55 protein-coding genes and 2 pseudogenes (1 of these 57 cut by a window edge) are annotated in these 57,325 nt (G+C 59.2%); 43 read left to right on the forward strand and 14 right to left on the reverse strand.

The genetic code is table 11. The features are described 5' to 3' along the window. From ACIPSK_RS27120 to ACIPSK_RS27150, 7 genes and pseudogenes are all read left to right on the forward strand, one after another. Positions 1-112 (forward strand): annotated as a pseudogene (locus ACIPSK_RS27120) (IS630 family transposase); the annotation flags it as partial. Between the two features lie 222 nt (positions 113-334). Continuing rightward, positions 335-1,531 (forward strand): glycosyltransferase family 2 protein, encoded by a 1,197-nt coding sequence (locus ACIPSK_RS27125; protein WP_446533057.1) that lies wholly within the window; start codon positions 335-337, stop codon positions 1,529-1,531. Between the two features lie 174 nt (positions 1,532-1,705). Beyond that, the gene (locus ACIPSK_RS27130; RefSeq protein ID WP_446533058.1) at positions 1,706-2,317 is read left to right on the forward strand and encodes a response regulator; all 612 of its coding nucleotides are present in this window, start codon (positions 1,706-1,708) and stop codon (positions 2,315-2,317) included. A gap of 329 nt (positions 2,318-2,646) precedes the next feature. Further along, on the forward strand, positions 2,647-2,919 hold the full coding sequence (locus ACIPSK_RS27135) for a BON domain-containing protein (RefSeq protein WP_446533059.1): 273 nt from the start codon (positions 2,647-2,649) through the stop codon (positions 2,917-2,919). A gap of 129 nt (positions 2,920-3,048) precedes the next feature. After that, positions 3,049-3,444 carry a DUF1236 domain-containing protein gene (locus ACIPSK_RS27140; RefSeq protein ID WP_222313175.1) on the forward strand — a complete coding sequence of 132 codons (396 nt, stop codon included), beginning with the start codon at positions 3,049-3,051 and terminating at the stop codon, positions 3,442-3,444. Positions 3,445-3,546: 102 nt separating this feature from the next. Continuing rightward, positions 3,547-4,416, forward strand: coding sequence for a DUF1236 domain-containing protein (locus ACIPSK_RS27145; protein WP_446533060.1), 870 nt, complete (start codon positions 3,547-3,549; stop codon positions 4,414-4,416). A gap of 510 nt (positions 4,417-4,926) precedes the next feature. Then, entirely contained in the window at positions 4,927-5,364 is a 438-nt protein-coding gene (locus tag ACIPSK_RS27150) for an RT0821/Lpp0805 family surface protein (RefSeq protein ID WP_446533061.1), read from the forward strand. Here the strand turns inward: ACIPSK_RS27150 and ACIPSK_RS27155 are convergent. Next, positions 5,361-6,026, reverse strand: coding sequence for a phosphatase PAP2 family protein (locus ACIPSK_RS27155; protein ID WP_446533062.1), 666 nt, complete (start codon positions 6,024-6,026; stop codon positions 5,361-5,363). The two genes, ACIPSK_RS27150 and ACIPSK_RS27155, sit on opposite strands and share 4 nt — an antisense overlap. A 196-nt stretch (positions 6,027-6,222) precedes the next feature. On the opposite strand from ACIPSK_RS27155, the gene ACIPSK_RS27160 reads away from it, so the two are divergent. Continuing rightward, positions 6,223-6,924, forward strand: coding sequence for an acid phosphatase (locus ACIPSK_RS27160; protein ID WP_446533063.1), 702 nt, complete (start codon positions 6,223-6,225; stop codon positions 6,922-6,924). 444 nt (positions 6,925-7,368) lie between these two features. Beyond that, positions 7,369-9,417 (forward strand): helicase HerA domain-containing protein, encoded by a 2,049-nt coding sequence (locus tag ACIPSK_RS27165; protein ID WP_446533064.1) that lies wholly within the window; start codon positions 7,369-7,371, stop codon positions 9,415-9,417. Positions 9,418-9,650: 233 nt separating this feature from the next. On the opposite strand, the gene ACIPSK_RS27170 is transcribed toward ACIPSK_RS27165, so the two are convergent. The 3 genes from ACIPSK_RS27170 to ACIPSK_RS27180 form a co-directional block, all read right to left on the reverse strand. After that, positions 9,651-10,022, reverse strand: a complete 372-nt coding sequence (locus ACIPSK_RS27170; RefSeq protein WP_446533065.1) for a hypothetical protein — start codon at positions 10,020-10,022, stop codon at positions 9,651-9,653. A gap of 334 nt (positions 10,023-10,356) precedes the next feature. Continuing rightward, the gene (locus ACIPSK_RS27175; protein ID WP_446533066.1) at positions 10,357-10,554 is read right to left on the reverse strand and encodes a hypothetical protein; all 198 of its coding nucleotides are present in this window, start codon (positions 10,552-10,554) and stop codon (positions 10,357-10,359) included. 151 nt (positions 10,555-10,705) lie between these two features. After that, entirely contained in the window at positions 10,706-12,265 is a 1,560-nt protein-coding gene (locus tag ACIPSK_RS27180; RefSeq protein ID WP_446533067.1) for an RNA-directed DNA polymerase, read from the reverse strand. 379 nt (positions 12,266-12,644) lie between these two features. Here ACIPSK_RS27180 and ACIPSK_RS27185 point away from each other — a divergent pair, with 379 nt between their 5' ends. Beyond that, positions 12,645-14,570, forward strand: a complete 1,926-nt coding sequence (locus tag ACIPSK_RS27185; protein WP_446533068.1) for a DUF4236 domain-containing protein — start codon at positions 12,645-12,647, stop codon at positions 14,568-14,570. Here the strand turns inward: ACIPSK_RS27185 and ACIPSK_RS27190 are convergent. Genes ACIPSK_RS27190 through hxsB form a run of 4 tightly spaced genes read right to left on the reverse strand, consistent with a single transcriptional unit; the run spans position 14,564 to position 18,875 of the window. Then, entirely contained in the window at positions 14,564-15,724 is a 1,161-nt protein-coding gene (locus ACIPSK_RS27190) for a hypothetical protein (RefSeq protein ID WP_446533069.1), read from the reverse strand. The genes ACIPSK_RS27185 and ACIPSK_RS27190 overlap by 7 nt on opposite strands. Before the next feature lie 24 nt (positions 15,725-15,748). Next, positions 15,749-16,393: a His-Xaa-Ser repeat protein HxsA gene (gene hxsA / locus ACIPSK_RS27195; RefSeq protein ID WP_446533070.1), complete on the reverse strand. Its 645-nt coding sequence runs from the start codon at positions 16,391-16,393 to the stop codon at positions 15,749-15,751. After that, positions 16,390-17,472, reverse strand: coding sequence for a His-Xaa-Ser system radical SAM maturase HxsC (gene hxsC, locus ACIPSK_RS27200; RefSeq protein WP_446533071.1), 1,083 nt, complete (start codon positions 17,470-17,472; stop codon positions 16,390-16,392). Before hxsC ends, hxsA begins: the two co-directional genes overlap by 4 nt. Then, positions 17,469-18,875, reverse strand: a complete 1,407-nt coding sequence (hxsB, locus tag ACIPSK_RS27205; protein WP_446533072.1) for a His-Xaa-Ser system radical SAM maturase HxsB — start codon at positions 18,873-18,875, stop codon at positions 17,469-17,471. Before hxsB ends, hxsC begins: the two co-directional genes overlap by 4 nt. 209 nt (positions 18,876-19,084) lie before the next feature. Here hxsB and ACIPSK_RS27210 point away from each other — a divergent pair, with 209 nt between their 5' ends. The 6 genes and pseudogenes from ACIPSK_RS27210 (at position 19,085) to repC (ending at position 27,591) form a co-directional block, all read left to right on the forward strand. Continuing rightward, entirely contained in the window at positions 19,085-19,501 is a 417-nt protein-coding gene (locus ACIPSK_RS27210) for a hypothetical protein (RefSeq protein WP_446533073.1), read from the forward strand. Positions 19,502-19,689: 188 nt separating this feature from the next. After that, positions 19,690-22,046, forward strand: a pseudogene (locus ACIPSK_RS27215) (hypothetical protein). Between the two features lie 375 nt (positions 22,047-22,421). Beyond that, complete coding sequence (locus tag ACIPSK_RS27220; RefSeq protein ID WP_446533074.1) at positions 22,422-23,570, forward strand: site-specific integrase; 1,149 nt, start codon at positions 22,422-22,424, stop codon at positions 23,568-23,570. A 400-nt stretch (positions 23,571-23,970) separates the two neighbouring features. Further along, the gene (gene repA / locus ACIPSK_RS27225) at positions 23,971-25,182 is read left to right on the forward strand and encodes a plasmid partitioning protein RepA (RefSeq protein ID WP_446533075.1); all 1,212 of its coding nucleotides are present in this window, start codon (positions 23,971-23,973) and stop codon (positions 25,180-25,182) included. Further along, positions 25,179-26,222 carry a plasmid partitioning protein RepB gene (gene repB, locus ACIPSK_RS27230; protein ID WP_063473619.1) on the forward strand — a complete coding sequence of 348 codons (1,044 nt, stop codon included), beginning with the start codon at positions 25,179-25,181 and terminating at the stop codon, positions 26,220-26,222. The genes repA and repB overlap by 4 nt, the downstream gene beginning before the upstream one ends. Before the next feature lie 154 nt (positions 26,223-26,376). Beyond that, a complete protein-coding gene (gene repC, locus ACIPSK_RS27235; protein WP_130808573.1) occupies positions 26,377-27,591 on the forward strand; it encodes a plasmid replication protein RepC in 1,215 nt (404 codons plus the stop codon). 798 nt (positions 27,592-28,389) lie between these two features. On the opposite strand, the gene ACIPSK_RS27240 is transcribed toward repC, so the two are convergent. The 3 genes from ACIPSK_RS27240 to ACIPSK_RS27250 form a co-directional block, all read right to left on the reverse strand. Next, complete coding sequence (locus ACIPSK_RS27240) at positions 28,390-28,956, reverse strand: hypothetical protein (protein WP_130808574.1); 567 nt, start codon at positions 28,954-28,956, stop codon at positions 28,390-28,392. A gap of 29 nt (positions 28,957-28,985) precedes the next feature. After that, positions 28,986-29,621, reverse strand: a complete 636-nt coding sequence (locus ACIPSK_RS27245; protein ID WP_162118171.1) for an MBL fold metallo-hydrolase — start codon at positions 29,619-29,621, stop codon at positions 28,986-28,988. Positions 29,622-29,770: 149 nt separating this feature from the next. Further along, positions 29,771-30,271: a ProQ/FINO family protein gene (locus ACIPSK_RS27250; protein ID WP_130808585.1), complete on the reverse strand. Its 501-nt coding sequence runs from the start codon at positions 30,269-30,271 to the stop codon at positions 29,771-29,773. 158 nt (positions 30,272-30,429) lie between these two features. Between ACIPSK_RS27250 and ACIPSK_RS27255 the strand changes: the two genes are divergently transcribed. The 14 genes from ACIPSK_RS27255 to ACIPSK_RS27320 all read left to right on the forward strand — a co-directional run bounded on the left by ACIPSK_RS27255 (position 30,430) and on the right by ACIPSK_RS27320 (position 45,050). Continuing rightward, positions 30,430-30,783, forward strand: coding sequence for a hypothetical protein (locus tag ACIPSK_RS27255; RefSeq protein WP_017958513.1), 354 nt, complete (start codon positions 30,430-30,432; stop codon positions 30,781-30,783). Beyond that, a complete protein-coding gene (locus ACIPSK_RS27260; RefSeq protein WP_130808576.1) occupies positions 30,784-31,245 on the forward strand; it encodes a hypothetical protein in 462 nt (153 codons plus the stop codon). A gap of 281 nt (positions 31,246-31,526) precedes the next feature. Further along, positions 31,527-33,653 (forward strand): ParB/RepB/Spo0J family partition protein, encoded by a 2,127-nt coding sequence (locus ACIPSK_RS27265; protein WP_162118172.1) that lies wholly within the window; start codon positions 31,527-31,529, stop codon positions 33,651-33,653. Between the two features lie 103 nt (positions 33,654-33,756). Next, positions 33,757-34,413: a hypothetical protein gene (locus ACIPSK_RS27270; protein ID WP_170262570.1), complete on the forward strand. Its 657-nt coding sequence runs from the start codon at positions 33,757-33,759 to the stop codon at positions 34,411-34,413. A gap of 72 nt (positions 34,414-34,485) precedes the next feature. Further along, entirely contained in the window at positions 34,486-35,676 is a 1,191-nt protein-coding gene (locus ACIPSK_RS27275) for a DUF932 domain-containing protein (protein WP_130808579.1), read from the forward strand. Between the two features lie 105 nt (positions 35,677-35,781). Beyond that, a complete protein-coding gene (locus tag ACIPSK_RS27280; protein ID WP_017969083.1) occupies positions 35,782-36,036 on the forward strand; it encodes a DUF6117 family protein in 255 nt (84 codons plus the stop codon). A 127-nt stretch (positions 36,037-36,163) separates the two neighbouring features. Then, positions 36,164-40,594, forward strand: coding sequence for a strawberry notch-like NTP hydrolase domain-containing protein (locus tag ACIPSK_RS27285; protein WP_446533076.1), 4,431 nt, complete (start codon positions 36,164-36,166; stop codon positions 40,592-40,594). Positions 40,595-40,606: 12 nt separating this feature from the next. Next, positions 40,607-41,656, forward strand: coding sequence for a DUF7146 domain-containing protein (locus ACIPSK_RS27290; RefSeq protein ID WP_446533077.1), 1,050 nt, complete (start codon positions 40,607-40,609; stop codon positions 41,654-41,656). 379 nt (positions 41,657-42,035) lie between these two features. Beyond that, the gene (locus tag ACIPSK_RS27295) at positions 42,036-42,977 is read left to right on the forward strand and encodes a DUF2493 domain-containing protein (RefSeq protein ID WP_130808581.1); all 942 of its coding nucleotides are present in this window, start codon (positions 42,036-42,038) and stop codon (positions 42,975-42,977) included. Between the two features lie 83 nt (positions 42,978-43,060). After that, positions 43,061-43,321 carry a type II toxin-antitoxin system Phd/YefM family antitoxin gene (locus ACIPSK_RS27300; protein ID WP_130808586.1) on the forward strand — a complete coding sequence of 87 codons (261 nt, stop codon included), beginning with the start codon at positions 43,061-43,063 and terminating at the stop codon, positions 43,319-43,321. Beyond that, the gene (locus ACIPSK_RS27305; protein WP_130808582.1) at positions 43,311-43,730 is read left to right on the forward strand and encodes a hypothetical protein; all 420 of its coding nucleotides are present in this window, start codon (positions 43,311-43,313) and stop codon (positions 43,728-43,730) included. Before ACIPSK_RS27300 ends, ACIPSK_RS27305 begins: the two co-directional genes overlap by 11 nt. Positions 43,731-43,800: 70 nt before the next feature. After that, the gene (locus ACIPSK_RS27310) at positions 43,801-44,064 is read left to right on the forward strand and encodes a hypothetical protein (protein WP_017969089.1); all 264 of its coding nucleotides are present in this window, start codon (positions 43,801-43,803) and stop codon (positions 44,062-44,064) included. Positions 44,065-44,340: 276 nt separating this feature from the next. Continuing rightward, positions 44,341-44,664 (forward strand): DUF736 domain-containing protein, encoded by a 324-nt coding sequence (locus ACIPSK_RS27315; protein ID WP_017969090.1) that lies wholly within the window; start codon positions 44,341-44,343, stop codon positions 44,662-44,664. Between the two features lie 53 nt (positions 44,665-44,717). Continuing rightward, complete coding sequence (locus ACIPSK_RS27320) at positions 44,718-45,050, forward strand: hypothetical protein (protein ID WP_017969091.1); 333 nt, start codon at positions 44,718-44,720, stop codon at positions 45,048-45,050. A 63-nt stretch (positions 45,051-45,113) separates the two neighbouring features. On the opposite strand, the gene ACIPSK_RS27325 is transcribed toward ACIPSK_RS27320, so the two are convergent. Continuing rightward, positions 45,114-45,392, reverse strand: coding sequence for an HU family DNA-binding protein (locus ACIPSK_RS27325; protein WP_026154666.1), 279 nt, complete (start codon positions 45,390-45,392; stop codon positions 45,114-45,116). Between the two features lie 414 nt (positions 45,393-45,806). On the opposite strand from ACIPSK_RS27325, the gene ACIPSK_RS27330 reads away from it, so the two are divergent. Next, positions 45,807-45,971: a hypothetical protein gene (locus ACIPSK_RS27330; protein ID WP_017969093.1), complete on the forward strand. Its 165-nt coding sequence runs from the start codon at positions 45,807-45,809 to the stop codon at positions 45,969-45,971. Between the two features lie 206 nt (positions 45,972-46,177). On the opposite strand, the gene ACIPSK_RS27335 is transcribed toward ACIPSK_RS27330, so the two are convergent. Beyond that, positions 46,178-46,432, reverse strand: a complete 255-nt coding sequence (locus tag ACIPSK_RS27335; RefSeq protein ID WP_017969094.1) for a WGR domain-containing protein — start codon at positions 46,430-46,432, stop codon at positions 46,178-46,180. Positions 46,433-46,937: 505 nt separating this feature from the next. On the opposite strand from ACIPSK_RS27335, the gene ACIPSK_RS27340 reads away from it, so the two are divergent. Next, on the forward strand, positions 46,938-47,423 hold the full coding sequence (locus tag ACIPSK_RS27340) for a hypothetical protein (RefSeq protein ID WP_017969095.1): 486 nt from the start codon (positions 46,938-46,940) through the stop codon (positions 47,421-47,423). Positions 47,424-48,693: 1,270 nt separating this feature from the next. On the opposite strand, the gene ACIPSK_RS27345 is transcribed toward ACIPSK_RS27340, so the two are convergent. Then, positions 48,694-48,876: a hypothetical protein gene (locus ACIPSK_RS27345; RefSeq protein WP_128461408.1), complete on the reverse strand. Its 183-nt coding sequence runs from the start codon at positions 48,874-48,876 to the stop codon at positions 48,694-48,696. A gap of 671 nt (positions 48,877-49,547) precedes the next feature. On the opposite strand from ACIPSK_RS27345, the gene ACIPSK_RS27350 reads away from it, so the two are divergent. The 11 genes from ACIPSK_RS27350 to ACIPSK_RS27400 form a co-directional block, all read left to right on the forward strand. Then, entirely contained in the window at positions 49,548-49,898 is a 351-nt protein-coding gene (locus tag ACIPSK_RS27350; RefSeq protein WP_245268481.1) for a hypothetical protein, read from the forward strand. 8 nt (positions 49,899-49,906) lie between these two features. Next, a complete protein-coding gene (locus ACIPSK_RS27355) occupies positions 49,907-50,041 on the forward strand; it encodes a hypothetical protein (RefSeq protein WP_280812348.1) in 135 nt (44 codons plus the stop codon). Between the two features lie 11 nt (positions 50,042-50,052). Next, the gene (locus ACIPSK_RS27360) at positions 50,053-50,508 is read left to right on the forward strand and encodes a hypothetical protein (RefSeq protein ID WP_020486311.1); all 456 of its coding nucleotides are present in this window, start codon (positions 50,053-50,055) and stop codon (positions 50,506-50,508) included. Between the two features lie 213 nt (positions 50,509-50,721). After that, positions 50,722-51,798 carry a lytic transglycosylase domain-containing protein gene (locus ACIPSK_RS27365; RefSeq protein WP_162118176.1) on the forward strand — a complete coding sequence of 359 codons (1,077 nt, stop codon included), beginning with the start codon at positions 50,722-50,724 and terminating at the stop codon, positions 51,796-51,798. After that, entirely contained in the window at positions 51,798-52,157 is a 360-nt protein-coding gene (locus ACIPSK_RS27370; protein ID WP_017969101.1) for a TrbC/VirB2 family protein, read from the forward strand. Before ACIPSK_RS27365 ends, ACIPSK_RS27370 begins: the two co-directional genes overlap by 1 nt. A gap of 2 nt (positions 52,158-52,159) precedes the next feature. After that, a complete protein-coding gene (locus ACIPSK_RS27375) occupies positions 52,160-52,486 on the forward strand; it encodes a VirB3 family type IV secretion system protein (protein WP_026154667.1) in 327 nt (108 codons plus the stop codon). Positions 52,487-52,489: 3 nt separating this feature from the next. Further along, positions 52,490-55,009: a VirB4 family type IV secretion/conjugal transfer ATPase gene (locus ACIPSK_RS27380; RefSeq protein WP_017969103.1), complete on the forward strand. Its 2,520-nt coding sequence runs from the start codon at positions 52,490-52,492 to the stop codon at positions 55,007-55,009. Beyond that, the gene (locus ACIPSK_RS27385) at positions 54,987-56,162 is read left to right on the forward strand and encodes a lytic transglycosylase domain-containing protein (protein ID WP_017969104.1); all 1,176 of its coding nucleotides are present in this window, start codon (positions 54,987-54,989) and stop codon (positions 56,160-56,162) included. Before ACIPSK_RS27380 ends, ACIPSK_RS27385 begins: the two co-directional genes overlap by 23 nt. 22 nt (positions 56,163-56,184) lie before the next feature. Beyond that, positions 56,185-56,976: a hypothetical protein gene (locus ACIPSK_RS27390; RefSeq protein WP_017969105.1), complete on the forward strand. Its 792-nt coding sequence runs from the start codon at positions 56,185-56,187 to the stop codon at positions 56,974-56,976. Positions 56,977-56,981: 5 nt separating this feature from the next. Continuing rightward, positions 56,982-57,176: a hypothetical protein gene (locus ACIPSK_RS27395; RefSeq protein ID WP_168724893.1), complete on the forward strand. Its 195-nt coding sequence runs from the start codon at positions 56,982-56,984 to the stop codon at positions 57,174-57,176. A gap of 8 nt (positions 57,177-57,184) precedes the next feature. Further along, positions 57,185-57,325: the 5' portion of a type IV secretion system protein gene (locus tag ACIPSK_RS27400; protein WP_017969106.1), read on the forward strand. The gene runs 933 nt beyond the window's last position; the window shows 141 of its 1,074 coding nt (coding positions 1-141); the start codon lies at positions 57,185-57,187; its stop codon lies beyond the right edge, outside the window.

Here is a 57,325-nt window from a genome sequence, read left to right on the forward strand (position 1 = left end):
GCAGGCTCGAACCCGACAGGCCATCGACGACGCGCTGGCAGCCACCCTTCAAACCGTCTCGCCGAAAGAGTGCCAAAACTACTTCAAGGAAGCCGGATATGAACGGACATAAAACAATCCCGCTCTAAAGCCCATTTCGAGGCGCCCGCAACGAAAATAGAGTGCAACGCAACTGCCCTATGTTTTTTCGATCGTACAACGGCGGCGCTCCATACTATGGCGGGTCGAGATTTGCGTGACGCTCCGAAGGGCATGTAGGAACAAGGCGAGAATCCAAACGAACTTCATCTGAAACGAAGAGAATCATTGTTCGGCAGAATGAGAGAGGTCTGAAATGCTTTCCTCTTCAGACAAGGATCGGAAGGACGTTCGTCATGTCACCCAGCCACTGGTTTCAGTGGTCATCCCAGCATTCAATGCTTCCCGCTATATTGAACGCACGCTTCGATCCGCCGGGCGTCAGACCTACCGGAACCTGGAGATCATAGTCGTCAACGACGGCTCTACCGATGACACTGCAAAGATGGTCGAGCAAGTGGCGCTGGAAGATTCTCGGATCCGCCTGCTGTCCACGGCAAACCGCGGCGTTGCCGCAGCAAGGAACACCGGCATTCAGGCATCATCAGGTCGATTTTTGGCATTCCTTGACGCGGACGATCTCTGGCACCAGACGAAAATCGAAAAGCAGGTGAATGCCCTCAATCGCCGATCCCTGCAGTGGGCTGCGGTTTATGTGCCACATTATGTCATCAATCATGACGACGAAATCATTCGCTCCTGCCACTCCGACGTCGCGAGAGGATATATCTACGCCCGGCATCTGACGTTCAAATATGTCGGCAACGGAAGCGCGCTTCTTGTCCGTCGAGATGTCGCGCTCGAGATTGGCGGGTTTGACAGCTCCTATGCAGCAGCAGGAATCGGAGGCTGCGAAGACCTCGATTTCGAACTGAGGCTGGCCGCGCGCTATCATATCGAAGTCATCCCTGAACGCCTGGTTGGATACAGGCAGTATCCCGGCAACATGTCGTCCAATCACCTGCAAATGGGCCAAAGCGCTCTGGAAGTCATCAGGCGATCGCTGGCCGCGAATCCTCAGCTTCCCCAATACGCGATGCTAAGCGCAACAATCGCCACTCATAAATATGCATTTTGGGAATTCCGCCGAGCCAGGAATACATATCTGTCACTCATGGCCATGTGGCCGATATTACGAAGCGAGCCAGGTTTCGCCGCTGGGCTTGTACTAGAGAAGTGCCGGCGCCTGATACAACACTGTCTTCGTCTCGTGACCACAACAGCAAACGGTCAAGATCCATCGCGAATGAACAGGTCGAAGTTCGACCAGGAAGCTGCCCCTTCGTACCTCGAACGTCCCCAGGAGACCGCGCAATTTCGACGTCACCTAATGCGGCTGGCAGAGGTGGATGTCCAACTGAGTGCAATACTTGAGCCTCTAGCCGGGTGCGCTCCGGTGGCTATCGATGACCACACCTGTCTCCGAAGCCGGACGCGAAAATCAGACCTATGAGCGGGCGCCCATGTTTTTCGCGGAGGCCAGGACGTCGCGGGTGGAAATCACGATTTATCAAACAGGCCTGACTAAAAGTGTTCAGACGTCTGCAATGCCTCTCTGGACGTTTCCTAAAGCCTTGCCATGTCTGTCGACTAGGAAATCCGCAGGCGATAGATGGAGGGTGGCAGATTGACAGGCATAACGATAGCGATCGTGGACGATCACCCACTTTTTCGAGAAGGGGTGAGCCGCAGTCTGTCCGAAGTCGAGGATTTCGTCGTTGTCGGCGAAGGGGCAAGCGCCGATGACGCGGTCACGCTGGCGGCGTCCCACAGGCCTGACGTCCTTCTGCTCGATGTGTTCATGCCCGGAGGAGGGATCGATGCGATTTCAGAGATCGTGGTGCGAAGCCCAGAGACAAAGGTCATGATGCTGACCGCCTCGGAGGAAGTCGACCCCCTTCTGGCGGCGCTACGCCGAGGGGCAGCGGGATACCTTGTCAAGGGTATCAGATCCCGCGGACTTGCAGAGGCCATTCGAACGGTCGTTGGAGGCTCGAGGTACATCTCGCCCACCATGCGCGCAAAGGTCGAAAACTATCTCTTCAGCAGACCGGCTTCACTGACTCCCCGCGAAACCGAGGTGATAGAACTGGTAGCCGAAGGACTTTCCAACAAGCATATCGGCCGCCGCCTGAACCTTCAGGAGAAAACGATCAAGCATCACATGACCGAAATACTGCTCAAGCTTGGCGCCAGCAATCGAACGGAAGCAGCAATCAGATGGCGCCAAGGCGCCTAGCGGAGACAACGTCGCGATGGCGGTGAGGCGCACGGGATGATCACCAGGATTCGAAGTCGCCGACGGTTCCGGATCAATCCGTCTCCTCCAGACGCAAAAGCATTCCGCATCCATTTCGGCTTTGGAGAGTCATCAGGGAGGTTCTGACTGGAGTTGGGCAACATGCTTGAACCTCCCTGATGTCCTTTCAGCAAGGATCAGGAGAATTTAAGCCGGATCGGGCCGAAGGAAAGTCGGACTTAAGTCCGGCTGGCGACGTCAGGACACGCTGCTCATATCTAATGCGAGGTATAGTGTACTTCCGTGGAAGGGCGGAACAGGAGGAGAAAGTGAAGTTCGGCCCTGATAACTACAATCACGAAGAGCGCTGCTCGCAAGGCCATAGTTCGGCATCCACAATCGCCACAATCGAAGCAGCCCTTTCCGCCGATCCGGATATTGACAGCAGTGCCATCGAGATCAGGATGCTCGGTCCTGTCGTCCTGCTCGAAGGCTATATAACCAGTGCCGCAGACCGCGAGAAAGCCATCTCGCTTGCTGCGATGATCGTCGGCTATGAGAACGTTCAGGACCGCATGCTGAGCCGTTTTCCCCCGCAGTAGACAACCGAATCCTGCCGATAGGGCCAAGGTCTGAGCAAGCCCCGGCACGAAGTCCCACTTCGGGAACACTTCCTCCATCTTTCGGTTTGGCTTCGCAGCGGAACCAACCGCATCCAAGGAGGAAAACAGATGAATATCAAAGTAGTAGGAATCGCCGCCGGCATCCTGTTGGCATCCACCGCCGCCTTTGCGCAATCGTCGACGGTCACGGGCGCAGCAGGCGGCGCTGCAGCAGGTGCAGCCGTTGGTGGCCCGGTCGGTGCGGCTGTCGGCGGCATCGCCGGCGGCGTGGCAGGTAGCGTCATCGAACCGCCGCCGCAGAAGGTGGTGACCTATGTTCAGCAGGCTCCCGCCCCGACCAAGCGCGTCGTGGTGAAGGAGAAGGTCGTCGTCGGACAACCTCTGCCGGAGACCGTGGTCGTCACGCCAGTTCCCGATGACCCCAAATATGCATACGCGATCGTCAATGATGAGCGTGTGATCGTCGAACCTTCCTCCCGGAAGGTCATCCAGGTCATCCAGTGACCTTCGGGCGGCTTCGGCCGCCCCTTACGACAATCAGGGCATGCATACAAACGCATGAGAATGCGGGACGGAATCGCGTGCCCGAAACCTCGGAGATTGATCATGAAAAGCAACCATCTCACTATGCTCGTGGCAGCGATGTCACTCAGCGTATCGCCGCTCGCCACGCTGCCCGCCGCAGCCCAGCAGGACACCAAGAGCAGCGGCCAGGCCCAATCCGGTTCTCAGACAGGCACGGATGCCGGTTCGCAGTCCGGCTCCAAGACCACCGGCACCGAGTGCACCCCCGACGCGTCGGGAGCATGCCCGCAAGGCAAGGGCCAGTCATCGCAGCAGAAATCCGGCCAGGGCTCCGACATGAAAAAGAGCGCCGAGCAGCCTTCGAACGATAAGTCTTCGACGAGCGGAACTGCCTCCGGCAAGTCTTCGACAGAAGCCAAACCCGGATCCCAAGACGCCGGCGGCGCCACCACGACCGAACAGAAGCCCGCCGCCAAGTCCGGCAGCACCGATACCAGCGGCTCGGCCACCTCAGGCACGAAGAGCAGCACGCAAAATGCCAAGCCTGCAGAAGGCTCCGGCAACGCCGCCACCACGCAAAGCGGCGACGCGTCGAAGCAGCCGACCGACCAGAACTCTGCGACGACGAACAAGAGCTCTTCGGAAACCAACGTCAACAACAACACCACGACGAATCAGACGTCCAAGACCAACGTCAACATTTCCGTCGAACAGCAGACTGAAATTCGAACAGCGGTGAAGGAGGTCCATGTTGCGCCGGTGAAGGAAGTGAATTTCACGGTCTCCGTCGGAACGAAAATTCCAAAGAAGGTTCGCCTTCAAACACTGCCGCCCCGCATCGTGAAGATCGTTCCGCAGTATGAAGACTACCGCTTCTTCATCCTTGCGGATGGCCGGATCGTCATCGTCGATCCCGATACTCTTGAGATCGTCTACATCATCGAGGCCTGACAGGCATGTCCCGGCCCGCAGGAGCAATCAATGATCTACCATGAAGATAAGTCGTCTGGCGTCGCGTTTCCCGTTGTCGTCATCTTGATTGCCATGGTGGCCATTGTGGTCAGTTTGGCCTTATCCTCGGGCCACCAGACATCGGCTAGGGTTTGGGTTCCTGGTAGCTCGGGAGGACTTCATATGAATCATCACGCTGAGGGGTCGCCGAACGAGGTTTTGGGTATTCAAGGGTAACCGGTTGCGGTCACATCGGGCCGCGAGGATCTGATGCTATCCGGCATCGTCAATCGCTTCCGTGCCAAGGGGCTGACCCGCGCGGTCCCCTGCCCCACACGACCCCGTCCACGGATCGTCAGGATTTCTCACGGAGAAATGGCGGTAGTCATTGGCGCACCGCGACCGGTTTCTTGAAGATGCGCAATTTGCGAGCCCAGCCTATTGGGTCTTTGAGAATCCCACCGCATTTTTCTTAAGAGTTTCGTTGTTGTCCGGCGAAATGAGCAGTCCATGGTGCCCGCATCTGGTCACAATGCGATGTCATATGCAGCATCCGAAAGGCTGGTTTGTCACTCTATGCTTTCAAAACTGATCGTGATTGCCATCGTGGCCCCTGCGCTGGTGCTCACCTCTTGCTCGCATCCCGAGCCGCTTCAGACGTCCACAGTTGCTCCGGTCGCTGCGACGGCAGTTCCAATCACTGACCAAACGGTGATTGCGGAAACCGTGGGACGGGCCACGGTCGGTTCTGATCCGCTAGCGTGGGCCAACCCGTCAACCGGCAGCGCCGGGGTGATCGAGCAGGTCCGGCCGGGTACAAACAATCCAAACGGATGCCGCGACTTCGTCACAAGCAAGCAAACTCTTGAGGGCGTGACTCGGTTCAACGGCGTCGCTTGTCCAGCAGATGGGTCTTGGAAGATAAACGGCTCGTCGGGCTTGCACTAGGTACCGCTACCTGCCCACTGGAATGTGAGCGGCTCTTCCATTTCGCCGGTGAGATCGACCCGACGGTCCGGAAGGGTCTGCCAATCAGTCGTCCACCAATCAGCAAGGGCCCGGGCCTGTATCGCGCTTTTGGCTGCGTACCGCTGAATATCCATGGTGTGGCTGCGATAGATGTTGCCGCCGCCTGCGAGGATAACGGTTGCGGACGCCGTCACAAGCAGCGCTGAACATCCTATTCGTTCGACCGGACGCCGAAGATAAAAGATGGCGAGCAGAATAAACCATGCGGATCCAACCGCCGCTCCGCCGGCCACATCAGAAAAGCGATGTGCACCGAGATATAGACGCGAGCAGGCGATCATAAAGATAAGAACTGCGGCTCCCGTGCCGATCAAGACGCGCACTGCCGGGCGAAACTCGCCGGCGATCAGAAATGCAAGAAAACCATAGGGCACAATGTTCGTCGTGCTATGGCCGCTCGGGAAGGAATATGCACTCCAGCCGGAATAGAGCAGCCCATCGGGTCTTGCTCTGTGAAAAGTCACCTTGATGATGGTGTTGAGAGCCGACGCCCCTGCGACAGCAACCAGCCAGAAAACAGCCGTGCGCCACGCACGTTTCCACAGGAGCCATAGCAATACGATAGCCGTGACCGCCACCACATAATGTCCCCATAGCAAGATGAATCAGGGCTTCCTTGACCGGAATGAGGAAATGCAGCGCGCGGTGGCGTGAGAGCGAGAAGGCTCGGAGGTTTGCGCCACACTGTATCCATTTCATACGGATTGGTGAAGTTGCTGTCACACGAGCGGAATATCGGGGTGCTAACGTCGGCATCGCTGTTCAAAAGGAGTTACCATGCGCAATCTAGCCCTGTCGCTCGCCCTCGTCATCGGCCTTGCTTCTTCCGTTTTAGCGGAAGATGCCAAGCCATTTTCCGATGTCAAGGAAATCGACCTCGTTTCGCTGTTGCCGACACCGCCCGCCAATAATTCGCCGCAGATGCAGGCCGAACTCGCTGAAATACTAACGATCCAGGTTACCCGCACACCTGAGATGGCCGCACGTGCCGTCGCCGATGCGGATGAAGATGTCTGGCGCTTCGCCGATGTGATCGACAATCCCAAGTTCACCAAGGAAAACCTGCCGAAGTTCGCCGCCTTCTTTGACCGCGTCGTCGCCACAGAAGGCGCTGTTGTCGATCCGGCCAAAGATTTCTGGAAGCGTCCGCGGCCTCACCTCTACAGCGACCTGGTCAAGCCGATTGTTCCCCTCTCGAAGTCGGGTGCTTATCCGTCGGGTCACACCACCGTCGGCACGCTGATGGGCATCGTCCTTTCCAACATGGTGCCGGAGAAGAGGACCGAGCTGATGGCACGCGCGTGGGAATATGGTCATAACCGTATTGTCGGCGGCATTCACTATGCTTCGGACGTCGAGGCTGGCCGCATCGCCGGCACCGTCATTGCCGAAACGATCCGCACCCATGACGACTACAAAGCTGAATTTGAAGCCGCCAAGGATGAACTTCGATCCGTCCTTGGTCTGTCCCACGTCTGAGCCGATTGACCAAACATCCATTTGAACCGCCGGCGAGAAATCCGGCGGTTCTATGCTTTCAGGCATGGTCGCCCTTGGATGACCTCGCGTTAGAGTTTACTGCCTTCAATTAACGTTTCCGGCAATTTATGCCGAACGGCAGCTAGACCCCGCGGAGGTTACCTTTGGTGGCTTCAGCGCAGTCGTGGTTGAGTACCTAACGACTTGATACATTTCAGTCGCTGCCGACCATTGTCGCCATCCCTCGCCTTGAACGGATCAGAACCAACGAACCCGTTATTGCGAAATTTCCTCTGGAGGAGATTTGTAGGGGGCTAACTTTCTTGAATAAAGTCTCAACTGACGAAGCCGCCACGTGCCCTTGTACGCGCCGCGAACAAATCGCGCTGGAATTGTAGTTCCCAAATCGCATAATCGAATCATCAGAGTCTTAGGGGGTGGCGTGTGATTTCGGAAGCGCAGATTCGGGCAATCGCCCTTGTTCTATATATTGTCGTTCTATTGGTCGTCCAAAGCCTGTTCGTTGACAGCGGATTGAGACCAAACGAAAACGCCATTTGGCTGTACGGTGGAATTGCCAGCCTGCTTTTCGGCAGCAACATACTTAATCCCTATTTCACGCCCCCCTCCGGGGCGCTTATTAATGGCGTGACCGCCATGCTCGCCTTGGTGTCAGCGGTTCCCGTGGTCCTCCCTTGGACGGCGGACGCGTACGTGCTCGGCGCAACCATAGGCTTCTGCGCCATCGTCGCGTTGGTCTCAATCTTGCTGCTGATCTTGCGCGCGCCTTTGGGGGAGGAGCCCTCAACAACTTGGCGCGTTTTCGAGCGTGCGGCCGTCGGGCTAGGCAGTCCCAATATCATCTTCGGTGTGCTGATCACGGCCGCGGTCTGGCTGTTCCACCGTGACGCGCCGACAGAGGTATTCGCTATCCTCGCTACGTTCATCGTGATTGCGGTATTCCGACCTCTGGAGGCTCTGGTGAAGTACGGTTTGTGGTTCCTTGAGATGCCGAAGCCTATCAATCGTGCTGACTTGATTGGCTCGGTCGCCGCTCACCAATCGCCCGGCATTGTTCTTGTCCGTCAAGCAGAGGCGCAAATGATCGCCAGGGGGACTCCAATGGTGATTTCTGACCAGCATGGGCCGCCTCAGCTCGGTGTGGCGCTCAACTACGTAGGGCGAGATGAGGGCAACCTGCTCCGCGTTCTAACAGCTTCTCTGCCGAAGCGACTGGCAGCGCTCCACCGTGGAAGTGTAAAGTCTACAACTGGCATTGCCGTATCCATTGCGGTCACGGACGAAGACAGGGCGGACATTCGTGCGCTCCAGTGGATCGATCGACTATGTGGCATCGTGGATACGGAGACCAGCCCGGAGTACCTGCAATTCGAGGTCATAAATGAGGTTGGACTGGCCGAGGGTTCGCTCGCTGTGGTTCGGATCGGTGGCAACCAGCGTGTCATCTATCAGGTGGTCGACGGCGTGACCCGCGACGAAGTTGTCCAACAAAAGAACAAGTACGGCTACGCCAGGGCGAAGGCGCGCAAAATCGGCACATGGGATGATGACCACCGCCGATTCCGCCCCGTTCCTTGGATGCCGCGAATGAATGCCCCCGTGTTCCTGCTCGAGGAGACCGACGGCGGCCCCGAGGACGACTGCATTGGGCATTTTCCGGCCACCTCCTATGGCGTCCGCATTGATGCCTCCGAATGCGTCACACACAACACCGCGATCCTCGGCATCCTGGGCGTCGGTAAGAGCTATCTTGCGATTGAGCTGGTCGAGCGGATGATCGCGCAGGGGATCAAGGTCCTTTGTCTCGACCTCACAGACCAATATGAGACGCTGTTGAGCGACTTCCTCGATCCCGCATTTGAGGCAGAAAGGAAGGCTGAGCTGGTTGCCGCCGGTGCCGCTGGAGCTGTCAACCAAAACAAGGAGCTTGGAGGCTCTCGAAACACGTTTGTAGCCGCTGTAGTCCAGCAAATGAGGGCGTTTCTTGATCAAGGTGATGACCACTACCTGAGGATATACAATCCAGCACAACTTCGCGTGACGAAGCAGGTGTCAGGCTGGAACGCCGACAATGCGGCATTCCTGAGACTCACTCCTTCTGAGATAACGTCTATTTTCTCGGACGCGGCTTTACTTGTTTGCCAAGAGATCGGGATGACTGACCACGCCCGCCTTTGTCTCGTGTATGAGGAGGCGCACACGCTCGTTCCAGAGTGGAACAGTGTAGCAGCCGAAGGGGACAAGGTGGCCACAGCGAAGAGCGCCAGGGCGATTCTCCAGGGCCGGAAGTACGGTCTTGGCTGCCTACTTATTACGCAGCGGACTGCCAATGTAACCAAGACAATCCTCAATCAGTGTAACACGATCTTCGCCATGCGCACCTTCGACGACACTGGCAAAGAATTCCTTGGTAACTACATCGGAGCGGGTACGCTGCGGTCCTCCCATCCATGCAATCCCGCCATGCTGTAGTTTTCGGGAAGGCTTCGTCTTGCGAGAACCCGGTTCTGATTCGGCTGAACGACCAAGACGCATTCCGCGCCCGGTTTCGACCCGACAATCCGCCCCGGCGACCAGAGCCGATGGCCGTCCCAGAAGCGGGAGAGGTCAATCAAGAAGACCAAATCGCGCCGGGCGGCGAGCTATGAGGGTAGCGAATTTCGCCATCCAGGCGATCTGGACGTCCGAAATGGCGGCGCATAAGCTCAGCCGAGTGCCGACTGGGGGACAATGACCAAGTGAGCGTCCGCCTCGCGATGAGCGAGGATGGCCGCCCGTCTCGCCACGCTTTGAACGCCACTGAGCCGCTCGAAGAAGATCCGGCTGCTGATGGACATTTGTGCAGGAGATGCGACGCTTGCCTCGACCAAGCGGCCGTTAAGCTCATCATCGCGCCGGTCTACTCTGCCCGAGGACCAAACAGGCCGGCGCCGCCGCTGCCGGGAAGCGAAACCTTCCGGCGTCAGGCGCTCCATTTCCGTGATGAACGCCTCAAGGCTGGTGCGTGCGTCCTTTCCCTTGCTGCGTTGGCGCAGCACCTCGATTACATCGGCGGGCTGGCGCATGCGGCTTTCCATTCTCTCCCCCTGTCTCGGAATACACATGGTGGAACGATGCGCCGTAATTGAACGAGACATGGTGCCGCTGGTGGATATTGGGCAGGACGATTTCGCTGGGAAAGAACATCCGGGACGCCTCGAGGATGCGGTTACCCTCATAATACTGGTTTAGCAGGGCCTTGCTGCGAAGTTGGCTGGAAATGCGAAGTCATCTATAGTACCGCCTCTTCGCTGAAGCCACGCCAGCAGACTTGCCCTGACCTCCGCCGTAATCTCAAGCTGTACAGGACGTCCGGTTTTCTGCTGGATGACCATTGCTCGTGTTCGGATCTTCCTGGCCCTTGAGGAGAGTTCAGGTCTTGATCTTTACGAGATCGCAGCCTCGTAGCTTGATGTCGATCGCGAGATCGAACAGCGCTCGGTCTCGTATACGCCCCTCTCTATCGAGAAAGAAACGAATTGCCCAAATCTGCCGCTGTTTCAGCGGCTTCTTTACCCCCGACCTTCCTGCCGGCGTTTCACGCGGGGCGCCCCAGTGCAGCAGGATCATATTGTGCGGATACCCATTTGAGTTCTCCTTCGGCCACCATTGGCCACTGCAGGGGGGAGCCGAAAGCGGACTGTCGACTTCGCGAGAGCGGATCTAAGAAAGCATACATCCACCAGCTTCGTATGTTGCGCTGTGCTAGCGGCTTCCTTCGTCAGATGGTCTGAGCGATCAGCGTGTTGATCGGGTTGTGCCCGCCCCAGGCGCGCTTGCAAGTCTTGCGTTCCACCGCGGTCAGGTACTTCGCTGAAAACAGTATTGCGCTACGCACGTAGCCGGAGGGCTCGTCCTCGTAGGAGGTGCGCACCGTCCGCTTCTGCTGCGCCACGCCGTGCTTCGCGGCGAAAATGGCAGCCATGGCGCGCGTCTCCTTCGCGACCCTGCGGTTCTGGAGCCACTGAAGGGCCGTATTCACCGTCGGCCGGCTGACAGTCCTCGCCCTTACAAGCGCGGCGAGCAGGAACATCCGCTGGTAGTCCGACACGGTGTCGTCCGCCACCAGTTCTTCCAGCGCGCCGACCACGTCCTGGCTCGTCCGGACGAAGGTTGAAATGTAGGAAAAGTACAGCCGTGTTTGGTGCGGCTTGTCCTTCAGCTTTCCGAGCACATGCTCGACGGCGCTTTCCGATTGGGCAGAGCGCAGGATGGGAAGGCAGAACTTCTCGATCTGATCCTCCTGGTTGGGGTAGTCCCCGATGTTGTCCATCAGGCGCTCGACCGCGGCGTTCTCAAGTTCCTCCTCGTCGTCGTCCTCGTTGCCTGCTTCTGCCTCGTCGTCCTCATCTTCCCACTCGACCTCAAAGCCGTACGGGCTGGCGCGATTGTAGGTGTCATCATCCTCGATTTCCTCGCGGATTTCGTCGAACAGGCGGTCGATCGCGGTCTCTTCCTGGATGACCTCGTCGGCTGGCATGATCTTGGACTTGTACTCGTTGAGGTGCAGGCCGTCTTTGCGCAGGGTCTCGATCAGTTCGGCGAGGCCCTGACGGGCCTCCGCTTCGGACGGGAAGCCCATGTAGATGTCGTCCACGTAGCGCGCTGACATAATCTCGGCGAGCTGGCAGTACGCGTCGAAGTCGGAAAGGAAGAAGTTGCCGAGCGCGTCGGAAGGATAGACACCCTGGACGATGCCGAACGAATTCCGCTCGCGAAACGCCAGCATCATCTCTTCCAGCAGGCTCACGACCTCCGGAGCGCAGCCGGCCGCCGACATCAGATTCACGAGATGGTGCTGCGGCAGCCGCTCGAAGTAGTTCGAGATGTCCGCCTTCAGTATGAAATCGCTATCCCCGCAGATTTCGGCGACCCGCTCCTGGAATCGTTCCCAAGATTCGTGGTTGGGCACGAACATCTGTCCTTCCTCTTCCGACGGAACGTGGCTGAACGAACGGCTGCGGTCCTGGCCCCCCTCCAGCTCCTGCATGACGTTGTCCACGAGAGCTTGGTACATGAAGCGGTCAGCGGGCCTTAGGATGCTTCCGGGTCGCGTGAAAAAGCGCTCCTTCGGCACACTCATGGTGATGGGTAGTTCAGGCTGGTAGGTCCCCGCGCGTACTTGCTGCTTGACCTGCTCCCACAGCTCACCGCCAGCGCGGCTGAAGATCGCGTTGTAGTGGGGGGCCAGGATGAAGTCGCTGCGAATGTCCGCCTTCACGTGAGCGATGACGCTCTCGTGGTCAAATTGCGCGATGATCCTTCTATCCAGGCCGGGCATGTTAACTTCCCCAGGTTGACCTGCCTCGATACACTTCCGACGCTGGCGAGTCCATCCTGCCTCACGCTGTGGTTGATTCACGCCTGAGAGCTCCGGTGAATGTCCGGTTCCGGGTACGAAGCCCGGCATTATGAAAGACGGCAATGAAGGCGCGCAAAGCAGCCAAAGCGTTTACTGCTGAAAGGGCATCCGCTCGGGCTCACCGCGATTCGTAGAGTTGAACCGCCTTACCGTTATGAGTTGTTGGCGGCTATCGATCGGCGAACACAACGGTATGCAAATTTCAAGGGCCGGACCTGAAAAGCCAAGCCACAAAATTCTTCGTTGCAGCCAGGAATCTGTGTAACATCCACGTTGCAATGGGACTGGGGGGCATGGGGTGCCATTCTACATACGCAAGTCGGTCAAGGCGGGACCATTTCGGTTTAATTTTTCCCAAGGAGGTATCGGCGTCTCTGTCGGCGCGAAGGGCTTAAGGGTCGGTACTGGACCTCGGGGCCACTATATCCATGCCGGACGACACGGACTGTATTATCGAGCGTCACTTGGCAATGCTGGCCAACGTCGACAGAGGGCTGTGAGCGAGCCACCGCCCGGTCAGGTCACTTTTGAAGTACCTGCGGTGAACATGATTGAGTTCGAGTCCGGCGACGTCTTGTTGATGCGCGACGAGAACTTCGGCGAAGTGTTGGACGAAATCAACGCGAAGGCCAGTCAATGGCGGTTGTCGGCTCTTTTTGGATGGCTCACGGCTCTCCTTGGCATCCTTGTGCTGGCGAAAGCGCCGTCGGTGGGGATTTGGGTCCTGATCGCGACCCTTCCCGTCTGGGCGATAGGGTCGTGGCTCGACTCGTACCGCCGATCGACAGTTCTCTTCTATGATATCGATGGTCCGGTCGAGCAGGCGTACAAGGAAACGATCGCGGCGTTTGATAATTTGAGCTCTTGTGCCGCGAAATGGCATATTGAGGCTGGCGGTGCGATCAACGATCTAACGACCTGGAAAAGAAATGCAGGCGCATCCTACCTGGTGAAGCGAACCGCCACGAAGCTCGTCTACGCTTTGCCCAAGGTTATCAAGAGCAACATCACACCGCCCTCGATACATGTCGGCAAGCAGATCATTTATTTCATGCCAGACGTTGTTTTGGTCGCGCACAATTCGCGCTTCGGTGCATTGCCATACTCTGAGATCCACGCTCGCTGGCAGGAGTCACGGTTTATTGAAGAGGGTCATGTCCCTCGTGACGCGAAGGTCGTCGACCGCACTTGGCAGCACCCCAACAAGCATGGCGGTCCCGATCGGCGTTTTCGGAACAACCGCCAACTGCCCGTCTGTCTGTACGACACCCTTCACCTGCAAAGCGACAGCGGTCTCAGCGAGGTACTGGAATTTTCGCAAGTGGGAAAGCTGGCGAGTTTCGTCGCCGCTCTCCAAGCTTTAGCGAAAGCAAAGATGGAGGCTGCACTGGCCCCGAAAGCGATCCCACCGAACGCGACGTCATTATCGCCACCAGTGGCACCAAGTTCGCCTGTGCCGGATGAACAGAGACGAAAGAGCGCTGTGCCTGCTATAGCCCTCATCATTGGGGGCATCTTTGGACTTCCTATTGCTATCACCGCACTCCAAAACGCGGAGAAATCGACTAGGCCCGTCACAACGCAGGCCGATGCTCCCACCGGTTCAGGGCAAATCGCATCGTCATCGTCAACGCTGGGAAGGCCGGCGGCCTCTGCTGCCGGTTCAGCACAAGGGTCACCATCACCGTCGACGATGGTGACCCCTGCCACAACCCCTTCTGGCTCAGCGTCGGAAAGCGGTAAGCCGGCAGTCGTAGTCCAGGCACCGAACGTTGACGCTACGGCAACAGTAAATGATCCGGCATTTTCAACACCTGCCTCCCTTGGGGTTGATCAGGAGCTGACACCCGATCCTACGATCTTCGAGGCGCTTGCGGCAGCCGCGACCGCGCCCGCCGCGTATACATTGGACGCGGCATCACAGCCGCCTGCCGCGCCTTACATCGCCCCGCCGGAACAAAAATTTGCCTACATGAAGCAGCCCTTCCAATTGAGGGAAGGACCCGGCGCAAAATACGTCCCGGTCGGCGCAGTCGGCCAGAATGCGCTGCTCGCCGTCCTTGAGACGGAGGGCGGATGGGTCCATGTCTCTGGTGGTCCGTCAGCGATGGGATGGGTACCGAAGGAGTTGCTTGGCCAACGTCCAGTTTCGCGTCAAGCAACCACGCCCAAGGTGCAAAACACATTCCAGCCTCCGCCCGGGTTTGGTGGTCGGACTTATTGAAGTGTGCACGGCCCCCAGGTCGCATCGGGTTTGCGGCACCAGCCGCTGTTGCTCAATTCTGTAAGAAGCAGTGCTTGTGAATTACAAGCGTTCTGCGCGTACGATAACGAGCACGCAGCGTCGTCGGTCAGCCAGCGACGAATAATCCGATCTGGTCCAGCCACCGGATTTTCCTTGGTCGTGATCTTACCATTCTCCGCCAGAATTTTGTGGGTCGCAGGGTCCCATGTCATCACTGCATTCACCGCGCCAGACGACGATTTTTTACGTGCCGGGCTGTAGGTATACCAATCGACCACAGCGAAGACGGTACAGATGTCAAAGCACGCCGCGCATGCTGTGCCAGACCGAACGGCATAAATGCGCACAGGCCACCGTACTGTGAACTGCTGCTTCTCGTTTAGGACGTCTGCCTTCGAGCGCGGGGAGCCGTAATAGACAACGGAGTCTCCGTAGTTGTTCGCGAGGAAGGACATTCCTTCGTTCGTCGACCAGGTCCGCTGTGTTTCGAGGAAGAACTGTAGCGCGGCTTCGTTCAATGCTGTCGAGGGAGCTTCGTTCGATACGGCAGTCTCTTCCGCCGTCGGCGCCACATAGGGGATAGGCTGCCCAGTCACGAGACCAAGGCCAGCCATGTCGATCAGCGACAGCACCCGTCGATCGCCGTCGGCCAGACCGGTGACAAACATGAACAAGGTGGGGTCGAGGCCCATCTCCGCGAGGTAGGCTTTGTATCTATCGGTGCCGGTTTGCGGACCCGAGCTACCCGGCGAAAGAAGTGTTCGATCAACGACTATCGAGCCGTCTTCCGCAAAACGCCGCACTCCACCGGCAAAAGCGAATAAGCATGCAGCCTCGCACTTCGAACCCGAAACTTGCAACGTCGAAAGCTTCATCCGACGAATAGCCCAGCCATATCCAATCGCGGCATCGGCATCACCGCCCGGCGAATTGAACGCGATGAATTTCGGAGTGCTTTTCTTAATTTCGGCTTCGAGCTTATCGGGAAGATCGCTGGGCTCGAAGGTTCCTTGAATCAACAAGATGTCGTTGTTCGCCGCTTTCACATGGGCAAGTCTGATCGCTGCGTGACTGGGGCTTGTAATTAGCGCAGCCAATGAAATGAGGCAGGAAATGAAGATAGACGAGCGCATCGCTCCCTCCCCGATCTCATCGGATTAGTTCGTTGAAATTCCAAAAGCTGTTAGAACTTGAGGCGTAATCGTTCCAGTCACCTTCAGCCCATAGGCATCCTGCATTTTATTTAGTCCAACCCTCGTCGCGGTGTCGACCTGCCCTGTTACCGGGCCGCCGAAATAACCAAAGGCAATCAGGGCTGTCTGAACCTGTATAACGATACGGCGAAATTTGTCTGAGTTGCCCGGCAACGTCTTCAGCGGCATTGGGGCTGTATTCGCCGGGGAAGATTGCGGGGCAACCTGCGTCGGATAGCTGCCGGTCGAAGTCGTCGCCGGTATGTTAGGAGTCGTCGGTAGGCTTCTGATGACGGGTCCCGGATTAGGCGAATAGCTCGGCGTCGGGTCGGGTTGCGTGTAGGTCGTGCTGTTGTTGTAGTCGCCGCGCGGCAAGACGTAGCCGCCACCAGAGGCCGATGCATGGCTCGCGTGACTGGCATGACTTGCGTGGCTCGAATGTGAGCTATGACCTGCGAGGGTGTAGACCTGCTTGACCTGCAGCCTCTCAAAGAGAATGGTTGCAGGGTTCTTTTTGGTAGGGCCGACAAGTGGCGCTGCATCGCTTTTTGATGGCATGAACCCAGCCGCAATCAATGACGGCACCAGGTAAACCCTGCGCTTTTTCATTGTCGTGACAGTCCCCCAAACCCCTGATCAGCTTTATACCATTCAAAAAATCCACCACAAGTGGAGCGCAACGCACATTCGCCGCACTCTTCGAGGAATTTGTTCTTCCAGTCTGAAATCGTGCTCGGTGCCAAATGCCGGTACTGTGGGGGAACCGTGCAAAGCGGAAAATTATAAAGAAGAGTCTGGAGACCGCGCCCGATCGCGAGATTGATGGCGCTCCGCAGTTGACCGAAATCCAGCGACGTATCCTTGAACGAATGCGCCCAATTCATTCTGCCGTAGCCGATATTTTCCAGTTGCATGATGGCCCAGACATCGATGAACGGAAGCCGGGTCGAGGCGTAGTCCGCAAGCCGTGGCAACACATCCCAGTTCTGCTGAAGGACAACCGTCCGAAGCTCGACGGCCGCCCCCGCCCTCATCAGCGTCACGAAATTCTGCGACAACGTTTCAAACGCACCCCGCTTTGCAACGATGCTGTCGTGAAGTTCGGCATGAGGCGCATACAGTGGAATGCCCCACAGCACGCGATCTCTTCCGATCTCATCAATAATGGCAATGTCGCCAGGTTCGAAAAACTGGCCGTTGGTCAGAACATGAAATGAGATATCCGGTCGGGCCTTCGCAGCGGCGACGAGGAATTGATACAGTCTTCGTTTGTGTAGCAGCGGCTCGCCGCCAGATATTGTTATCCGAGCGTTTTTCGGGGCCAAGGTCGCGGCGACTGTGAATTGCTCGAAGAGGTCGACGTGATATTTCTTCGGAGGTTGCGAGCACATCACGCAGAGTTGGTCGCATTGTTCGGTAACCAGGAAGGTGTTGTGCCTCGACCCTGCTCGCACCAATCGATGAGCTGAGTTTCGACCGGGAACTAGAAGGAGCACGTCGCCGTCGAGATCGGTTTGGGGACCGCAATAAACGCGAAGCGAATAGCCCGCGAGATCGAAGGTTTGACTCTCATGGTCACGATCGATCAGGACAGCATCATGCTCACTCTCCACCACGTCCGTGCGTAGGCGAACGATACTTGGATGGTCGATTGGAACGTCATCGATCTTGAGCCGCAAATCGATCATCTGTGTACCGGGGCCAGCGAAGAATCGAACTCCGGAATTCCGGCCCATGCCGCGAGGCTCTTGTGGGCTTTTTTGTCATCCGAATAGAGGAGCTCGAATATCTTATCGAAGATCGCGGTGTGCCGTCGGCAGAAGGTGGTATCCCGCTTCGGCACGTCGATACGACCATACCGTGAGAGGTCGTCGATCACGTCGATGCCGCAGGCCGCTTGGTATGGACAGTGGATGCAATCTGGATGGAACGAGTTAGTGGCTTCCTCATTCAAGACATCCAGCTTTACCTGATCGATGCCATCCCAAAGGTTGCCAAGACTCAGATCAATCTGTCCCACTCTCGTCACCATCCTTGCCTCGTCCGACGGATAAAACGTCCCGTCAAAATCGATGACTATGTAGTCCTTACCCAGGATATTCGGGTTGCGAAGGTCCACATGATGGTTATGGCCGCCGCGTAGAACCCGGCGAAGACAATGCGTGAAGTAGAATTCCTCGACAGGGAAATCTGCTGTCCAATTGTGCTCGATCAACGCATCAATGAAACGGCCATGATAGTAGTTCCATCGCTCGTCCATACCCGTTGTCTGGTATCGCTTCCGAGCGAAGCCTTGGTGGTTGATAGGCCGGAGGAAAATCGAACGAAAGCCGAAGTCGCCGAACGTCTCAATGATCTGGTTCGGGGTTGGCAAATTGTTGATATCAAGCGTGGGCAACGCCGACACTTTCCCTCGCCCTAGCCTTTCGATCCCATAGCGAAGGTTCGAAACAAACTGGTCGGTGCCGTCGGATGTGATTGTCCGCTGCCGTTGATGAGCCGAAAGGTCACCATCAAGCGACGTACTAACGAATGTGTCCGAAGCGTCGAGAAACGTCCAGGCTTCATCGGAAACAGACTGCAGATTGGTGCAAACGGTGAAGCTTACGTCCTCGAATTTGCGCCGCGCAAACTCTCGAACCGTCTGCAGCAGGTCCAATCGCAAAAGCGGTTCGCCGCCTTGAAACTCGATTTTCGCACTTGCCGTGTCCATGCCGTCTAGAAAACGAAGAACCTGGGCGAGCGCGTCCTCGGTCCAGTCAAATCCAGCGGTGTTCTCGTTTACCCGCGACACCTGGCAATAGCCGCACGCCAAGTTGCAACGAAGTGTCGGAACGAGAATGACATAGTTCAGCCCCTGCGGTCGATGCAGTCGCTGTGCCCACCGATATGCAAACCCCAGATACGCGGGGTCGCCTACTTCATCGAATGCGTACCCGTTCCTATGAAGAAACTCGGTGTCTGAGGCGGTCAAATTGCCACCGGCGTATCGCTCAAGGAAGTTGCGATCTCCCCGAAAATAGCCACCCGCATCGTCAGCAAAAAGGTAATCGGAGGCCAAACGCGTGAATTTCAGTGGGAAGACAGTCATCGCCCGAGAACACTGCTAATGAGAGCCCGTCGAAGGGGGAGCGTCTCCGAATAGATTTTCTCCCGGTAGAGGCAGTGGTGAAAATTTGCGATCAACGTGTCGACGGGCGACGTACCGTCATCGAATAGCGTAAGTTGCTTCGACACCTCGACCCTTGCCACTGCATTCGCCGCATTGAAACGAAGGACGGCCGCAGCAAGGTAAGGTCGATGCGCTTCATCGACATCGATCAAAGTGCGTCGTTCATATTTCTGGATCAGCGTGCTGGATTCTGTTCTTTCCATCAGACAATGACGATCGACTCCCTCTTCGCATCAATTGTAGCAACTCGGTCGCTGGATCACCAGATGGTTGTATTGCATTTCCTGAGAATAACGGGGATGCCCATCAGTTATCTTGTGGGGCCGGAAACCAATTCAGAAAAAAATGATCTCGCGGACGGGGGCCCTGAGCCCATATCGGCTTCTTGCAACGCCTCACGCCTGGCGGTTGATGATACCACCTCGTCCGGCTCGAAACTTGAACAATCCGTAGCTTCTGCTCAGTTTTGCACCGCCTGCGGAGAATATTACCGGTTATCACTTCTTCGCGTCTATGCTCCTTACATTCCTCAAGCCTGTGCTTGAGCCTTCCTGCTTATGCTGAGTGTCCGGTCAAAAATGCGGCATTTTCAATACCGTTCCCCTGTCGTAGATTGGTCAAAACACCTACCGCGATGATGGTCTTCTGTTCTTTTCGATATACCGCTTATTAAGGGACAGCTCCTATTTCCGCTCGCCCTCGGCATTGGGGCCGGGAGATATGGAATGCGAGTATGCCAAAACAAGACGTTTCCTCACGCCATTTTCAACGAAAAATCTCAGACTTCTGCGACGTCCGCGTCGCGCCGATTGCATCGAAGCAAGTCCTGGAGAATATCAAACCTTACCTCATCAGCCTGATCATTTATCGCAAGTCGCCGCCTTTGCTGAACGGCCGCATCAACTGGACGGCGATCGGTGAAATCTGCGGGATCGATGAGGGGATGACACCCGAGCTCAAAAACCATCTGCGCCCTGGTCTCGACGCCATCCTCCGATGGCTCCGCCTGCCGTCCGCAGCGGAAGACGTTCGGCCGTCCAAGTCGAAAACCACATCGTCCAAACCCGCTCGTCGCGCGCCAGCATTAACGGCATCCGCCACCCGCAAGCCCCAACGGCTGGGCAGCGACAACACCCCGGCCCAACCCGCCTCTGCGCCGCGAGGTCCGCAGCCAAAACCGATCCAGGAATTCCCCGAACCGCTCTTCGAGGCGGGGGACGATCCCGAGAGCTTTCAGGACGCGCTTATCTATCAAATGCGCCGCTTCGGCGACAGTTATTGGCAACTCTATCGCGCAATCATTCGTCTGGGTGAGAACTTCGACCACAAGACCCTGTTGTCATGGATCCAGGGTGAACGCGCGCCGAGATCGATTGCCAGTTTCCAAATCCTCGCCCGCATCGAGCGGCGCTACCGACTGACGCCGGGCTATTTCAAGGCGAAGCTTCCGCATCAGGCGCGTTCGCTCAACGGTCACGACCTTGGTGATATCAGTCCTGCCGAGCGGCGGCGATTGGCCTGGCATCTGCCGGACGATTTTGGCAGCCTGCCGTTTTCAAAACGAAAGGAAATCCTCGACTGGGTGCGGCGCGTCATTATTTCCGGCTCTACTGATTATCGCCGATACCAGGCGGCCGCCAGCAAGCAACGTTACGCCATCCGCTTTCCCGGCATCACCTACGGCGGCGGATCGCTGTCTCCCCGGTCGCCCGTGCTGACCAGCAGCACCGGTCGGAGTGCGGACGAACCCTTCGAGGATCCGGACCTTCTTTTCGGCGTGGCCGACGCGCCGCCGCGGCTGGCGCTGGAGATGGCGGACCTGATCCGCTTCAAGACCTCAACACTGACGGCGATCGGCTTTCAGCGCAATGGCGTGTGGGGCGAGGAAACGGCATCCCAGAAGGTCGAGCATCTTGGACTAATGTTCGGGGCGCTGGCCGCCTCACCCGCCGGCATCGTCAAAGGCCGCGGCGTCCCGCTCAGCCAGCTGACCTTCGGCATGCTGATTTTCCCAGGTGTCTGGGATTGGTATTTGCAATGGCGTGAGCAGCGACGCGGCTTCTACACCAAGTGGGAAGAAGACATGCTGATGGTCGCCCAAGCCCTCACCCGTGCCGAGGTCGGCTGGATCCGGCAGCATCCGGAGCTTCTGAAGAATGTTCGCCCGATCGAAGGCTTGATCGCGCCAGAGGAGATCGAATTCGCTTCGCGCGACTGGCACGGCGCCTGCGATGCGTTTCATCGACATGCTGCCAATCGCTCCAAGGAAGTCCAGCGGGTCATGCGGGTGCATCGCGATCCGTTCGAGCCGATCATGGTGATCCTCGAAGCGGACAGTCCGCTAGCAGAGTACCGCAAGATCACCGATGAGATCTTGAAGCGCATGCCGGACGAAGACCACTATCCGCGGCCGGCGGCGGAAGCTGTCCGCTCCTTCCTGATGCTCCGGCTCGGACTTCATCTGGGGCTGCGGCAAAAGAACCTCCGTCAACTGCGCGTCTGCCCGCGCGGCCATTTTCCGACGGCGGAGCGCCGGCTGGAAGATATGAAGTGCGGCGAGCTGCGCTGGAGCGACCGCGAGCGTGGCTGGGAAGTGCTTATCCCGTCCGTCGCTTTCAAGAATTCCGGCTCGTCCTTCTTTGGCCAGAAACCGTTCCGGCTGATCCTGCCCGACCTGCTCGACCTCTACAAATACCTGGACGCCTATATCGACCGGCATCGCGGTATGCTGCTCGCCGGCGCGAAGGATCCCGGCACTTTGTTCGTGAAGACGGTCAAGACGACCAGCATCGACGCCGCCTACGACTCCACGACCTTCTACGAAGCCTGGCGGACCGTCATTCAACATACGGGATCTACAATCCGTATACCGGTCGCGGCGCCATCAAGGGCCTGCTGCCGCACGGACCGCACAACGTCCGGGATATTCTCGCAACCCATATCCTCAAGCAGACGGGCTCCTACGAACAAGCGAGCTACGCTATCCAGGATACTCCGGATGTAGTGCAGCAGCACTACGGTCGTTTCCTGCCGCAGGATAAGGCGGCGCTCGCGGCAAAAATCCTGAACCAAGTTTGGGAACCGGCATAGGACGGAACGAGCGATCGGCCGGAACTCCGCTTACATGCGGTTCGGTCAGTGGTCTGCCGAGCTTGCCGCCGCGTCGAGTGGCAAGTTCGGTCTGCCTCGATTGCCTACAGTCTCATTCTGAGGGGCCATTTATCGCCAACTTCGCGGAAGCTGGTGGTATTTGCGTGTTGTTAATCACATGAATTAACGATGTTCTTTCGTGTTGCGGAAGTCAATTTCTCACTAACTTCCGTCACGATTAATGATGCTCCAAGCCTCATCTAACCATCGATAAGTACCTCTTATCGGTGGTAGATTGATTTCGCCCCGCAAATCAGAAAGAATCGGGGCAATCACGGTCCGAGCGGCCGCTGAAACCGTCCTTCTGGAGCGCCCGTGGCCAAACCCAAGACATCACTGACCGCCGTCGAGCGGCGCGCGGAAGAGCTCGACACGATCGCCGCCGTGCTGCCGATCGAGCGCCGCGACGAACTCGCCGAGCTGCTTACCGACCAGGACATCGAGACGCTGCGCCATCTCGTCAACCAGGGCATGGGCGACAACACGCTACGGGCCCTCACGTCCGATCTCACTTATCTCGAGGCTTGGGGACTGGCAGCCACCGGACGATCGCTGCCCTGGCCGGCACCCGAAGCACTGCTGCTGAAATTCGTCGCCCATCACCTCTGGGATCCACAGCGCCGCGAGACCGATCCTGATCACGGCATGCCGGCCACCGTCGACGCAAACCTCAGGAGCCAAGGGTTTCTCAAATCCGTCGGCCCGCACGCGCCATCGACGGTGCGCCGGCGGCTGGCTAACTGGTCGACGCTCACCAGATGGCGCGGTTTTGACGGCGCCTTCGCCTCGCCTGCCCTCAAATCAGCCATTCGCCTCGCCGTTCGCGCCGTTCCCCGGACGCGGCGTCGCAAGAGCGCCAAGGCCGTCACCGGCGATGTGCTGGCAAAACTGCTTGCAACCTGCACGACCGACAGTCTGCGCGATCTCCGTGACCGTGCAATCCTGATGGTTGCCTTTGCCTCCGGTGGTCGGCGGCGCAGCGAGATCGCCGGCCTGCGCAGCGAGCAGCTGTCCGTCGAGCCGCCAATCCCGGGGGACGATGGCCCTTCCCTCCCCTCTCTCGCCATCCATCTCGGACGCACCAAGACGACTAGCGGCGACGAGGACGACGTTGTCTATCTGACCGGTCGGCCGGTGGATGCCCTGAATGCCTGGATGGTGGCCGCCAAGATCGAGAGCGGCAGCGTGTTTCGGGGCATCGGTCGCTGGGGGACTGTTTCGCGACGGGCGATCGATCCGCAGTCGGTCAATGCGATCCTCAAGCAGCGGGCCGAAATGGCTGGGTTGGATGCTGGGGAGTTTTCCGCGCACGGGCTCCGATCGGGCTATCTGACCGAGGCGGCTAATCGCGGCATTCCCCTTCCCGAGGCGATGGAGCAGTCGCGCCATCGATCCGTGCAACAGGCGTCGAGCTACTACAATAATGCTACGCGTCGAAGCGGACGGGCTGCCCGTATGCTTTAATTGCGGGAGGAGGAGGATTTTCTTAAACCCGAGCGGCTGCATTGGACTGCATCCCCACAGCGGCCGTTTTTCCACCCTAGCTGGTTGCAATGATTCTCGTCAGTGAACTCGCTTGGATGCTAATTGAGTCGCCATGTCGCCACCGCCAAATGTATCCCTTGCGCCTATTGCTTCGAAGATTCCGGTGTACGGGTGAAAACGGCATCCGCAGATACAGCCTCGATAACGTATTGTAATTGCACATTAATGTTTAGATCTCTTTGCACGAGCGACGGTCGGCATTAAGGTTTTGTTAACCCTAAATAGCTTGCCAGCCTGTTAGAATCGATGCTTATTGCAAGCAGCGGAGTGATTAGGAAACTCTGCTCAGAAGCGCTATTTCAAGAAATCAGGTCCGGGGATGCCCAAAAACGCTGCAAAATTACCGCCAAAAGATGAAGACCTGATGGGGTTGATTGAGCGCCATTCTCGTTCCTTGTCGGCGCAACTGCAAGAGCATCAGCTCGCGACCTTTCCCCCTACGGCGGAAAAGGGCATCCGCACGTTTCAGCCAGCGGAGGCAGCAAAGCTGGTCGGCGTGAAAGAAGTATATCTGCGCCAGCTCGCAAACGAGCTCGAAGGTCTCCAGGTCAGCACCAGTCCGACCGGGCGCCGGTCGTATTCCGTTGAGGACATGCACAAGATCCGCAAGCACCTCGACCAGGTGGGCCGGGGCAATCGCCGCTATCTTCCACACCGCCGCGACGATGAAGCGTTGCAGGTTATCTCGGTCATGAATTTCAAGGGCGGGTCCGGCAAGACCACGACTGCCGCTCATCTGGCCCAGTATCTCGCGCTTCGCGGCTACCGCGTGCTCGCTATCGATCTTGACCCGCAGGCGAGCCTGTCCACACTCTTTGGCAACCAGCCAGAAACCGATGTCGGCGTAAACGAGACGCTTTATGGTGCGATTCGATACGACGACGCTCGCCCAATGGCCGAGATTGTTCGCGCGACTTACATTCCTGATCTTCATCTGATCCCCGGCAACCTCGAACTTATGGAGTTCGAACACGATACGCCGCGGGCGCTGATGAAGCGGAAGATCGGCGATACCATGTTCTTCCACCGGATCAACGAGGTGCTTGACCAAGTGGCACCCAATTACGACGTTGTGGTGATCGACTGCCCGCCACAACTAGGCTACCTCACCCTCTCCGCCCTGACCGCAGCCACCTCGGTTCTGATCACCGTGCATCCGCAGATGCTCGACGTCATGTCGATGAATCAGTTTCTGTCGATGACATCGGATCTGCTCCGGGAGATCTCATCGCACGGTGCGCGCTTCGACTATAACTGGATGCGCTATCTCGTGACGCGGTTCGAGCCGAGTGATGGGCCCCAGAACCAGATGGTCGGGTATCTCAGGGCGATTTTCGGAGAGAATGTTCTAAACTTCCCGATGCTGAAGACAACGGCCGTTTCCGATGCCGGTCTCACTAACCAGACCCTTTTCGAGGTGGAGAGAGGCCAATTCACCCGGGCCACTTATGATCGCGCGCTTGAGGCGATGAACAACGTCAACGACGAGATCGAGTCGCTGATCAAGAAAGCATGGGGAAGAAAGTCATGAGCAGGAAGGACATCCTCCGCACCCCCAAGCCAACCGCCGCCGTCGCGGCGCCGGTTGAAAGACCGATTAAGAGCCGAAGCATTCTTCCGCTAATGGGCTCCCCACCAGCGGAAGGAGCGACACCGGCATCATCGCGTCTCACTAGCCAGGTTGGCGGTGCTTTCGCAGAAGGTAAGGCGAGGTTTGAGCGCGCCGAAGAAATCGAAAAACGCCTGGCTGAGGGTCAAACCATCATCGAACTCGATACGGATACGGTCGATCCATCTTTTGTTCAAGACCGCATGCCCGGTGATATTGCCGGTCTTGTTGAAGCGATCCGCGAACAAGGCCAGCAGATCCCTATTCTGGTGCGCCCTCACCCCGAGGCACCGGGGCGCTATCAAGTCGCATTTGGGCACCGTCGTTTGCGCGCAGTCTCGGAACTCAACCTGCCGGTCAAGGCGGTTGTCAGGGAACTTACAGACGAGCAGCTCGTAATTGCCCAAGGTCAGGAGAACAATGAACGCCAGGACCTGACATTCATAGAAAAGGCGCGGTTCGCCTCTCGGCTGACCGAGCAATTTTCACGAGATGTCGTGATGGCAGCGTTGTCCGTCTACAAAAGCGATCTCTCGAACATGCTGTCGGTGGTGACCCGCATCCCCACGGAAATTGTCGACGCAATCGGCTCGGCGCCCGGGATAGGCTTGAAAAGTTGGGTGGCTCTCGCCGAGCTTCTCACGCGCGACGATGACCTTGAACAGGCTTCAACTTTCCTGCGATCGGCCGAGGCGAAAGCCCTGCCCTCGCCCGACCGGTTCAAGTCGCTCGTCGCCGGCCTCAAACCTACACCAACCAAGCGCGGACTACCGGATCTCCTGACAACGCCCGCGGGGCTACGTTTGGCCCAGGTAACGAAGAGTAAAACCAAGTTGGACCTGTCGATCGATCGGCGCGAGATGCCAGATTTCGCCGCCTTCGTCTTGGAGCGCTTGCCAGCGCTCTTCGAGGAGCATCGCTCCAGGAACAGCGCTCAAGACCATTTGAACAACGGAGATTAGCGGAAAAAGAAAAAGGCCCCCAAAACGTCGCCGTCGTGGAAACCTCTTTCAGATCTAAGCAACCTGAGAATCGCACTTCCACGGATATTCGTCAAGAGTCTTTGGCACCGATTTGGTGAGCCGATTTCTTTTGCCTTTTGAAAGGTGAAAGACGATGCAAACAGGAAGTGTGACGACGCCCTTCGGGCGGCGGTCGATGACGCTTGCCCTCGTGAAGCGACAAGTCGCTACAAGAGAGATCAAGGCGGGAAAATCTGTCGAAAAATGGAAGGTCTTTCGGGACGCTTCTGAGGCCAGGGAAGCGCTCGGCCTGCAGTCGAGCAGCCTTGCTGTGCTTGACGCGCTGCTGAGTTTCTACCCGGAGAACGAATTGCGCCAGGAAGCACAGTTGGTGGTGTTTCCGTCGAACGCACAATTGATCCTGCGTGCCCATGGCATGGCTGGAGCAACACTTCGCCGTCACCTTGCATTGCTGGTGGAATCCGGGTTGATCGTTCGGAAGGACAGCGCGAACGGCAAACGCTTCGCGCGTAAGAATAATGCTGGGGAAATCGAGAATGCCTTCGGTTTTGATCTCTCGCCAATGCTCGCCCGATCCGAAGAACTGGCTCTCATCGCCCAGAAGGTCGTTGCCGCGCGGTCCGCTTTCAGGAAAGCCAAGGAGAACCTGACGATCTGCCGCCGTGATGTTCGCAAGCTAATTTCGGCAGCAATGGAGGAGGGAGCTGAGGGCGATTGGGCAACCATTGAAGCAATATATGTCGAACTCGTTGCCCGCATCCCCCGTTCCCCGGCCATGAACGACGTAGCGGGGATTCTGGATGAAATGGAGCTTCTTCGCGACGAGATCATCAATCAGTTGGACAATCACCAGAATTCACAATTTAATAGCACCAATGACGCTCAATTTGAGCAGCACATACAGAATTCAAATCCCGAATCCACCTATGAACTTGAACCTAGCTCTGAAAAAGAGCAGGGCGCGAAGCCGAGCAAGCCCGACAAGCGAATGGTCGAGCCGCTGAAGGCTTTCCCTCTTGGTGTGGTGCTGAGGGCCTGCCAACAGATTGCTGACTATGGGCCGGGCGGGGCGGTCGGAAGCTGGCGCGACCTCATGTCGGCCGCAGTGGTGGTGAGGTCGATGCTGGGGATCAGTCCATCTGCTTTCCAAGATGCGTGCGAGGCTATGGGGCAGGAAAATGCCGCAGTGGCGGTCGGTTGCATCCTCGAGCGCGCAAATCTGATCAATTCGCCAGGTGGATATCTGCGGGATCTGACGCGGCGCGCCGAGCGGGGTGAGTTTTCTCTCGGTCCGGTAATCATGGCGCTGCTCCGCAACAGTGTTGGCAGGCTGCCTCAAGCAGTTTAGATCGCGGTTAGTTGCGACTAACCGCGCTAAGGGATTGAAAAAACAGGTGTTTCTGGATTGCTTGGCGTTTCCCTCGTCTAACCTACGCGGTTTGGCAGCGAAGTTCGTTCTGCTGCAATACAGGCATCGCGATATTGGATGCCCGGAGGGGAAAGTTTAGTGCTGGCTGTAGAGTTGCTGGTGTGAATCTCGGGTAATTTCTTTACCTACCATGGTCTGAAACACTCGAACCGGTCTGGCTTTCAGTTCTCAGACAATCGGGTGGAAGACAGGTGCTTGCGTTCGCTGGAATTGCTCAACAGGCGTCGCTGACGGGAGCTTATTGGCCGTTAGTCCCGACTAACCGCTTCAAGCGACTGAAATCACATCGGTTTTCACAGATGTTGACCAACAGTCTTCGTCGCCGCCAGGTTCTTCGAGTTGAGCGGCGCGCCGGCAATGAGTCCCTGAGTTTTCGAGAGGGTCTTGGATCCCCGGGTGCTGCGTACTTCTGAGTTGCGTCGGATGCCGCCTCAAGGTCATCGGGTTCATAAGCGATCATCCTGCGTGTCCACGAACGCGTCGCACGATCGGCTGGCGGGCGCGGATCAACCCTCCTCACGGTCTTAACACATGATCAAAGCTGCTCGCCCGGCGAGAAAGAGGGAAGAAGAGTGGCCAGTGCCGTTTAGAGCATAGCCTTACCGTCGGCCGCCTAAGCCAGGCTGCGTTCGCAAGTGACTGAGAAACGACTTAAGCGTTCATCGTCGATGACTCGGGTACGAATACCCCGCAGTTCCACCGCGCCGAGCGTCTCTCTCAGGCGAGAGACGCGTTTCGGGCTTCGAGGGTCGTAGCAAGCGCGAACCGGAATCCTCGGAACCCAAGGATGTCTGGATGAAAATTGTTCGCCGAGCCATGATGTGGCAATGTCATGACCGCAATCCGGTCACTAATGCCATCGAAAAATGTCTGCCATGGCTGCCGCCATTTATCTTGGCGAAGCGCGGCGTCGCCCGTGCCCAACCAGCCGATGCCATCAGTTGACCAGAAGAAGCGGCCGTAGGGTGGTTCTTCCAGCGAGGAGCGCCACTGCCGGGACGGATCTGTGTGCCTTGAAGTTGCGACTACCCGTTGAGATAACGGCTCAGAGTAAAGTGACATCGAAATCGCATTGTGTCCTCCGGCGAAATGCCGATTGTAGATTTCGACCAGCCGCTTCGCACTTTCGATAGACCGTAGGTGCTGAAGCAGCGATTTGGAGAGCTTTGCCTCTTCATTTCCCCGGAAACCAAGCGCCTTCTTGATGTCCCTAAGAAACCGCTTTCCGGCCAGATCGTCGACCGGATGGACATAGGGCAGGAGAATCCAATCGCCCTGCGCCATGCGTCACCTGTAAAGGCTTGCCACTCCAGTTAGAGATACGAACCGGATGCAGCCACAAACGCGCCGCTTTGCGTCTCTCGTGCTGTCGGATCCGCAGGAGTGAGCTTTTCAGCGATCAGGCCATGTGGCGCACGCATGTAAGTCGCCAGTCTGTTTGCCGATGAGCCTTTGGACGGGGCGTCATCAAGTCGTATTCGGCGTCCAGCGGACGAATCGTCGATCGGACCGTCGGGTTCTGCGCCACGGGGAGGAGGGACATCGTCGGGCCTGCCCGGCTGAAGGAATATGACTCGCTCTACACCTCTCCCGAGCCACCAGGCTACAGGGTTCTCAAAGTAGTCGAGTGAAGATCGGGAGGCCGCACCGCGGTCGAAATCGGAAAGAACGAAAAGCAGGCGCTCTACAACATCCAGGTAAGGAACGATGACCGTCTTCGCTGGCGCCATTGCCTGCAGACGATCGATGCCGTTGATGTGATCAGCATGAAGATGTGAAACAAAAAGCACGTCCGTCTTTCCGTCGCATGTTGCCCGGTAGAGCGACATTTCACTGTTGAAAGCGTCGCTTCGTTCCGAGCCGCAGTCATAGACATAGGAAAAGCTTGCGACGGGGCGCTCATTGGCAGAGCGCACGCCGTCGGGCGACCCCTCGACAATCGAGATCAATCCGGAGTGAAAGCCGCCATGGCCGACCGGGTGCTGGGTACGTGTAATTTTTGCGGTTGCATCTACGTGCGGTTTTTTTGGGTGAAGATCCTCGTTGGCAGTCGAGGGTCTATCGTTTGAGAAGCGATTGGGGTGGTGGCGACGTCGGCTCAAGACGAGATGGACGAGGTGTGCTGCATTTTTCCGCGGCCGAGAAGGCCCGCACGGATCTGCTCTGATTTTGTCGCGCCTGACGTCGAGGAAGGGGAGGGTGAAGACGGCTCTGAGTTTCGCTCACCGCCAATTGCCTTTTGCTTCAAACCTAGAAAACGGTTCTGCGCCGTCATGCGATCTTCCTCGCTCAGGGCTTCCAGCGGCCTACCGCCCAGATCATGGCGAACGGAATTGGGCTGGGCGCTCGCGAAATAATATCGCTTTGAGTGGACAAAGGCAGCAACCGCGCGGCGCAGCGTCGTCATGCCAACACCGGGTTTCAAAAGCGGGCGAATTTCCTTAAAGAGCCCGACAGCAAAGGGTCGGATAGGATCGCCTGGCCTTGCCGGCAGGATCCCGATCGGGCATACTAGCAAAACGTTTATGGCGTCTGCTTTCTGGATGTCGATCTCCGAAGCTACGATCGGGCCGCGGCTGACTGTCCAAGGTTTTGTCATAGGTTCCAACCCAATCTTTTCTTTCCCTGCGAGGCTGGGATCTACATCGTCTAAGCTGTTCTTGTTGCAGAAATGCATATTGCGGCAGCCGATCTCAAGGCCCGACTGCGGTTCATACGTCTGTTTGGTACAGAACAGTCTGCGCATGAGCTATGGAAATGCTCGCCCTCGTCTCCGCGGGAGTGGCGGTCCTTGGCAGAATCCTCTATATTGCAAACATGAGCGACGAACAGACCATATCGAAATCCACCAAGTCGGCCGTTGAGAAGGTCCTCCGTGATCGCCTCGGCCAGGCAGGGTTTTCTGGCGCCGACATTCGGGCCGATCGAGACAGCGATGGCGATCCGATCCTGCTCGTCGACGTGAATTATGCCTATTCGGACAAGCCGATCAGTTCGAAACTCACTTACGGTCTTTCGACTGAGGTGCGAAAGGCTTTGAGCGCCCTTGGAGAGACGCGGTTTCCGCATATTCGGCATCATTTCGACGAACAGCAGAAGATCGCAAGCTAAGTGTCGAATGATTTAATCGCCACCGCTCGGCGGCTCGCCAAGGCCAGCCCCAAGCGTCCACGCCAGTCCGACCTCAAACGTGGTGTCAGTACAGCTTACTATGCGCTGTTTCATGCGCTGGCTCGCGATTGTGCCGATCTACTGGTGGGGACAGGCGATACGCGCAGTGAGCCGGCATGGGCGCAAGTCTATCGGACTCTCGAGCACGGTGTCGCGAAAAATTCCTGCAAAGCAGCGGCAAGCCGCGGCTTTCCAGGCAATATCGTCTCATTCGCCGATACGTTTGTCATCCTGCAGGAAGAACGTCATCGCGCCGATTACGACCCGCTTGCGCGTTATGTGCGGGCAGAAGTCCTCGTTCTAATCGACAACTGTGAGCAGGCAATCAGAGATCTTGCATCGGCGACGCGATCGGATCGCAAGGCATTTGCGGTATGGGTTCTGCTCCAGAAAAAAAGATAACGCCCTCTCCTGGAGTTGGCGGCAGAACAAATAAAGAACAAAAATAGTTTTCGAACCTGAGGTCTGTGTGCAACGCTCAAGCCTGGCTGCGCCAGTCGTACCCGAAGGGTTTAATCCCTGGCCCAGTATTGCCGGCTCCAGGGCGGAAGGGAAGCTTCGCCTGCCGAAGAGACGGTGGGACATGGTGGGGAGGCGATAGAGGAAGAGGAGGGACGGGAAAGCTGTGACGGATTGAGAGGGTTGGAGAGAGGCTCCGGCCGGTCCGTCATGGAGAAACCGACATGGCCCAGGCCATTCAGAAAATCACCCTTAGTACAGCCCGCGACATACCCTTCAACAAGCTTACGTTGAGCCAAGAGAACGTCCGAAAGATCAAAGCAGGCGTGTCGATCGAGGATCTCGCCGAAGACATCGCCCACCGCGGTCTGCTGACCAGCCTCAACGTCCGTCCCGAACTCGACGGCGACGGTAACGAGACCGGCGTCTACCGCATCCCGGCTGGCGGACGCCGTTATCGCGCCCTCGAGCGCCTCGTCGCGCAGAAGCGGTTGGCCAAGACCGCCGGTGTTCCCTGCATCGTCAGCAAGGGCGAAACCCTGGAAGTCGAGGACTCGCTCGCCGAAAACGTACAGCGCGTCAGTCTGCACCCGCTCGATCAGTTCCGCGCTTTCCAGACCTTGCGCGAGCAGGGGCTTGGCGAAGAGGAGATCGCGGCGCGCTTCTTCGTCCCGGTCGTAACCGTCAAGCAGCGCTTGCGGCTGGCGTCCGTCTCACCGCGGCTTCTCGATCTTTATGCCGAGGACGAGATGACGCTTGAACAGATCATGGCGTTCTCGATCACCAACGACCACGTTCGCCAGGAGCAGGTCTGGGATACGGTCTCCCGTTCGCATAGTCGCGAGCCCTATTACATCCGCCGGCTGCTGACCGAAACCGCAATCCGTGCCAGCGACCGCCGCGCCGTCTATGTCGGCATCGAAGCCTACGAGGCCGCAGGCGGTGTGACGATGCGCGATCTGTTCGAGCAGGACCAGGGCGGATGGCTGCAGGATCCGGCGCTGCTTGAGCAGCTCGTGATGGAAAAGCTCAAGGCTGACGCCGCGGCGATCCAGGTGAGCGAAGGCTGGAAGTGGGTCGAAGCCGCGTTCGATTTCCCCTACGGCCACACATCCGGCCTGCGCCGCTTCTACGGCGAGCTGGCCGAAATGACTAAAGATGAACTGGCACGCTATGATGCCACCCGCGCCGAATACGACAAGCTCGACGCAGAGTATTCGGAGGCAGACGAGTACTCGGAAGCGACCGAACAGAAGTTGGAGGAACTCGGCATCGAGCTCGACCGGCTCAACGACCGCCCGTATGTTTTCGATCCGCAGGAGGTCGCCCGCGGCGGTGTCTTCGTGTCGCTCGGCGCCAGCGGCGAGCTCAAGATCGAGCGAGGCTTCGTGCGGGCCGAGGATGAACCGAAGGATGAGACGGATCTGACGGATGATATCGGTGACGATCATGACGCTCATGACAGTGCTCCCCCGGTAACCGGCGCCGCCGGCGGGGAAGGCACCCAACCGGACGATGAGGACGAAGCGATCAAGCCACTTCCCGATCGCCTGGTTCTCGATCTCACGGCAGCTCGGACGATCGCTTTGCGCAACGCGCTGGCGAACAACCCCGTCATCACCTTTGTCGCCGTCCTGCATGCCTTTGTTCTAAAGACCTTCTACGTCTACGGTTCGGATTCATGCCTGGAGGTGACGCTGCAGAGCGCCCGCTTCAGCCAGACGCCCGGTCTCGGCGAAACGGTCTGGGCGAAGGAGATCGATCAAAGGCAGGAAGGCTGGGGCCAGGATTTGCCCAAGGATCCGAACGATCTCTGGGATTTCCTGATCAAGCTCGATGAGGTCAGCCGGCAGGCCCTGTTTGCGCATTGCGCCTCGCTTTCGGTCAACGCGGTGATCGAACCCTGGAACAAGCGGACGCGCGCCATCGCCCGTGCCGATCAGCTGGCCCGCTCGATCGGCTTCGACATGGTGGAAGCCGGTTGGACGCCGACCGCCGACAACTATCTCGGCCGCGTCACGAAGGCGCACATCCTGCAGGCGGTTCGTGAGGCAAAGGGGGACCAGGCAGCGGAGCTGATCGGCCATCTCAAGAAAGTCGACATGGCCCGCGAGGCCGAGCGGCTGATGACAGGCTGCGGCTGGTTGCCTGAACCCCTTCGCATGACGGTCGAGGAAGGCACCATCGAAAACGACGCTGTCGGAGATACCGTCGGGTCCGACGCGGCCGAGACCCTCTCTGAAGCCCAGGACCTACCGGCCTTCCTGCTCGAAGAGCCGGAAACATCGAGCGATAGCGCTGGCGATACCGAGAGTGAGATCGACGGCGAGCATCTCGCCGCCGCCGAATAGGTTCACGTGCATCACATCAGCTGACCCGGTCGCCGTTGCGGTCGGGTCTTCTTTCCCAACAGCCCGGCCATCGCGCCGGGCTTTTCCGTTTCAGGAGGCACCTATGCCTGACTTCACCATCGAAACCACCTATCACCTGCCGGTCTTCCGGCATCGCACCTATGAAGCTGACACGCTGGACGAGGCGTGCCGTGCTGCCATAGAAGATGACAGCTGGGATATCGCCGAGAAGGACGTCGATTCCTCGGGCGCAATTCATATCACGGGCATCTGGGACGGCGCACATGCGGCCTATGCGGGGCCGCCGCTCCAGATCCCTCCGCAGTTCGACGAACCTGTCCAGCGCCGGGCGCGTCATTTCGAGATCCTGCTCGGACTGTTGAAGATCCTTTTCGATGACGTCCGTGCTGCCCGGTCACCGTCGCTCGATTGGTTCGACCGATCTGCTTGGGCGATCGCCCGAGGAGAAGCCATTCTCGCCGGAGACGCGGATCCTGAAGAGCCGGTTAATCTGCCAAAGCCTTCCCACGTCCTGGTCACACTACAGGAAAATCGCGTGCGCGATGCAATCACCGCGGTGCTCGAAGTCGACCCGAACTTCAAGGGTTTGACACCCGAGGCCGTGACCGACGACGAGGTCCATGCTGCATGCCTCTCCGTCGCCACCACGATGGATTTTTCCGACATGGTCGGGAACGCCGAATTCCAGGCGGCGCTCTTGGCAATCCGGTCGGCGCACCGCCGGCTGGCTTCCGATTGATTCCTCTTCCCAGCATCCTTCTCAACCTCGCCCGGCCATCGCGCCGGGTTTCCGCTTTTAAGGAGACAGCTTATGACAACTCTCACCTCCAACAACCCGTCCGCCCGTTCCGCCTTCAAAGTCGATATCTCCCGCGGCGAGCGGATAGGCCGCGTTTCGTCGGAATGGTTTTCCCGTCCTGACGATGAACGCTTCCTGTCGCTGACCGAGCTCTACGATACCGTTCGATCCCGAGCGGAGCGTGCACACGCGCGAACGATCGAAAGCGCTGCGATCCGCGTCGAGGCAACGCGCGACAATGCGGAGCGGCTTGAGCTTGTTGTCCCAGGTGAGCGCCAAGCGATCGCACCGACCCACTGGAGCTACGGGCAGCTTTGCAGCCTGGTTGGCGCTCCCGCCACCTATATGCGGCAACTGCCCGCGCCGCTTGCTGCCATCAACTTGCAGCATGGCCTGCTCAACCATCGTGCCGAGCTCGTCAAGACGCTTGAGATGGATGACGGCCGGCTGGAACTGCGCGCAGTGACCGGACCGGAATACGGTCGGATCTGGGATCATGAACTGGTCTCGTCGGTCATGAAGATCGCCGGCAACGGCACCGGTGACACGATGTGGAAAGTGCCGGGCGTCCTGGATTGGGCGACGATGACCCACAATCCCTTCGTCGACATCACCAAGGACACGACCACCCTTTATGCCAGCGACCGCGACGTCTTCCTGTTCCTGGTCGACGACACCCATCCGATCGAAGCCGGACGCCTGCCGAACGGTGAGCCGGATCTCTACTTCCGCGGATTCTATGCCTGGAACTCGGAGGTTGGATCGAAGACGCTCGGCATCGCCTCCTTCTATCTGCGCGCGGTCTGCGCCAACCGCAATCTCTGGGGCACGGAGAATTTCGAGGAGATCACCATCCGCCATTCGAAGTTCGCCGCGCAGCGCTTCGCGCACGAGGCAGCGCCTGCGTTGATCAGTTTCGCCAATTCGTCGCCTGCGCCATTCATCGCCGGCATCAGGGCGGCGCGCGAGCGGATCGTCGCGCGCGAGGACGACGACCGCGAAACCTTCTTGCGCCGGCGCGGCTTCTCAAAGGGCGAGACCGGCAAGGTGATCGAGATGGTCCTGTCGGAGGAGGGACGGCCGCCGGAGTCGGTCTTCGATTTCGTGCAGGGCATCACCGCGCTGGCGCGCACCAAGACCAATCAGGACACGCGTCTCGAACTCGAAGGCAAAGCGAAGAAGCTGCTCGAGAGCGCTGCCTGACATGTTCATGCACCCCTGGCTCAGGCCCGGCCGCGTCTGCAAATCCCATCGTCGTCATCCCAGAGCCCGGTCAAGCGCCGGGCCTCATTTTGTCTGGAGCACCCAATGGCTATCCCCGATCATGCCCGCACAAACTTCGACACGCTGCTGCGCGCCGCAGCCGATGGCAATCTCGCTCTCATGGAATGCCTCGATGCCGTTACACGCGAGCCGCGTTACGTGCTCTGCGCTGTCGGCCGCACCAATGGCGAATACGTCTTTACGCCATTCGGCCATCTCGCCGACGGCAATCCTTACGACGCCTATCTGCCACCTAATCCTGACGATTCGACGGGCTTTATCGTAAGCGCGACGACCTAATCCTGACGATCGCCAGCAGTTCAAGCTGGCGATCCCAATCCCTCCCTGGCTGCCCGATTTCGTCCCTCCGACCTTCGGCAGGACGCTGGGATCCGCTGTTCTTTCCTCACTCTTGGAGCATCCTTCGATGAATATCATCTCGCATCCTCAGAACATTTCCACCACTCCACGATCTCACGTCGAAAGCAGCACTGAAGGCCTCATGGACGCTGCTGCCCAAGTCATGTTTCTTTTGGAACGGGGCAAAACTGTCGCCACCACAGACTTGCGGCAAATCATGAACAAGATTTTCGGCGGCAGCGACGCCGAGGGCGCCTGGCTCTGGAAGGAGGCCTATGAGGCGACTGAAATCGCCCAGGTGCTGTTCCTCCGCAAATTCCGCGCGATCGTATCCGGAATCCAGTCGCCCCAAGCGACGCTAGCAATGCTGACGAAAGTGGCAAACCTCATGCCGACCCATAAACGCCGATCCGAGGAGAGCCAGGCACGACAGCAATTCTCGACCCCGATCCCGCTTGCCTACGTCGTATCTCGTGCTGCCGGCATCATAGCCGCTGACGTGGTGCTCGAGCCGTCGGCTGGGACCGGCATGATGGCGATCTTTGCGGAGCCTGCAGGCGCTCGCTTGGCGCTCAACGAATATGCGGTGGTCCGGCACTCGCTGCTACAGCGGCTTTTCCCTGGCGTTCCGGTATCGCAGCACGATGCCGCGCATATCGACGATTACCTCGATCGTTCCATTCGACCGACCGTGGTGCTGATGAACCCGCCTTTCTCAGCCGGCGTTCACGTCGAAGGTCGCGTGGCTGATGCCGCCTGGCGGCATCTGGCCTCCGCATTCGCGCGCCTTGCTCCCGGTGGCCGACTTGTCGCGATCACCGGCGCGAGCCTCTCTCCCGACAATCCCGCATGGCGGGACGTTTTCGTGCGGCTGCAGGAGAAGGGTACGGTCCGGTTCACCGCAGCGATCGACGGGAGCATCTACGCGCGGCATGGAACGACGATGGAAACGCGCCTGATCGTGATCGACAAGATCCCGGCGGGCGATCCTTCGAAGCTGGTGACGTCGAAGCGTACCGCGCACGATCTCGGAACACTGCTCACCTGGATCACCGGCCTTCCGCCCCGCGCGTCCGCGGCGGCGTCGAACTCCATCGGTGCGCTCTCCAACGGTAGCCTGCGCGCGGACACGATGCGTCCAGCAGCGGTTGCCACCCCGACGCATCGCCCCGCGGTCGGAGGACAGGCGCAGCCTGCAGCAACGGTCCGTCCGATACCCGTCGATGACGAGATCATCGAACTCTCCTACGAACTGCGGGACGCTCGGCCGAAGGATGAGGCAAACGCTGCTGACGGTATCTATGAGACCTACCGGCTGCAGTCGATCCACGTTCCCGACGCAAAACCTCATCCTGACACGCTGGTCGAATCGGTTGCGATGGCCTCGGTCGCACCGCCGAAGCCGAGCTATCGCCCGCACCTGCCGAAGCGCATCGTCACCAACGGCGATCTCTCCGACGCCCAGCTCGAAAGCGTCATCTATGCCGGCGAAGCCCATTCACGTTACCTCGCTGGCCATTGGAGCGCCGATGCCTCCTTCGACAATCTCAAGGCTGTGGCGCCCGACGTTGAGCATGCCGATCGTTTTCGCCATGGGTGGTTTCTCGGCGACGGAACCGGGGCCGGCAAGGGCCGCCAGGCTGCCGGCATCATTCTCGACAACTGGCTGAAGGGCCGCCGTCGCCACGTCTGGATTTCCAAGTCAGACAAGCTGATCGAGGACGCGCAGCGCGACTGGAGCGCGTTGGGCCAAGAAAAGCTGCTGGTCACACCTCTGTCCCGTTTCCGGCAGGGCAAGCCGATCAAACTGGAGGAAGGCATCCTCTTCACCACCTTTGCGACGCTGCGCAGCGATGAGCGCGAGGGCAAGCGATCACGGGTTCAGCAGATCGTCGACTGGTTAGGTCAAGAGGCGGGGAGCGGCAAAGACGGGACTGGAAATGCAAAGAGCTTCGATGGTGTTGTCGTCTTTGACGAAGGCCACGCCATGGCCAATGCCGCCGGCGGCAAGACTGAGCGCGGCGACAAGGCGGCATCGCAACAGGGCAGGGCGGGACTTCGCCTGCAACGTGCCGTTCCGGACGCCCGCGTCGTCTACGTCTCGGCAACCGGCGCAACAGACGTTGAATCCCTTGCTTATGCCGAACGACTCGGTCTCTGGGGCAGCAGCGACTTTCCCTTCCCGAGCCGCTCCGAGTTCATCGCGGCTATCGAGGATGGCGGTGTTGCGGCGATGGAAGTGCTGGCCCGAGACTTGAAGGCGATGGGTCTCTACGCATCGCGGTCGCTCTCCTTCGAGGGCGTCGAATATGAGATCCTCGAGCACGAGCTCACCGAGGAACAGATCCGCATCTACGACGCCTATGCCGAGGCGTTCCAGGTCATCCACAACCATCTCGATGCTGCCATGGAGGCGTCCGGCATAACCGGCAAAACCGGGACGTTGAACAAGAATGCCAAGGCGGCCGCACGTTCGGCCTTCGAGAGCTCGAAGCAGCGCTTCTTCAATCATCTCCTCACCAGCATGAAGACGCCGGCATTGCTCGCGGTGACCGCCGGGGATTTGGAGGACGGCCATGCCGCCATCATCCAGATCGTCTCGACGGGAGCAGCGCTGACCGAGCGCCGGCTGGCACAGATCCCGACTGAGGAATGGGGCGATCTGCAGGTCGACGTGACGCCGCGGGAGTATGTCATCGACTACTTGATGCACTCCTTTCCGGTGCAGCTCTTCGAAGAATTTTCCGACGCTGAGGGCAATCTCAGCTCTCGGCCGGTCCATGACGCAGACGGCAACCCAGTCATCTGCCGGGAGGCCGAACGGCGTCGCGACGAGCTAGTCGAAACCTTGGGCAGCCTGCCGGCGATCCCGACCGCTCTCGACCAGATCGTCCAGCATTTCGGCACCAGCCAGGTCGCGGAGATCACCGGCCGCTCCCGCCGCATCATCCGCCGCGAGGACAGCACTTCCATCGCCCGTTATGCCGTGCAGAACCGGCCGGGCAGCGCCAACCTATATGAGGCCCGCGCCTTCATGGATGACGAGAAAGGCATTCTCGTCTTCAGCGACGCCGGCGGGACCGGCAGATCCTACCACGCGGATCTCGCCGCCAAAAATCAGCGCCTGCGTCTTCACAACCTTCTGGAAGCAGGCTGGCGCGCCGACGTGGCGATCCAGGGGCTTGGCCGCAGTCACCGGACCAATCAGAAACAGCCGCCGCGCTTCCGGATGATTGCTACCAACGTCAAGGCGGAGAGGCGGTTCTTGTCGACCATCGCCCGGCGTCTCGACACGCTTGGCGCCATCACCCGTGGCCAGCGTCAGACCGGCGGGCAGGGCATGTTTCGCAGCGAAGACAATCTCGAATCCCAATATGCCCGCGACGCGCTGCGGCAATTCTACGGACTGCTGCATGCTGGCAGGATCGAAGGCTGCTCGCTGGAAACGTTCGAAAGCATCACCGGCCTGTCGCTCACCTCGGAGGAGGGCGGATTGAAGGATGAGCTGCCACCCATCCAGACCTTCCTCAATCGCATGCTGGCGCTGACCATCACCATGCAGAACGTGCTGTTCGAGGCCTTCGAGCAGCTGCTCGCCGCCCGCATCGAGGGGGCGATTGCTGCCGGCATTTACGACAAGGGCCTGGAGACGATCACCGCAGACAGCATGACGGTCACCGACCGCCGGCTGATCTACACGCATCCGGTCACCGGCGCGCGGTCGCACCTCTTGACCATCGAGCGCAGGGATCGCAATGCGCCGATGCAGCTCAAGGATGTTCAGAGCCTTGTGAGGCAGGATCCGCGCGCGAAGCTGATGATCAACGGCAAGTCGGGCCGGGCAGCCGTGATGGTCCCGACCCGCTCCATCATGCTGGAAGACGGCTCCATTCAGCCGCGCGTCTCGCTAATCCGGCCGACGGATGAGCTCCGCTTCGAAGTCCGGCAGCTCGAAGAGACCAGCTGGCAGGAAATAGACGAGCAGGCTTTCGCAAATGCCTGGGATGCCGAGGTTGCCGCCGTGCCCGAATTCTCGACGTCCACGGTGCACATCGTCAGCGGATTGCTGCTGCCGATCTGGAAACTGCTGCCACAGGATTTCTGCCGGGTGCGGCGTCTGCAGACCGATGACGGCGAGCGGATCGTCGGCCGCGTCATTGCTCCGGATCGGCTCGCTGGCCTTTGCCGCAACTTCGGGATCGATCAGACGCAAGTGCTGAGCGGCGACCAAGCGTGGGCGGCGCTGGTCGACGGATCCTCGATTGTCGGTCTTGCCGGTGACATGACGCTCCGCCGCGTGCGTGTGATGAACGAGTACCGCGTCGAACTGACCGGCTTTACCGACGGCATGCGCGACTGGCTGCGGTCGATCGGCCTGTTCTCCGAGATGATCAATTGGAAGCTGCGCTTCTTCGTGCCGCTGACAGATGAGGGTGCGGAGATCCTGTCGAGCCTGATGCAGCGTCATCGCCTCATCGACATTGCGCGCCGGTCGTGACGGAGGTCTGCCATGCTTTCCGCTTCCGATCTGGCGGGCCGTCTCGCGCAAAACGCGGAGGCGGTCTGCCGCCACTATCTTTCCGCGGGCCGCCGGGCCGGTAATTACTGGCTCGTCGGCGATGTCGACAACAACAAGGGCCGGTCGCTCTACGTGCATCTGGTCGGTCCGCGCGCCGGCAGGTGGACGGATGCCGCGACCGGTCAGTTCGGTGACCTGCTCGATCTCCTCCGCGAGACCTGTGGCCTCGTGGACTTCCGTGACGTTGCCGAGGAGGCGCGTCATTTTCTCAGTCTGCCCCAACCCGAACCGGTGTCGGACGTCAGGGGCGACGTCGGTGATGCCTCTCCGGTCGAGCGGCCGGCGACGGAGCAGGCACGACGGCTGTTTCGAATGACGCAGCCGTTGGCGGGTACGCTCGCCGATATCTATCTGCGCGAGCGTGGCGTCTTGCGGGCGTCGACCCACGCGGCGCTGCGCTTCCATCCGTCATGCTACTATCGCAATTTCATGACTGGCCGGACGACGAGCTATCCGGCCCTGATCGCAGCCGTCACCGACGACGCCGGAGTGATCACCGGCGTGCACCGCACCTATTTGTCCCCGGGGCTCGACCCGAACGGAGTCGGCAAGGCCAAGCTGGACGATCCCCGCCGCGCGCTCGGCGGACTGCTCGGTAATGGCGTCCGTTTCCGCTTTCCGGTCAACGCGTCCGCGCCTGTCCTGGTGGCAGGTGAGGGCCTCGAAACCATGCTGTCCCTCTCACACGTGATGCCCGGCATGCCGATGGTTGCGGCCCTGACTGCTAATCACCTCGCGGCTTTCAACGTCCCGCCCGAATGCCGGCGCCTCTACATCGCCGCCGACGCGGATGCGGCCGGCCGGCATGGGATCGAGGGATTGAGCCGCAGGGCGCAGGAATGCGGGATCCTGCCGTTGGTGCTGTCGCCGGAACTCGGCGACTTCAACGAGGATCTGCGCTTGCTGGGTCCGGACCAGATGACCGCAAGTCTGCGGCTTCAACTCACTCCGGAAGATGCGGTGACCTTCCTGCCCCGATGAGCCTTGCCGGAAGGCGCAGGAGGGCGGGACGCAGGCGGCGTGGGCGAGAGGACGGTCCGTGGTGCCGGCTCCCCGTGTGGATACGCGCCCGCGGGCCTGCCGAGAGGCGACCCTTACCACGCGGGCCTCCGGGCCTTCAGCGGGTCGGTCGGGTTTCTTCCCCTGCCGGGCCATTTCCGCGCATCGGCTCCCCCGAAAACCGGTTCCCACTTTTCGGCCGATGCGATGGCCCGTCATTCCTCGCGGATCAAGAAACCCTTCCTCCGCCGCCCGGCGCTTCGCTGGGCCGCTGCGCTTCGCTTACGGTTCCGGCCTCGGCCCGCGTGACCGGGTTCGCCGTCAGGCCGCGAGAGGCGCGGCCCACGAAACGGAGACCACTATGGACCTGATCCTTCCCCCCGACGACGGCTTCGAGCCCCATCACGCGTCCTCTCCGACCGACCGCTTCATCTACGAGATGCAGGTCTTCGGCTATCGCCCCTTCCAGGACGAGCCCGACCCGCGGCCATTGCCGGAGGAACCGCAGGTCCAGTCATCGATCATCGCGATCTTCGAAGCCTTCGCCGAGATGCTCGGCGATACCCGGCTGGAGCCCGATCTCGAAGACCTGTTCTGGTCGATCCCCAATCTCTTCCATCGCGCCGGCGAGCGGATCCAGCGCGAACTCGACCGCAACGAGGAGGCACAGCTCACCGGCCAGCGCGAGCAGGACGGCTCGGAGGTGAAGAGTGTCGAACTTGAGCGCCTCATTGCCGAGGGCATCACGCTCTTGGAGCGCCGCAACGCATTCGAGTTCATGCGCGACTACGCGGCCGACTTGTTCGAGGCGCAGACCGGTTCGTCCTGGCGACCGCGCACCGGATCCAAGGTAAATCATGCGAACATGACGGCGGCGATGATCGACAGCCGTGACTTCCTCTCGGCCAGACGCCGCGCCGAGACCGAGGTGCTAATCCCGGCCGGCACCAAGATCGCTTTCGCCGGTGGCATGGACTATAACGATCATGAGCGGATCTGGGCCAAGCTCGATCAGGCGCATGCGAAGTATCCTGACATGGTATTGCTGCACGGTGGCGCGCCGAAGGGTGCAGAACGTATCGCCGCCTGCTGGGCTGAAGCCCGCCGGGTGACGCAGATCACCTTCAAGCCCAACTGGACGAAGCACGCCAAGGCAGCACCCTTCCGCCGCAATGACGAGATGCTGTCGGTCATGCCGGCCGGATTGATCGTCTTTCCCGGAAATGGCATCACAGGCAATCTCGCCGACAAGGCACGCCGGCTCGGCATTTCGGTCTGGCAGGCATCAGGAGACGGCGCGTGAGCGCCGTCTCCTCGGATACATGGAAAAGATGGAAAACATGGCAAAAATGGAGTATATGGAAAATCGTACTGGAGATCTTTGCGATGAAGCAATTCACGACAGGTGACTTGAATAAACAAATCGGCGATATCACCGACGCGGCGAGCCGCGAGCCGGTGATGCTCACCCGGCACAAGAAGCCGCGTTTCGTGCTGATGAGCTACGAGCACTATCAGCGCATGCGCACCGGCGGCGATACGCGCAGGGCCTATCATATCTCGGAGATGCCCGCCGAGCATGCAGAACTGTTCGACGAGGCGCTCGATAAGTTGGCGCGCGGCGAAGGCTACGACGATGAGCCGTGAATTCCACCCCGGCGAGGTCATCTCCTATCCGTACCTATGGGCCTGGCAGCAGCAGCGCGGGGAAACCGAGGGCCGTAAGCAGCGCCCCGTCTGCATCGTGATCGCCATCCGCAATGCCGCCGACGGAAACACGCACCTTGCCCTTCTCGCCATCACCACCCAACCGCCGCAGACGGGCCGGATCGCTCTGGAGATCCCGGAGATCGAGCGCAAGCGTGCGGGCTTAAGCGATCTGAAGCAGTGCTGGATCATGGTCGACGAATACAATTACGATATCGTCGAGCGCTCCTGGTACATTGAGCCCGGTCAGGACATCGTCGGCCGCTTCAGCAAGTCCTTCATGGTGAAGATCGCCAGACTGTTTGCCGAGGCGCGCGGCCGAACCGGCCGGGTCAACCGCCTCGACTAAAACTTGCCGCCGCTTGATGCCGCATCTTCCCCTTCTTGTTCTCCACCTCCCTCGCGAACGCGTCTCCGCCATGGCGCATCTCTGGCGCTATCTGATTGATGCGGCCACGATTGGTTGGCCGGCCCATCGCGGGCGGTTCTCGATCGATCTCGATGTCGCATCGCTGCGCTCCAAGGCGACATCCCTCGAAGTCAGGTCGGTCACTCGGTTTTGCTCCCCAGAACTGCAGTTGGGTCAAGAGAGGCCGGGATTCGAGCGTCACGCCACCGCGGCCGCCTTTGACGATGAGGATGAGATCTGGCCTGGGCCGATCGCTCGCGACGGATCCGACTGATTGACGGCCAGCGTCCGTTGACCCGAACACAACCGACGTATGTCACGCGCGCGGCACTCCGCGCGGCAGCAAACGGCCGCCACGGTGAGGTGTCCCGCCGACGTCGCAATCAAGGACCATTCCCGTTCTTTATGTCGCCTTTCTAAGGGACCGGCCGCGATCAGCGTCAACCCCGCAAGGGGGTTTCCCTTCGCTACGCTGCGGTGACGCCTGCGGCGCGGCCCCTTCTTCGGGCGCCATCGGGAATGGTCCCGATGCAACGAAGGAGACAGTCCCATGGCTACCACGATCGCAACCCTCACCGAAAAGACCGACGGCACTCTCGAAGGCGTCTTCGCCACCATCCGGGTCAACGCACCGATCGCCCTAATCCCGAACACCAACAAGGCGAGCGAAGAAGCCCCGGACTACCGCATCATCCACCGCAAGACCGGCTTCGAGATCGGCGCAGGCTGGAACCGCATCTCCCGCCAGACCGGCGAAGAATACATCTCCACGAAGCTCGAAGCGCCCGAGATCGGCGTGATCTTCGGCAACGTCGCCCCGGCGCCCGGCGGCGAGCCCGGCAAGAAGGTCATCCTCTGGAACAGCCCGGCCTGAACCGGTCCGCCGGCCCCGAATTGGGCCGGCCCCCCGTTCCAAAGGAGGCCGCCATGAGCCGCTACAGAATTACCGTCACCAGGACCGCATCCCGCCACTCCGACCCGGATGCCATTATCGGCTACGACCGCCCGCTTCAGACATTCTTCCTTCAGGCATTTCCGGATGCCGGTGGCGAGGATCTGGAACTCTGGCTTGGCACGGACTTCAAGGAGTTCGAAACACTGTCACAACTGCGGTCTGCAGCAATCGCACGCGGTTTCGACTTCATACCCCTGGCATCCGGCATCCTTCACAAGCTGCTGGACGACCATGCCCGCGAAGCGCATCACGCGGTCAGCGACACGATCATCCAGGATTTACTCAACGGCACATCCGCCCGCTGACGCAAACCCAAAGCGAAATAGCCCGGCGCAACGCCGGGCTAATTTTTTGCTTGGCCAACAAGATTACTTGTTCAGCGCAACCTTCAATGCCTTGGCCGGCGTAAAGGCCAGCTTTTTGGCCGCGGCGACCTTGATCGTCGCGCCGGTCGACGGGTTGCGAGCCTCACGTTCCGGCGTTTCCTTTATCTTGAACTTGCCGAAGCCGGGGAGGGAGGTCTCGTTGCCAGCCACTGCGGCTTCGGTGATGGACGCGATCACCGCTTCGACGATCGCCTTTCCCGGGGCCCTGGTGAGGCTGTGTTCGCCGGCGATCTTGTCGGCGATTTCGTTGGTTTTGGTCATCTTCTTCTCCGCACCAACGTTAATGCGAGAATCCCTGACAGGGATCAAAGCGCTGTCATCGACGCACCGCGTCAAGATCAACGATTTGCCCATTTTTCCACAACTACCAAGGACTTTGAGGCATCTCCGTGGGTCTGCATGGTGGATCCGCAAGCGGGCATCGAGCCCGCTTGCGGATCTCTGGTGCCATACCTGAGGAAATGTCTGCTCAGTCCGTCCGAGGGTGTCATGGGGGCATGACGGCCTCAAGGACGAGCGGTGCCCCCAATTTTGCCTCCGCTCCGGTTCCCTGCACTCCGACAAAATCGGCACCCCCACTCGCCGCCGCTGGCGGTCGCGTTCCGCGATCCCTGACCCCGCCACGCCCCATGACCGCGCGCGTCGTCTTTCACAAACGTCAAGGAGACGACGACGATGCTTCTGGAACAACACATTGAAGAGCTTCGCCTCGAACTGCGCGAAGCAATCGACCCCGTCGAGCGCCGCGAGATCGAAATCGAACTGGAGCTGGCTCGGGCAGAGCTGGCGGTGATCACCGCAGAGCAGGAGGGCACAATCGGCGCCGAGCCACCCTTCTGAGGGTGGCTTTCGCCATGTCGCCGGGCCTGACGCGCCGGATCGACCGGCGCTTCAGGCCCGAAGCATCGCTTCGCCATCCGCACGTGCCAGATCGGAAACGGCGAAGGCGGCCGGACACCCCCACTCCTGTTTCGATCCCATGCCAATCGACATGAGGATGCGTCCGCCCCACGGCACTCCCTTCGCTATCGATCACCCGATGCATCTTACCGTATATTCGGTTTCGGCCTGTATCCGCGCGACCGCCTCTTTCGCAAAAGCTGAAGGAAGAGCCTGACTGCCTCTTCCTCCCGCGTGAAACGATGCTCCCGCCTTTGGCCTCTTGCGCCGATACGGCCCCATCGACGGATGAGACAGGCCTCGCCGAACAGGTTGGGCTCGATCGACATGGCGTAGTAGCGGGCCATGTTTTTCGAAGCATCGATGCGTTCAACATAGAGCTGGTAGGATTGCGCAATCATGATACGGAGAATCGGGCAAGGCGGACTTGGCGTCCAACGACATATTTGAATCGGTCGGTCTCGATTGATTCATGCTGATGATGGGTTGTCGGCGGATGATCCGGGCGAGCCGCCTGCGGCGGACGGTGCTATTCGCCGTCGCTCACGGAGCCCGCAAACGGTCTCCGCCCATGCGGGTCACGCCCCTCTCGCGGCTGTCGCATCGGCGGCGGGAATTTTCCGCGACCATGGCCGATGATAGGCTGCATGGCCGGCTGGACGCCGGATACGGACACGGCGCCTGGCGGCGCCGTGGTCTATCTCTCTCTGACGTCCCATTGTGCACCCGCCGCTCCGGCGTCAAGGACTGCGCGGCCCCTCCAATTTTCAGTCGCCGTCCCTTCGGGCCATCGCCAGAAAATCGGCTCCTCCGCTTGCCGCCGCTGGCGGTCGCATTCCGCGATCCCTGACCCCTCGCGGCTACGGTGCGGGCTCCTTTCGTCAGAGACAGAAAGGAGACACTGATATGTCCAATGACTGGTACTACGTCCATCAGCTCGCAGTGCTTGCGGGCTTCAGGCTCATCGTCCTTGCAAATCGCATCGGTTGCGAGGATGAATTCTTGCGGGAACTGCATGACGAGCTCGCCGAGGGACTGGCATGCGCAATTGCGCGGCTGCGATCCATCCCGGCGCTGGAGCGCCAGCTCGCAAACGAGCCCGACGAGGAAGGCCTCGCCGCTTTCCAGCTTCACGGCGAAGAGGAATGCTTTGCGCGTTTCCGGATCACCTTGCTCGACGACCTCGAAATCGACTTCGACACCCACGAGTGCCGTGTGAACGGCGACGAATGGCTCTATGCGCTTTCGGCCGATTGCGACGGCATCGAGGTCAGCTATCCGAGCCTTGTCGCCCTCACCGACGCCGAGTTGGGCACGCTCGCCCCGATCGTCCGCGCCATCCGCAGCGAGGTGGGCATCGGTATCAGCATCGCACGCGTCGTCTACGATTGATACGCGGTGAGAGACGGACGTGTCCGTCTCTCACTTCTTCTGCTGGCATGATCGCTTACAGGCATCGAGCCTGCGCGCGGTCTTGAGGGGAGAGACTTGCCGCCTCTCCCCTCAATCTCCCCTCTCCCTGCGGTGCGGGTCGAGACCCGCCCGGCCTTTCGGGCCGCCGGCGGACGCTGCCGCGACTTCCCCAAACAAGACGGAGAGGACGAGTACCTTGCGCTGCGCCCTCATGCTTCGGGCATCCGCTCCAGGCGCGTGTCCTCTCCTGCGGTGCGCTCGCCGTCTCATCGTTCGCATGTCGTCGAGGCCGTTCCCTCCGGTCACGGTCCTCTCGACTGCTCACGACGACGGCTTGCTTCAGCATCTCTCACCAAATCTGTCCGGCCCACTGTGCTGTTCCTCCGGCGCGGATCACAGGCAATGAGCCCGTGATCGCTGTTGCTTTGTCTGGCGACTCGCAACAGCATCGGCGCCTCGGGCACGATGGGCCAGACAGATTTGGTGAGAGATGGCAGGATAGGCTAATGGTATACCATTAGCCGTTTTCGCCCGAGGGGCGATTGCCGAGACGGGTAATGCCCGAATCCGTCCCCGCTTATTCGCAAGTGGAGGGTCTGCCCGGACATGGACTTGGTCCTGGTAGAGGTCGTTCGGCGGCAGAAAGAGGCACCTCCTCACGGCGCCACCTTGAATCGCTGGGCGCTGAATCGGCGGACGGGCAATTCCCCCGTTTCGCCAATCGGTAGAAGAGAGATCCGGCGTTCTCGCGTTTCGGCGGTTGGGCTGGTCGGTGGATCAGCGAATAGGTTCGTCCGCGATTGTGCGGCTGGGATAATGGGCGAGGGGGTGCTTCGCCAACTCCGCGCATCGGCGAACCGGCGATCGCGTTTATTACTCATCGACGATTTCGGCGAATAGGCGGTTGAGCAGGTTGGCGTTTTGCGGATTGAGTGTATGAGCCGACAGGTGATTTCGCGAAACTGCGGTTCGGCGATTGCGCGGATGAGCGAACTTGAAAATGAACGTCGAGGCTGCTTTTAGCGCGGAGGCTCTTACCTACCATTTGCCAACGTAAGCGGCTAATTCATCGGGCATTCCGTTTGGAACCTATTTGAGAATTCCAGGAACGCTGCCACGTGAGCGCTGAGCTGACGCCGCGACGATAGAGCGCCCAGAGTGCAATCTCAGATCATCAGCAGGTACGGGTTTAAGACTCCGTTTGTGCGGCCGCGGTTGAGGCAAACGACCTTATGGCGAACCTCGGTATTCAACAGGAGTCTTTCAGATGGTATGCCGCCCGGTCAGAGGAGTCCCTGTCCGAGCGATGGAGATTGACGATCCGAGCGGCATCTTTGAGGCTTATCCCGTGCTTCTTGGCGAAGTAGTCGACGTCATATGGATCTGAAATCTTCTTGCGTGCGTCCTGCTCGATTTGTTGACGTCGCTGCATAGAATTCTCCTCGGAATCGATTGAGGGAAGGGTTCATGCAACGATGGCTGCTTCGTGGTTGTTTGACGATAGTGAATACTGTTCGGAAATCGTGTTGGAGGCAGTTCCTGGCTGGCTGTTGCAGCGAAGACTCTGCCGCGACAGCGGGAGGGGCCGCTTCGTCAGGTCCTGGCGCCTTCCTGTTGATGCGGGCGACCTGTGCTCAGTGCCGACCATCACGTTTGAGATGTGTCGGTAGTCGCATGGCGCGTCCGCCGAAATCTTGAGACGTCCGCCTCTGGTTGATAAAATATTATACTGTAGTATAAGTTTAGCAGGTCGCGCGAGGTAGGGTCAAGGAAGATCACCGCGCCACTGCGCGGCCTCTACGCTGTTAACAACCGGGTCTGCATCTGACACACAATCAATCCCTACTGACGAAGGAATGGTACAAAGTTCCGATATCCGTTGACTGCCCGGGCTGCGGCGCACAGACCCGGTCCGCCGGCATTATCGTCGGACCATCGAGCCTCGTCAATGATGCCAACGGCTCTGAGGTCGATGTTCTGAAGCGGCCATGGACACCGCTTGATGCCTTCGCATTCGTCGAGTCGCTCGGTGGTCGAACGAAGAATGTCGAGCAGTTCATCATCAACCGCTTTCACAGCGCGTTCGAAATCAGGAACGATCACTTGCTGTCGATCTGCGAGCACTGCCGGGATAATCTCTCACCCACCGCTACCCGGTCTGCCGCTATGAATGGCTTTGTCCGCCTGGGGCAAAAAGGTCTGCTGGTGAACGAACGGATGCTGCTCTTCGCATCGCGCGTCGTGTTGACGGAATTCCATGGCGGCACGTCAATCGAGGAAAGCGGCCTGCCGCATCCAGATTACGCGCTCATGCTGATTTGCGATGCGGAAAGCGCAGGCGGCGAAACCGGACTATCGAACTATGGCATAGCATCGCACGTGACGACTACGCGATCGTGGTCAAAGGCCACGATGGTCGCGAGATGTTGCGGGACACCTTCAACGATGACCTGAAGGATGTTGTGAGAACCATTTTCGATCTCGGACTGGTGCTCACCCAGCTTCACTTGGCTCAGGCACCGTCACCCTATTGCGGGCTTGCCCGTGACCTTTTTCTCGAAGCCCTCGAACATGCCGGTTATCGGCAGGCAAGCTAGAAAGCAACACTATGCGGACTTTCACGAAGCTCTTCGGATCTCTGGCAGCAATAACGGCGCTTGCAGGATGCGGTCACCAGGTTGAGCGGCCGCGGCCACAGCCGCCGGTACCGTTCGCGTATCTCAGCCTTGCAGCCTGCAAAGCCTATTCCAGCAACATCGTCGAGTGCCAACTTGAGTATGGCACCCAATTCGGGCGCGAGCGTCTTGGCCCCGTCCAGGAGAGGGGCCTGTCGATTTCAGGCGGAGGCGAACGCTACCAGATCGAGTCCTGCTATCCAGTGGCGAGGATAAAGAGGGAATTGCCCAATTTCGTGTGCCGAATCTATAGCTCCCAATCAGGAATTCATGCCGGTTCGGTGCTGATCAAAGGCGGCACAGCGGTGCGCCTGGCCCGCATATTGGGTGATCGTGAACAGACCCAATATCGTTGGACGCCGGATAAATGGTCGCGCCTACGCGATTGATTTTCCTTTGAGAAAGGTGTCTAGGCAGCGCTGCTGCCGTAGCAAGAATTATACCGGAGTGAAACTTTTAAGTTGATTTCCGTAACGGAATGCAGTTCAAAACATTATACCGCAGTATAATTTCGGACTGGTTCGGCCATGGATCGCATCCCATTTTCGCCCGTGAAGAGACCGCAAAAGGCATGGTCGCGAAGCGCGCTGTGGGTTGCTGGAATGTCGACCTTCCTGCTCACCGGTTTCGTTTCCGACCCTCGCGACAGCGATCTGCCCTTCTATTCGGGAACGCCTGCTCAGGCAGGTGGGCCTGGCGGTATCACGACTGAGAAGGCGGGGAGAGTGGCAGCCCGGTTGAACCCAATCGACGCGTCAAGTCTGGCCGTTGCAGCCAAGCAGCCGCCACAGCCGACAATCGATTGGGTCAGCTTCAGTCAGCGCTATGACGCGCCGAAAGATGGACATCTGATTGGACCCGGCGTTCTTTCCTTGGACACGGTTGAAGAGTTTGAAAACAGTCGCGCGGAATTGCCGGGAGAAACGGCTGATAGCGCGAATGCACGGCGCGAACGCACGGTGCATTCGCCGATCGACGTCTTTTCTTTTGAGCAGACGCCGTCCTCTCACATCGTCGATCCGCCGATCGGGTTGAAAGTCGACGGCGACCTGTCGTGGACACAGCCCCGGCCCGATCTACTTTCCGGCATTCCTGAAGAATATGCAAAACTCGTATTGGCGATCGCCGCCGCGGAAGAGGTTGACCCGAACTGGGTGCTCTCGATCATACGGGCCGAAAATGCTGCCTACGATCCACGCCTCGTCAGCCCTGCCGGTGCCGTCGGTTTGATGCAGGTGATGCCGCGGATCGGCGAGGCCTTCGGTGCCAATGATCTCACCGATCCCAAACAGAATATCCGCGCCGGTACGCGTTTCCTCCGTGTTCTCATCGACAAGTATCGCAATCCGGTGCTCGTCGCCTCGGCCTATAATGCCGGTGAGCCTCGTGTCGACCATCGCCATTCCTTGCCGCTGATCCAAGAGACCGCAGACTATGTGACCCGGGTTGTAGGCTTCTACACCGGCACGTCGGCATCTTCACCAGCTCCGCGTGGTGGCTCGTCGTCCGATCTGAAAGTCGCCTCGATAGGACGGACAGGACCTGCTGAGCGGGCAAAATCCCCGATGCTTGTTTTTTCTGTTGAAGATCCGCTCCCGCCACAAGGCCCCTCTCATCAGCAGGAGAGGCCGGCCGAAATCGGCAACCCCGTTAAAATCGTCAAGAAAGAGGTGCATTGATGAATGTAATTGCAATGGCAGTCCTTTATGGAAGCGCCGCCTGGCGTTCGAGGGCAAAGCGCAAGTGGGTCGGCAATGCCGCGATGGTGTTTGCGGCCAGCCTGATCCTGCTTGTCAGCCAGTTCGAGCCAGCGGCGGCGCAGAACCTGGACGCGCTGCAAAATGCCGCTGACCGGCTGGTGCAGTTCTTTACCGGCCCATTCGGCCGCTCGGTCGGAGCGATCGCCTTCATCGGCATGTTTCTGGCCGCAGCCTTCGGATACTGGTCCTGGGGAGCGCTGCTTCGGGTCGGGGGAAGCCTTGCCGGCATGTTCGCCGCCGCCGAGCTCGTCGACTTCCTCGCTGGCAGTGGGTCGTGATCATGGCGGCATTCAGCGGCAACACCGACGGCGGAGACGACTACATCGAGTGCCATCCGGTCATCCTCGCTCTGACACGGCCGCCGACGGTCATGGGGATTCCTTACACATACTTTCTGGCGGAATGCTTCATCTCGCTGATGGTGTTCATGATCCTAGGCTCGATCCTCTGGTTCCCGGTCTCCTTCGTGATCCTTCACAGCATTCTCTATGTGCTGACGGTGAAGCTCGACCTGTGGTTTTTCGAGATCGTCGGCCGGCTCAGTATGTGCGGCGTCAATCCTCTGGGTCGAAGGCTTGGCGGTGGCATCAGGACCTATGGAGCGTGATCGATGGGCACCATGGCGAGATCGTTGAAAGGCAGCTTGTCGAAAGGTTGGGAGATATTCGCCGACCGCAGCATATCGACACACGTCCCGTTCTATGTGCCGATCGAAAACGGCGTTATCCGACTGAAGAACGACTGCCTGGTCTCCACTGTGCAATTGACCGGCTTTTCGTTCGAGACCGCCGATATCGAGACGATCAACATGCTGCAACGGCAGCGCAACGCCGCCTTCCGTGCGATCTCGTCGATCGGCAATTTTGCCCTCTACACCCACGTCGTCCGGCGCAAGGTCGCGCCGTCGCTGCTGTCGGCTTTTGCCGATCCCTTCATGCGTCGTCTCGACGATGTCTATCAGTCGAGCATTTCCAGGAACGAGATGTTCGTCAACGACACCTATGTGTCCCTCGTTGTTCGGCCCTTGTTCAAAAAGGGATCGGCGCTGTCCCGTGTCATGGGCATCGGCGGCAACGTCGTGCGCAGGGAGCAGTTTCGTGCGATGCGCGACAAGCTTGTCGAAGCAACAAGGGCTCTGGAAAAATCGCTCGCCGCCTACGGCCCGAAAGTCTTGCGTGACGTGCGGCGCGCCGAGGTCGAGCTTGGCGACGGAAAGACGATCTACCGGACCATCTCCGACGACACGATGCTTGAGGGAGGCGCGCGAACAATCTGGTTCTCGGAGCAATGCGAGTTCTTCTACACACTGCTGAACGGCGGCCGCGTCCGGCCGATCCGTCTCGGCAATATACCGATCGACCAAATGCTGCCGGCGCGGCGGACGTCGATCGGCAACCGGATCATCCATCTCCAAGGCGAAACATCCGGCGATGATCGCTATGCCGCGATGGTATCGCTGAAGGAATATCCGCCCGAGACCGGCGCCGGCATGCTCGACTATATCCTCAAGCTGCCCTTCGAGATGGTGCTGACCCAGTCGATGTCGTTCATCGACGACATGGCTGCCCGTAGCCGCATCGAAAGGCTCGATCGGCAGATGTCGAAGGCCGACGAGGGCGGCTCCAGCGTTCAGGCCAATCTCGACATCGCGCGCGATGAGCTTGCACGCAAACGCGTTGCCTTTACCGAGCATCACCTCACCGTCATGCCGATTGCCAGGACGACGGCGCAGCTTGATGATGCTGTGGCGCTGATCGGGAATGAGCTCGGCGCGCTTGGCGCCTCCTATGTTCGCGAGGATCTAAATGCCGAGCCGGCCTATTGGGCACAGCTCCCCGGCAATCAGGCCTATATCGCTAGGCGCGCCCTTATCTCGACGCTGAACTGCGCCGGGCTCAGCAGTTTTCACGCCTATCCCTATGGCAAGCCAGATGGCAATCACTGGGGGCCGGCGATCACCATTTTCGAGACGACCTCCGGAACGCCATTCTTTTTCAATTTCCACCAGGGCGACGTCGGGCACACGACGGTGTTCGGACCGACTGGTTCTGGCAAGACCGTCATCATGGCTTTCCTGATCCTGCAGGCCTACCGCGTCAGTCCGCGACTGAAGACTATCGTCTTCGACAAGGATCGTGGTCTCGACATCATGGTTCGTGCGGCAGGCGGGCGATACATGACGCTCGAACCCGGCGAACCGTCGGGTTGGAATCCATTGCTTCTCGATGACACCGAGGAAAACCGGGTTTTCCTGTACGGGCTGTTGAGCTTCATGCTGAAGCCGTCGAAGGCAGGCGAGAGCCTGACGCCGCAGGAAGAAGCGATCATCCGCAGCGCGATCAAATCCGTCCTCAAGACGAAGGACAAGTCGTATCGTCGTCTATCCTCGCTCAGGGCACTGCTCGCCGGTAGCGAGAGGACCGAAGGCAGTCTGATCGCAAGGCTCGACAAATGGGTCGATCGCGGCCCCTATGCCTGGCTCTTCGACAATGCCGATGACAATCTGGATATTTCGAGGCCGATGATCGGCTTCGACATGACGTCGATCCTCGACGATCCGATGGTGCGCACCGCGGCCCTCCTCTACATGTTCCATCGGTTGGACGAGGTCTATGACGGGAAGGCGCCGATCATCAACTTGATGGACGAAGCCTGGAAGCTGCTCGACGATGACGAGTTCAAGCGCACCATGAAGGACTACTTCAAGACCATCCGGAAAAGGAACGGCCTTGTCATTTTCGGCACGCAGTCCGCCGACGACGTCGTGCAATCCAATGTCAGCCGCACGATCATCGAACAGACGTCGACCAACATCTTCTTTGCCAATCCGAAGGCCGACGAGCACTCCTACATGGAGCATTTCGGCCTCTCCAGGGCTGAATTCGAATGGGTCAAGAACGGCGACCCGAGCTCGCGTTTCATGCTGATCAAGCAGGCGAAGAGCAGCGTGATCGCGCGTGTCGACATGTCCCACATGCCGGAGTTCATCAAGGTCTTGTCCGGCCGCGAGGAGACCGTTCGCGAGGTCGAGATGCTGCTCGACGAATACGGAGACGATCCGAAGAACTGGCTGTCGAAATTCTGCGACTGGGAGAGGGGAGCGTCCGATGAACAACGCAAGGCTTCCTGAGTTGGCGACCGCCGGCGCGCTGGCGCTGGTCACTGTGATGACCCCGGTGGCCACCCGCGCCCAGGTTCCGGTGATCGACAATGCCCGCCAGAAGATCCAGCAGGCGACTTTGAACTGGTACCAGGGCTATCAGGCCGATACCCAGAAACTGAAAGGCGCCTCGGGCGGTACGACCGACAGCGTGGCGCCTGGCCAAGGCTCCGGCGCACCCGCCGATTGCTCGGCGGACGGCATGGGCGGCGACATCGCACCCGCTGCACCATCACAGCGGACGCCGAGCCAACAGGAAGTCGCCCGTATGGTCGAGGATGAGGCGATCCGCCAGGGCGTCGATCCCAATTTTGCGCTCGCTATTGCCGAACAGGAATCCCGTTTCCGGCAATCTGCGCGCTCGGCGGTCGGCGCCACCGGTGTCATGCAGCTGATGCCGGGAACCGCCGGACAGCTCGGCGTCAACCCTTATGACACGCGCGACAATATTCGCGGCGGCGTCAAATACATCAAGCAGCTCCAGGGAATGTTCGGCGATCGCTATGACCTGATCGCAGCCGGCTACAATGCAGGTCCTTATCGCCATTCGCTTCAGAACGGCCAGATCCCCAACATTCCCGAAACCCAGGATTACGTCAAAAAGGTCTCTGCCTACTATAGCCGCAACAAGGCGCAGAATGGCGACCGGACCCCACCAGCTGGCGACAACACCGAGCCCGAAAGCGCGAGCTACGGGAACGGTTGCGGCGAGCAGCTGAAAAAGGCTGTCGACCGCAATACGCAGGCGCAGGTCGAGCGCGGTTCGGTCTGGAATGAGCTGCTTGGGAAATCGATTGAAGCGAACCAACAATATCTGCAGCGCCTTCAGGCCGGGCTGCGATCGTCGTCGGCCAACCTACGCGGCTCCGGTGGCGGCAATTCCAAGGACCACGACGGCTCGCTGGTGATGGCGCAGATCCAGTGCCCATCGACGATCATCGACACCGGCAGCACCCGCTGCTTTGCGGTTCCCACAGGCGCCACGACTGAGCAGATCCAGCGGTGGCTTGATGGCCTGCAGGAACAGGCACGCGCCAGTGGCAACATCGCGACCTTTTCGGCGGTGCAGGATCCCGTATTGGGCCTGGTGACGGTCGTCGACGCCAGACCGACAGCAAACTGAATGGACAGGAGAGGTTAGGCACATGAAGACATTTGTCATCGCGGCAGCCCTTGGCATCGTCGCCGTCTCGCATGCTTACGCGCAGGTCCCCGTCAAGGATTCGGAAAACATTTCGCTCAGCGAGGCCATCAAGAAACTGTCGTCTGAGATCCAGCAGGACACCTCGGTGGTCAAGGACAACACGACGAAGACCTTGCAGGCGATCACCGGCGATCGCAGTCAGGATGCCAGCCAGTTTGCCAAACTTGCGACCGGCAATGGCTTCAGCATGGGGCAGGCGCCGGACTTCGGATCGATCCTGTCGGGAAACCAGGCCGTGTTCGGCGGCATCAGCGGTCAGTTTCAGAATACGGCCGCCAAACTGATCAACGGCCTCAACCTGGTGAAGATGGTGGTCGACACCGTCAAGGGTGGCGAGCTCTCAGGTGCCAACCAGGCCTATTCGCAAGGGGTCAATGCCTTGACGACGATGACCGCACTGACGGATGCGATGAACAGCGCCACGAAGGATCGGCAGAATTCGTTCATGCAGGCAACTGAGAAGATCGGCACGGTTCAGGATCTGAAGGGTGCGCTCGAACAAAACACCCAGATGGTGCTGCAGGGCAACCAGACCGCCAACGAAGCGGTCGGCTCGCTCAATAATCAGGTCATGTTGCTGAACCAGCAATATAAGGCGGCGCTCGCCACTTCGTCGCAGAACCTCAAGACCTTCGCACCACTTCCCGACAGCGTGATGCGGGACGGGGGCGTGCAGCAGCAGGGGGCTTCGGTTCGCGATCAGCTGAAGGCATTCGAGGAGCAGGAGCAGTGAGGCTGATGCTCATCCTAGCATTTGGTTGCGCGACACTCAGTGGCTGCGGCGGTAAATACGAACAGTTGGCGAAATGCTCGGCCGACGAAAACCCGGTGCCGGCACTTGGGTACGACACACAGTCGGAGCCAACGCCGCCGGAACAGGCGCTGGCGAGAGCCGTCACGGATGATTGCGGCCCGATGCGGCCTGTCAATTAGGATGCGACATGGATCCAGTCAGCTACGCGATCAATTTCTATGGCGACGCGCTCAGATATTTCGACAAGATCAATGAGGCCTCGCTTGAACGGGCCTGGGGCCTGTTTGCCCAACACAGCAATCTTGTCTCAGCCGTCCTGGCGATCTTC

The sequence above is a fragment of the Rhizobium sp. LARHSG275 genome (assembly GCF_052871115.1).

Excerpts from the sequence above, each read along its gene's own strand:
- ACIPSK_RS27125 (WP_446533057.1), top strand. The coding sequence starts at position 335 with ATGCTTTCCTCTTCAGACAAGGATCGGAAGGACGTTCGTCATGTCACC.
- ACIPSK_RS27140 (WP_222313175.1), top strand. The coding sequence starts at position 3,049 with ATGAATATCAAAGTAGTAGGAATCGCCGCCGGCATCCTGTTGGCATCC.
- ACIPSK_RS27145 (WP_446533060.1), top strand. The coding sequence starts at position 3,547 with ATGAAAAGCAACCATCTCACTATGCTCGTGGCAGCGATGTCACTCAGC.
- ACIPSK_RS27150 (WP_446533061.1), top strand. The coding sequence starts at position 4,927 with ATGGTGCCCGCATCTGGTCACAATGCGATGTCATATGCAGCATCCGAA.
- ACIPSK_RS27160 (WP_446533063.1), top strand. The coding sequence starts at position 6,223 with ATGCGCAATCTAGCCCTGTCGCTCGCCCTCGTCATCGGCCTTGCTTCT.
- ACIPSK_RS27170 (WP_446533065.1), bottom strand. The coding sequence starts at position 10,022 with ATGGAAAGCCGCATGCGCCAGCCCGCCGATGTAATCGAGGTGCTGCGC.
- ACIPSK_RS27175 (WP_446533066.1), bottom strand. The coding sequence starts at position 10,554 with ATGATCCTGCTGCACTGGGGCGCCCCGCGTGAAACGCCGGCAGGAAGG.
- ACIPSK_RS27180 (WP_446533067.1), bottom strand. The coding sequence starts at position 12,265 with ATGCCCGGCCTGGATAGAAGGATCATCGCGCAATTTGACCACGAGAGC.
- ACIPSK_RS27190 (WP_446533069.1), bottom strand. The coding sequence starts at position 15,724 with ATGCGCTCGTCTATCTTCATTTCCTGCCTCATTTCATTGGCTGCGCTA.
- hxsA (WP_446533070.1), bottom strand. The coding sequence starts at position 16,393 with ATGAAAAAGCGCAGGGTTTACCTGGTGCCGTCATTGATTGCGGCTGGG.
- hxsC (WP_446533071.1), bottom strand. The coding sequence starts at position 17,472 with ATGATCGATTTGCGGCTCAAGATCGATGACGTTCCAATCGACCATCCA.
- hxsB (WP_446533072.1), bottom strand. The coding sequence starts at position 18,875 with ATGACTGTCTTCCCACTGAAATTCACGCGTTTGGCCTCCGATTACCTT.
- ACIPSK_RS27210 (WP_446533073.1), top strand. The coding sequence starts at position 19,085 with ATGCGCTTCATCGACATCGATCAAAGTGCGTCGTTCATATTTCTGGAT.
- repA (WP_446533075.1), top strand. The coding sequence starts at position 23,971 with ATGCCCAAAAACGCTGCAAAATTACCGCCAAAAGATGAAGACCTGATG.
- repB (WP_063473619.1), top strand. The coding sequence starts at position 25,179 with ATGAGCAGGAAGGACATCCTCCGCACCCCCAAGCCAACCGCCGCCGTC.
- repC (WP_130808573.1), top strand. The coding sequence starts at position 26,377 with ATGCAAACAGGAAGTGTGACGACGCCCTTCGGGCGGCGGTCGATGACG.
- ACIPSK_RS27240 (WP_130808574.1), bottom strand. The coding sequence starts at position 28,956 with ATGGCGCAGGGCGATTGGATTCTCCTGCCCTATGTCCATCCGGTCGAC.
- ACIPSK_RS27250 (WP_130808585.1), bottom strand. The coding sequence starts at position 30,271 with ATGACAAAACCTTGGACAGTCAGCCGCGGCCCGATCGTAGCTTCGGAG.
- ACIPSK_RS27255 (WP_017958513.1), top strand. The coding sequence starts at position 30,430 with ATGCTCGCCCTCGTCTCCGCGGGAGTGGCGGTCCTTGGCAGAATCCTC.
- ACIPSK_RS27265 (WP_162118172.1), top strand. The coding sequence starts at position 31,527 with ATGGCCCAGGCCATTCAGAAAATCACCCTTAGTACAGCCCGCGACATA.
- ACIPSK_RS27270 (WP_170262570.1), top strand. The coding sequence starts at position 33,757 with ATGCCTGACTTCACCATCGAAACCACCTATCACCTGCCGGTCTTCCGG.
- ACIPSK_RS27275 (WP_130808579.1), top strand. The coding sequence starts at position 34,486 with ATGACAACTCTCACCTCCAACAACCCGTCCGCCCGTTCCGCCTTCAAA.
- ACIPSK_RS27280 (WP_017969083.1), top strand. The coding sequence starts at position 35,782 with ATGGCTATCCCCGATCATGCCCGCACAAACTTCGACACGCTGCTGCGC.
- ACIPSK_RS27285 (WP_446533076.1), top strand. The coding sequence starts at position 36,164 with ATGAATATCATCTCGCATCCTCAGAACATTTCCACCACTCCACGATCT.
- ACIPSK_RS27290 (WP_446533077.1), top strand. The coding sequence starts at position 40,607 with ATGCTTTCCGCTTCCGATCTGGCGGGCCGTCTCGCGCAAAACGCGGAG.
- ACIPSK_RS27295 (WP_130808581.1), top strand. The coding sequence starts at position 42,036 with ATGGACCTGATCCTTCCCCCCGACGACGGCTTCGAGCCCCATCACGCG.
- ACIPSK_RS27300 (WP_130808586.1), top strand. The coding sequence starts at position 43,061 with ATGAAGCAATTCACGACAGGTGACTTGAATAAACAAATCGGCGATATC.
- ACIPSK_RS27305 (WP_130808582.1), top strand. The coding sequence starts at position 43,311 with ATGAGCCGTGAATTCCACCCCGGCGAGGTCATCTCCTATCCGTACCTA.
- ACIPSK_RS27310 (WP_017969089.1), top strand. The coding sequence starts at position 43,801 with ATGGCGCATCTCTGGCGCTATCTGATTGATGCGGCCACGATTGGTTGG.
- ACIPSK_RS27315 (WP_017969090.1), top strand. The coding sequence starts at position 44,341 with ATGGCTACCACGATCGCAACCCTCACCGAAAAGACCGACGGCACTCTC.
- ACIPSK_RS27320 (WP_017969091.1), top strand. The coding sequence starts at position 44,718 with ATGAGCCGCTACAGAATTACCGTCACCAGGACCGCATCCCGCCACTCC.
- ACIPSK_RS27325 (WP_026154666.1), bottom strand. The coding sequence starts at position 45,392 with ATGACCAAAACCAACGAAATCGCCGACAAGATCGCCGGCGAACACAGC.
- ACIPSK_RS27330 (WP_017969093.1), top strand. The coding sequence starts at position 45,807 with ATGCTTCTGGAACAACACATTGAAGAGCTTCGCCTCGAACTGCGCGAA.
- ACIPSK_RS27335 (WP_017969094.1), bottom strand. The coding sequence starts at position 46,432 with ATGATTGCGCAATCCTACCAGCTCTATGTTGAACGCATCGATGCTTCG.
- ACIPSK_RS27340 (WP_017969095.1), top strand. The coding sequence starts at position 46,938 with ATGTCCAATGACTGGTACTACGTCCATCAGCTCGCAGTGCTTGCGGGC.
- ACIPSK_RS27345 (WP_128461408.1), bottom strand. The coding sequence starts at position 48,876 with ATGCAGCGACGTCAACAAATCGAGCAGGACGCACGCAAGAAGATTTCA.
- ACIPSK_RS27360 (WP_020486311.1), top strand. The coding sequence starts at position 50,053 with ATGCGGACTTTCACGAAGCTCTTCGGATCTCTGGCAGCAATAACGGCG.
- ACIPSK_RS27365 (WP_162118176.1), top strand. The coding sequence starts at position 50,722 with ATGTCGACCTTCCTGCTCACCGGTTTCGTTTCCGACCCTCGCGACAGC.
- ACIPSK_RS27370 (WP_017969101.1), top strand. The coding sequence starts at position 51,798 with ATGAATGTAATTGCAATGGCAGTCCTTTATGGAAGCGCCGCCTGGCGT.
- ACIPSK_RS27375 (WP_026154667.1), top strand. The coding sequence starts at position 52,160 with ATGGCGGCATTCAGCGGCAACACCGACGGCGGAGACGACTACATCGAG.
- ACIPSK_RS27380 (WP_017969103.1), top strand. The coding sequence starts at position 52,490 with ATGGGCACCATGGCGAGATCGTTGAAAGGCAGCTTGTCGAAAGGTTGG.
- ACIPSK_RS27385 (WP_017969104.1), top strand. The coding sequence starts at position 54,987 with ATGAACAACGCAAGGCTTCCTGAGTTGGCGACCGCCGGCGCGCTGGCG.
- ACIPSK_RS27390 (WP_017969105.1), top strand. The coding sequence starts at position 56,185 with ATGAAGACATTTGTCATCGCGGCAGCCCTTGGCATCGTCGCCGTCTCG.
- ACIPSK_RS27395 (WP_168724893.1), top strand. The coding sequence starts at position 56,982 with ATGCTCATCCTAGCATTTGGTTGCGCGACACTCAGTGGCTGCGGCGGT.